Origin of the sequence: Pseudomonas sp. SID14000, assembly GCF_002165135.1 — a bacterium.
Taxonomy (GTDB): Bacteria; Pseudomonadota; Gammaproteobacteria; order Pseudomonadales; family Pseudomonadaceae; genus Aquipseudomonas.
This window is the reverse complement of the sequence record NZ_NFZQ01000003.1, coordinates 337,807-391,970: the sequence shown is the minus strand read 5'-3', so window position 1 is coordinate 391,970 and position 54,164 is coordinate 337,807. Positions and strand designations below refer to the sequence as shown.

The window sequence follows — 54,164 nt, the reverse complement described above, 5'->3', positions numbered from 1 at the left end:
CCACCTTGCGAAAGCCCCGGTTGCCCTCTAGGTAAGCGGTGATAGCCGTGAGCTTGAACTGCTCTGTGTATTTACCCATAGATCCCCCACGGGTTGGATTGGTGTCCAACTTCTTGGGGGCAGTCCAGGAATACCTCCAGCCCAGCGCTTGTGCCGTACCTGCTGGAGCGGCCAGTGCAGGCAATTACTCGGCCGCTGGCGCTTCGAGCAACTCGGCCAGCGCATCCGGCTGGCTCTTGAACGCCCGGGCGAATACATCGCGGTTTTTGGCCATGTAGATACCGGCTTCCTCGACCTGCTGCTCGGTCAGCGAGGGCACTGCCTTGTGCAGTACTTCGGCCAGGCGCTCGGCCAGTTCGAGCATCTTGTCGTGACGGTCTGCTTCGGCCTTATCCATGAACAAGCGCTCCGGGTCGCGGCTGCTGCGGTACACCACTTCGACGGCCATTCATCACCTCTATGCCTTTTGCTGGGTTTATACTGTATCTATATACAGTAATGGCAATGTTGATTGGTTCGCAAGCAGAAATTGTAGCGTGGCGCAAAGGGCTTACTGCTTCATGCCCAACTCAGCATCATCCATTAGCGCCTTGGCCATCGCGCTCAAGTAGTGCGCAGCCCAGATCATCATCGGTTTCTCGTCCATCAGGCCGGTGATGGTCAGTTCGCGTACATAGCCCATCAGCTCTGAGGACTGCTCGCGGGCGTCCCGGCAAGGGATGCCTGGCTCGATGCGGAAGAGTGGGTGGGTGCCGTTTTCACCTTGGAAGAAGGTGGTTTTGCCGACGGTGAATTGGGTGTCTTCTGTGGTCATTTTTGAATCCCCTGAAAATTCTCGACTGCCTGGACGGGCCCTTTCGCGGGTGAACCCGCTCCCACAGGTACTGCATCTACCTCAAGGCCTGTGGAGATCCTGTGGGAGCGGGTTTACCCGCGAAGAGGCCAGCCCAGACAACGCAACACTCAAACCTCAGTGCAAAGTCCGAGGCTCAGCGGGCATCTGCACCTGAACTAGTGCCGACTCAAGCAAAGCCCGCAACGTCTCCAGCTCATGCATTGAGGTCATCATCAAAATCGATGCTGGCGACTTGGGCTGAAGCAACAAGGCCTGATGCATCACGGTGGCTGCGCACAACGCATAGTCCGTAGCCTGGATCAGGGTGTCTTCAAGGGAATGGGGGGTGTGGGGTGGATCGGGGACTACTTTCAGCATGATGAAGGCCTGTTCAAAGTTGGGGCCACCACCTCCTGCTGTCAAACAGGAAGGCGGCAGCTGTGCATGGGTTGACAGACCGGTGAACAGAACCAAAAGCCGGCGCACACGAGGTGCCCCATGACAGCTGCCATAAAGGCAAAGCCATGTGGTTAGTTCAGGGCGGCCTGTCAAAGCCGGTCGCTGTTTGGCAGCGACGATCCGAGACTAGTGCTCATCCCCGAACACCACAATGGCAGGGAGTATCTTTGGGAAATGCCCTACAAGGAAGGGGTTAAATCTGATTTTTCCCAGCACAGGGCCGTGTTTTTGGCAACTTGCCACGCCTCAACGTGCCTTGCGGCAATCGGTCGCCTTCCAAGGCAGGGGTCTGGCCCTTTAACTGCATGGCACAAGCGTCACAGCGGTGACGCATCATCCTTCAAGACGTATCGGGGAATGGAACATCGTGAACATCAAATGGGCAGAAAAGCTGCGCAAGGGCCTGCACGGCTCGGCCGACTCGCTGGGCAACCTGTGCGTCGAGGCATTCCATTACCTGGCACTGTTCGGCATTGGCGCGATCACCGCCTATGCGGCGGTGATGACGTTCATGGACATGCTCGGCAAGGGCGGGGTCAGTGTCGATGACATCCTGCTGCTGTTCATCTATCTGGAGCTGGGGGCGATGGTCGGTATCTACTTCAAGACCAACCACATGCCGATCCGCTTCCTGCTGTACGTGGCCATCACTGCGCTGACCCGCCTGCTGATCGGCGACGTCTCGCACCACAAGGCGCCGGACGCAGGGCTATTGTACGTGTGCGGTGGCATCCTGCTGCTGGCGTTCGCGATCCTGGTGGTGCGCTACGCCTCGTATCGCTACCCTTCGACCAAGGCGCTGGATGCCAGCGGCAAGGAAGTGGAGGAGGGCAAGTAGCCCTCAGTTGGCAATGAAGTGGCGCGGCTCGTGGCGTGCGTCGCGGGTCAGCGCTGCCAACACCTGCAGGGGGTTCTGGCTGAGTTCGATGGCCAGGCCCAGGCGGATGCTGTCGATTACCCGCTGCAGGCGCACCGGGTCATTGCGCTGGGCCTGGGTGATGAGACGCTTGGCGACCACGCCGGCGTCGTCGGACAGGGTCAGCATGATACTGCCGTCTAGGTTTGCAATGCTCAGGTTGACCCGGTATTCGGGGGCGAATGCAGCACTGATTCGTTCGAATGGGTTGCTCATCGTCTTGCTTCTGCGCTGAATGAATGCAGAGGTTGACCGGGAAAATCGTCGGTTGGTTCAGCGCCATTGATCGATACAAACAAAAACGCCCGGCATCAGGCCGGGCGTTTTGCATTGCCGATCAGGCGTCCGGGTCACTCAGTTCCAGGGCGCCGCGCTTGCTGCGCAGCTTGCCGTAAAAGTGTTCCAGCGCGTGGTTGAGCTTGGCAGCGGCACCATCGACCGCCTGGTCCAGCGAAGTGGCGGTGTGGGTCACGGAAATCGGTTGGTGGCCTTTGGGGCGAGCCTCCATCTGGCAGCGTTTGTCATGCGGTCCGGGCTTGGCGCCGTTCTCGTCGCGCAGGTGAACCTCGATGCGGGTGAGGTCGTCTTCGTAACGTTCCAGCGAGTTCTGCAGTGTGCTGCGGACCCACTGGTCGAGCCGGGCGTTGCCTTCGAAATGGTTGCTGCTGTTGACCTGGATTTGCATGATTCAATCCTTATTCAGCTTGCTCGCATGGAGACGCGCCTAGGCCTTTGAGACCCTTGGTATTTCTGCGTCTCTTGACTCTAAGGTCAGGCAACCGCGAAACGAATTCAAGCCCTTTTTGAAAATAAATTTCTTGTTGCATGCAAGGCGGCAGGCGGCGCATCGTTCGGCCTTTGCTTATGAGAATTGAAATCATTATTATTGCAGCCCCGAAAACGCCCGGACCTTCGCCATGACGCGCAAAACCGCCGGCCTCTCGCTCAGCTATCGCCTGGCCGTGACTTCACGCAGCCTGGCCGCACTGCTGGGCGGCTATCTGCTGGCGTCCATGGCCAGCGTCTGTATTGCCCTGTTAGCGCCACTGCCACAGGTTGATGCCACGCTCACCGGTCTGCTGTTGTCATTCGTCTTCTACCTGCTGGCGTTCATCTGGTGCTTCGCCTGCCGCAGCGCATTGCGTGCCTGGCTGGGCGTGCTGGCGCCCAGCGTATTGCTGGGGGTGATCAGCGGGTTGGCCTACTGGATGAGAACCCCATGAAAGAAGGCTTCCGCCAGGCCATGGCCTGGCTGCACACCTGGACCGGACTGATCTTCGGCTGGCTGTTGTTCGCCATCTTCCTCACCGGCACGCTGTCGTATTTCAAGGAAGAAATTACCCACTGGTCGCAGCCAGAAGTGCGCAGCCATGCACTGGACCCAATCCATAGCCTGGAGGTGGCCCAGCGTTACCTGCAGGACAACGCCGGGCACTCGGGCACCTGGCTGATCCGCATGCCCAACGCACGCGAGGCCGCCTTGAGCGTGGGCTATCGCGACCCCAATGGCGGGCCGCGCGGCTTCGCCAGCAAGACCCTCGATACCCAGACCGGCCAGCCGGTTGAGGCACGCGACAGTCGCGGTGGCGAGTTCTTCTACCGCTTCCACTTCCAGTTGCAGATGCCTCACCCCTTCGGCCGCTGGCTGTCGACGTTCTGTGCCTTCATCATGCTGCTGGGCCTGGTCACCGGCATCATCACCCACAAGAAGATCTTCAAGGAGTTCTTCACCTTCCGCCCCGGCAAGGGCCAGCGCTCCTGGCTGGACGGGCACAACGCCATCGGTGTGCTGGTACTGCCGTTTCACCTGATGATCAGCTACAGCAGCCTGGTGCTGTTCATGTACATGGTAATGCCGGCGGGCATCATGGCCAGCTACGGCAATGACACCGGCAAGTACTTCAACGACCTGTTCGGTCGTAACGATGCGCCCAAGGCGGCCCATGTGGCCGCGCCGCTGGTACCGTTGCCGAACCTGTACGCCAAGGTGCAGGACCTGCAACCGGATACGCATATCGGCCGTATCCAGGTGGACAATGCCGGCGACAGCAATGCCCGCGTCACCTTCACCCAGTCCGCTGCCGACCATGTGGCCTATCGACGCAGCGCCAGCTGGACCTTCGATGGCGCCAGCGGTGCGCTGCTGAGCCAGGGCAAGCCGGAGAGCGGGGCGATGATGACCGCCTTCAGCTTTGCCGGCCTGCACATGGGCAATTTCGCCGGGCCCTGGCTGCGCTGGCTGTACTTCTTCTTTGGCGTGGCCGGTACTGCGGTGATCGGTACCGGGTTGGTGATGTGGCTGGGCAAGCGCCAGCTCAAGCATGCCAAGAGCGAACGCCTGCCGGGCGAACTGCGCCTGGTCGAAGTGCTCAATATCGCCAGCATGAGCGGCCTGCTGCTGGCCGTGGCGGGCTACTTCTGGGCCAACCGCCTGATCCCCATGGGCGTCGAAGGCCGGGCCGACTGGGAGGTCGATGCCTTTTTCATCACCTGGGGCCTTTCGCTGGTGCATGCCGTGCTGCGCAGCGGGCGCCGGGCCTGGGGCGAGCAACTGGCGCTGGGCGCGCTGGCCTTTACCCTGCTGCCGCTGCTCAATGGCCTGAGTACCGACCGGGGCTTGAACCATTCGCTGCAGACGGGTGACTGGGCCATGGCCGGCTTCGACCTGACCGCGCTAGGCACCGGCCTGTTCCTGGCCTGGCTGGCCGGCAAGATGTTGCGCAGCCCGAAGCCGATAGCCAAGCGCGCCCCTCGTGCAGCAAAAAAACCGAGCACTGAAACGGCGGAGGCAAGCTGATGCTGGGGAATGCACTGATCGCCTTCGCAGGTTTCGTCGCCTTGTGCCTGGGAATGGAGAAACACTTCGCCGACCTGCTCGGGCGCAAGCCGCACCCGGGGCAGTTGCGCCTGTTGCGTAGCGCCGGCTGGCTGTTGCTGGTGCTGTCGCTGGTGCTCAGCGTGCACCTGCGCGGTTGGGCCCACGGCCTGGTGGAGTGGACCGCAGTGATGATGGCCGCGGTGACCCTTTGGGTGTTTGGCCTGCCATACCAGCCCCGCCTGCTGCTGGGCCTGGCTGCCGTCAGCGTGGTGCTGGGGCCGCTGCTGTTCGTGTTCGCCGAGTGACCCGGTGAGCGAGCCAGGCGAAATGATCGAGGCGGATGCCGAAAGCGGCGGCGGGCGTGCGCGCTTCGTCCAGGTGTTCCAGGCCCAGCGGGCACGCATGGAGGCGTTGGTGAGCCGCCGGGTCGGCTGCCGGGCCACCGCATCGGACCTGGTCCAGGAGTTGTTCCTGCGCTTTTGGCGCCGCCCTGAGGTCAAGGTCGAGGCGCTGGACACCTACCTGCTGCGTTGCGCCGGCAACCTGGCCATCGACCACCTGCGCAGCGAAGGCAGCCGTGAACGCGTGGTCGAAGCTGTGCTGCCGGTGGATGAAGCGGCCATGACCCAGGCGCCGGAGCAGGCCGTGGAGGTCGACCACGACTTGCAGCGCATCGAAGCTGCCTTGCGCGCCTTGCCTGAACGCACCCGGCAGATCTTCCTGCTCAACCGCATCCACGGCTGCAAGTACGGCGAGATCGCCAAGGCCATGCAACTGTCCCAGAGTGCTGTGGAAAAGCATATGATGCGCGCCCTCGAAGCGTGCAAGGCGAGTGTTGCCGAGCCCGCGTCCACCCCACGCCGGCCAGGGAGTGCCCGCCGATGAGCCGTTTACCGCAGATTACCGAGGCGCAGTCCCGGGCCGCGCTGCAATGGCTCAGCCGAATCAACGAGCAGCCCGCGCAGGCCGAGGGGGCGGCGTTCAAGCGTTGGTTGTTGGCCGACCCCGGGCACCGTGCGGCCTATGACCAGGCCCAGGCGCTGTGGCAGAGCAGCGCCGCTCCGGCGGCGCAGCTGGCCGCCGAAGAACAGGAAGCCCTGCAACGCTACCTTGATGCCATGGCCAGGCCGCCGGCCCGTGGCGCGTGGTGGCGGGGAGCAGCGCTGGCGATGGCGGCCTGCATGGTGCTGGCTGTCGGCGTTGCTGGTGGTTGGCATCCGGGTTACTGGTTGCAGGAATTGCGATCGGACTACAGCAGTGGCAGGCACGTTCGTCAGGTGACCTTGGCCGACCAGTCGCAGGTGACACTTGATGCGGCCAGTGCAATTGCGGTCGATTTCGCCCACGGCGAGCGTCGTGTGCGACTACTACATGGTGCAGCGTTCTTTCAGGTCACGCATACCGGCGAGCCGTTCCTGGTCGAAGCAGGTGGCGGCGAGGTGCGTGTGCTCGGTACCCAGTTCGAGGTGCGCGAGCAGGGCGAGGGCGCCCAGGTCATGGTGCGCAGCGGGCGTGTGGCGGTGAGCCCGGCACAGGGCGCCTTGGCGCGTGAACTGACGGCCAATCAGCAGGTGGCATACTCCGCAGGCCGGGTAGGTGACACTCAGTCGGTGGACAGCGACAACCGTCTGGCCTGGCGCCAGGGCTGGCTGAATTACTACCAGGTGCCGCTGGCGCAGGTGGTCGAGGACTTGGGGCATTACTATCCGGGGCGCATCCTGTTGCTCGATGGTGACCTGGGGCAGCGCAAGGTCAGTGGTAGTTTCCCGGTGGCCGAGCCGTTGCTGGCGCTGGATTCGCTGGGCAAGGTAATGGGCTTTTCGCGGCAGACTGTACTGGGGCGGTTGACCCTGATCCGGTAGTCGCCTGTGCCGGCCTCTTCGTGGGTGAACCCGCTCCCACAGGAGGGGCGCAAGTTTCAAATCCTGTGCAGTACCCGTGGGAGCGGGTTCACCCGCGAAGGGGGCCGCACAGGCAAAAATATTTTCAGATAGCGGGTGAGGTAACAGGACGTGGCATCCGTGTAATGAGTGGAAGTGCGATTCATTCGCAGTCATATCCCTCTCACAGGTCAGCGTCCATGAAGTTCACCCCGCGTTGTGTCCCCCTCTGGCTAGGCCTTTCCGTGCTCCCGGCACTCGCTGTCGCCCCCCTGGCCTGCGCCGCCGAGCAACAGCAGGCGTACGCCTTTGCCCAGCCGGCGCAACCCCTGGCCCAGGCACTCAGCGCCTTCAGCCGCACCACCGGTCAGAGCGTGGTCTACACCCTGGAACTGCCAGGCGTGCAGGCGCCGGCGCTGAACGGCAGGTACAGCGCCGAGCAGGCCCTGCAACAGTTGCTGGGCACTACCGGGCTGGCCTGGCGCCGCGTCGATGCACGCACCCTCACCCTCGAAGCGGTGGACACCTCCGGCGCCCTCAACCTGCAGGCCACCACCGTGACCTCGCAACTGGACGAATACAGCTACCAGCCCCCGGCCACGGCCTCGATCATGCGCGGGCAAGGCCCGAGCCAGGACATCCCCCAGGCGATCAACGTGGTACCGGCTCAGGTCATCCGTGACCAGGCCCCGCGCAACCTCGACGACGCCCTGGCCAACGTCAGCGGCATCACCCAGGGCAACAACTTCGGCGGCACCTCCGACACGGTGATGAAGCGCGGCTTCGGCGACAACCGCGACGGCTCGATCATGCGCGATGGCATGCCGGTCGTGCAGGGCCGCAACCTCAACGCCAGCACCGAGCGGGTCGAAGTGCTCAAGGGCCCGGCCTCGCTGCTGTACGGCATCCAGGACCCGGGCGGGGTGATCAACGTGGTCAGCAAGCGCCCACAACTTGAGCAGTACAACGCCCTGACCGTGCGTGGGTCCACCTACGGTAGCGGCAAGAACGGCAGCGGCGGCGGGCTCGACAGCACCGGTGCGCTGGGCGACAGCAACTTCGCCTATCGCCTGATCGTCGACCACGAAGATGAGGACTACTGGCGCAACTACGGCGTGCACCGCGAATCGCTGGTGGCGCCGTCGCTGGCCTGGCTGGGTGAAGATACCCAGGTGGTGCTGGCCTACGAGCACCGCGAATTTCTCTCCCCCTTCGACCGTGGTACGGCGTTCGGCAACAACGGCCATCCGCTGGACATCCCTGCCACGCGGCGCCTGGACGAGCCCTTCAACGACATGGAGGGGCGTTCCGACCTGTATCGTCTGGAAGTCGACCACCAACTGGCCGATGACTGGAAGCTGCACTTCGGCTACAGCTTCAACCGCGAAACCTATGATGCCAGCCAGGTACGGGTGACCGGCGTGAATGAACAAAACGGCACGCTGTCGCGCAGCATCGACGGCACCCACAACGCCATGAGCCGTGACCAGTTCGCCACCCTGAGCCTGGCCGGCAATGTGGAACTGGCCGGGATGCAGAATGACCTGCTGTTCGGTGTCGATCATGAAGACCGCAAGATTTTCCGCGGTGACATGATCCGGCAGACCGCCCAATCCACCTTCAGCTATACGAATCCGGTCTACGGTCAGGAAGTGGAGGGCACCACCGTAAAAGCCAGTGACAGCGACCAGACCGACAAACTACGCACTGACGCGTTGTTCGTGCAGGACGCGCTGCACCTGGATGATCACTGGATCCTGGTGGCTGGTGCGCGCTTCCAGCAGTTCGATCAGTACGCTGGCCGTGGCCGCCCGTTCAAGGCCAACACCGACATCAATGGCCAGGCGTGGGTGCCGCATGCAGGTATCGTCTACAAGGTGGACGAGCAGCTGTCGTTTTATGGCAGCTATAGTGAGTCGTTCAAGCCCAACTCCACCATCGCGCCGCTGGTCGGCAACGTGGTGCTTGACTCGTCGGTGGCGCCGGAAGAGGGCAAATCGTGGGAACTGGGCGCCAAGCTCGACATGCCGGGCCGCCTCACGGGTACCCTGGCGTTGTTCGATATCACCAAGCGCAACGTGCTGGTTTCCAACTTTGATACCAGTACGCGCGAAACGGTGTACAGCAATGCCGGAGAGGTCAGCTCACGGGGTGTCGAGCTGGACCTGACGGGGCAGTTGAGCGAGCGCTGGAGCCTGATTGGCAGCTATGCCTTCACCGATGCTGAAGTGACCAAAGACCCGGACCTCAAGGGCAACCGCCTGCAGAACGTAGCCCGGCACAGTGGTTCGCTGTCGGCGGTGTATGACTACGGCAGCCTGTTCGGCGGCGACCGGTTGCGTCTTGGCGCTGGGGCACGCTACGTAGGCGAGCGGGCTGGTAACTCGACCAATACCTTCGACTTGCCGTCCTATACCGTGGCCGATGCCTTTGCCAGCTACGAGACCAGGCTCGACGAGCACAAGGTGCTGGTGCAGCTGAACGTGAAGAACCTGTTCGACAAGGTTTACTACAGCTCGGCGGTGAACCAGTACTTTGTGGCCATTGGCGATGCACGGCAGGTGAGCTTGTCCAGTACCTTCGAGTTCTAGGCCAGCCTGTACCGGCCTCTTCGCGGCTAAAGCCGCTCCCACAGGTACTGCATTGCCCTTGAAGGTGGCGCGGCCCCTGTGGGAGCGGCTTTAGCCGCGAATGGCCGAACGGTATTCGCCCGGTGTTGCACCGAGCGCCTGGCGGAACCGGTTGCTGAAATGGCTGGCACTGGCAAACCCGCACAACAGGGCAATCTCCCCCAACGGCATCACCCCCAGCCGCAACAGCTGGCAGGCCCGATGCAGCCGCCGAGCCAGCAGATACTGGTGCGGCGGCAGCCCGAAACTGGCGCGGAACATACGGGCAAAGTGGTATTCGGACAGGTTGCAGCGCAAGGCCAGTTCACCCAGGGTAATGGGCTGGTCCAGGTGCGCTTCGATGTAGTCGACCAGTTGCCGGCGCAGTCTCGGTGCCAGCCCGCCTTTCAGGCGCAGGCCCTGACGCAGCCCGACCTGGCTGAGCAGCGCATGGTCGACGATCTCGTGCGCCAGGCTGCTGGCCAGCAGGCGTTCGCCAGGTTCATCCCAGTCCAGGGTTATCAGCTGGCGAAAGCGCGTGGCCTGCTGCGGGTCATCGAGGAAGGTCGCTTCCTGCAGTTGCAGCTCACGCGGTTCACGGTCGAGCAGGCGCACACAGCCCAGGGCGAATTGCGCCTCGCTGACATACAGGTGTGCCAGGCGGATCGCGCCATTGACCACCCAGTTCGACTCGTGCCCGGCCGGCATCACGCACAGCTTGTCGGGCGCCCCTTTGTCGCCCGGGCGCTGGCGGCGGAAGGTGCCGGTGCCGTCGGCGATGTAGCACGACAGGGTGTGATGACTCGGTGCCTGGTAGTCGCGGGCATCGTCGCGGTTGCTCCACAACGCTGCTGCCAGCCCGTCGCCCAGGTGCGCGCTCAGCTCCAGCCGGGCGTGGGGCGAGGCGTGCATGGCGTTGAATACTTGCAGTTGGGTGAGTGGGGTCATGGGCGGCTCCTCTTGCCAGCCATCCTACTGCGCCTTGGGCAGGCTTACAGCTAGCAGCGGGACAAATGCGCAAGTTTGTGCAAGCGCGTGGGTGTTCGACAGGAGAACACTGAAACGCCTCGGCGAGGGCTGCGCCCTCGATTCGCGGGTGAACCCGCTCCCACAGGGACCGCGCCAGCCTCAAGGGCAGCGTGGTCCCTGTGGGAGCGGCTTGAGCCGCGAAGCGCCGGGCACCGATCTTGAAAGGCCCAAGGAACCGCCGCCATGAACCTGTCACTCTACCTGCTAACTGTCCTGATCTGGGGCACCACCTGGATCGCCCTGAAACTCCAGCTGGGCGTGGTCGCCATTCCGGTCTCGATCGTCTACCGCTTCGCCCTGGCCGGGCTGATCCTGTTCGCCTTCCTGCTGCTCACCCGCCGCCTGCAGCCGATGAACCGGCGTGGCCACCAGATCTGTCTGGCCCAGGGCCTGTGCCTGTTCTGCGTCAACTTCATCTGCTTCCTCAGTGCCAGCCAGTGGATCGCCAGCGGCCTGATCGCCGTGGTGTTCTCCACCGCCACACTGTGGAACGCGCTGAACGCACGGATCTTCTTTGGCCAGAAGATCGCCAGCAACGTGCTCGGCGGTGGCGCCCTGGGCTTGTTCGGCCTGGGCCTGCTGTTCTGGCCGGAGCTTTCCCACCACGCGGCCAGCCGCGAAACCCTTTACGGCCTTGGCCTGGCCCTGCTTGGTACGCTGTGTTTCTCGGCAGGCAACATGCTGTCGAGCATGCAGCAGAAGGCCGGGCTCAAGCCCATGACCACCAATGCCTGGGGCATGGTGTACGGGGCAGCGATGCTGGCGGTGTTCTGCGTGGTCAGTGGCGTGCCGTTCAGCATGGAATGGAACGTGCGGTATATCGGCTCGTTGCTGTACCTGGTGGTGCCGGGCTCGGTGATCGCCTTTACCGCCTACCTGACCCTGGTCGGGCGCATGGGGCCGGAGCGGGCAGCGTACTGTACGGTGCTGTTCCCGTTGGTGGCGTTGAATGTGTCGGCGGTGGCCGAGGGGTATCAGTGGACGGCGCCGGCCCTGCTGGGGCTGGTGGCGGTGATGGCGGGGAATGTGCTGGTGTTTCGCAAGCCCAAGGCCAGGGTGGCTGAGGGTGTAGTGGTGGCCAAATAGGTAATGTGTTGCCTGCACCGGCCTCTTCGCGGGTAAACCCGCTCCCACAGGTACCCCACAGACCTCAGAGCCTGTGCAATACCTGTGGGAGCGGGTTTACCCGCGAAAGGGCCGGTGCAGGCAGTAAAAGGCTATCAGCCCTTCCACACCTGCGGGTTCACCAGGTCCCGCGGCCGCTCACCCAGCAGCGCCGCACGCAGGTTGTCGATTGCCCGGTTGGCCATGGCTTCGCGGGTTTCGGCAGTGGCCGAGCCAACGTGCGGCAAGGTCAGGGCATTGGGCAGCTTGAACAGCGGCGAGTCGCTCAGCGGCTCTTTCTCGTACACGTCCAGGCCCGCACCGCGAATGGTGCCGTTCTGCAGTGCCTCGATCAGCGCAGCTTCGTCCACCACCGGCCCGCGGGCGATGTTGATCAGGAACGCGCTCGGTTTCATCAGTTGCAACTCACGCGCACCGATCAGCTTGCGGGTCGTATCGGACAATGGCACCACGATGCAGACGAAATCGGCTTCGGCCAGCAGTTGCTCCAGGCTGCGGAACTGCGCCCCCAGCTCTTGCTCCAGCGCGGTCTTGCGGCTGTTGCCGGAATAGATGACCGGCATGTTGAACCCGAACCGGCCGCGACGGGCAATGGCGGCACCGATGTTGCCCATGCCGACGATGCCCAGGGTCTTGCCATGCACATCGCTGCCGAAGTGGGCCGGGCCCACGGTGGCCTGCCAGTTGCCGGCCTTGGTCCAGGCATCCAGCTCGGCGGTGCGGCGGGCGCAGCCCATGATCAGCGAGAAGCCCAGGTCGGCGGTGCTTTCGGTCAGCACGTCGGGGGTGTTGGTCAGGGCGATGCCGCGTTCGTTGAAGTAGTCCAGGTCATAGTTGTCGTAGCCGACCGACACGCTAGATACCACTTCCAGCCTGGCCGCGCCTTCAAGTTGCGCCCGGCCGAGCTTGCGGCCAACGCCGATCAGGCCATGGGCTTCGGGCAGGGCTTCGTTGAACTGGGCGTTGATGTCGCCGAGCTTGGGGTTCGGCACGATCACGTTGAAGTCTTGCTGCAGGCGCTCGGCCATGGCCGGGGTGATACGGCTGAAGGCCAGGACGGTCTTTTTCATCGGGCAACTTCTTCTCTGCAAGGCTAGGGGAATGCCGGGCAGTTGACCGCGATGCGGTCATTCGCAGCACAAGGCTGCTCCTACCAGGGACGGCGCTGGGCGCTTTTGTAGGAGCAGCCTTGTGCTGCGAATGGAGGGCGGAGCCCTCCCAGGGGCCTGGCGCTGGAAACAATGGTTAGCAACCTACCATTGTCTGCCCTGGCAATGCAGCAGCTTTTTAGTTGGCGATCATCACCTGATGGGTTTTCAGGTCCGCCTCATGGGCTGCCAGAATCTCCGGTAGCGAGTTGCGCAGGTACTCGACCCAGGTCTTGATCTTGGCATCCAGGTACTGCCGCGACGGGTAGATGGCGTACAGGTTCAGCTCCTGCAGCCGGTACTCGGGCAGCACCCGTACCAGGCTACCGTCGCGCAGGCCGTCGATGGCCGAATAGATCGGCAGCACGCCCACGCCCATGCCGCTGCGGATTGCGGTCTTCATGGCATCGGCAGTATTGACCATGAACGGCGAGCTGGTGATGTTGACCATTTCCTGGCCTTCCGGCCCGTCGAACAGCCACTTTTCCAGCGGGATCACAGGGCTGACCATGCGCAGGCAGGCGTGCTTGAGCAGGTCGGCAGGCTTGTGTGCCACGCCGTGGCGGGCGATGTAGGCGGGCGAGGCGCAGACAATGCTGTAGGTAATGCCCAGACGCTGCGACACGAACCCCGAGTCGGGCAGCTCGGTTGCCAGCACGATGGACACGTCATAGCCCTCGTCGAGCAGGTCGGGCACGCGGTTGGCCATGGTCAGGTCGAAGGTCACGTCCGGGTGCGATTCGCGGTAGCGGGCGATGGCATCGACCACGAAATGTTGGCCGACACCGGTCATCGAGTGCACCTTCAACATCCCGGCCGGGCGGGCATGGGCGTCACTGGCCTCGGCCTCGGCTTCTTCGACATAGGTAAGAATCTGTTCGCAACGCATCAGGTAGCGCTTGCCGGCTTCGGTCAGCGCAATGCGGCGGGTGGTACGGTTGAGCAGCCTTGTTTGCAGATGGGCTTCCAGGTTGGAGACCGCCCGCGACACGTTCGCGGTGGTCGTATCCAGTTGCCCGGCGGCAGCGGTAAAGCTGCCGAGTTGGGCTACGCAACTGAAAGCACGCATGTTTTGCAGGGTGTCCATGGGTCACTCTCGATGTAGAGGACAAAATTGTGTCACGAAGTAACGTAAAAAAGATGAAAAGTTGCCTTCGACCAAAGGCGGATTATCGCTGTTTTGGTAACAAAGATTCGCAGGAATCCACGCTTATCGCCAGTGCTGCCGCCCCCTAGAATTGCCCGGCCTCTTCACCTCTTCCTCGGGAAATCGCAGCTGTGCCGCGTCGCATCATCAGAACGCTCAATGCGTTCAGTGCCTGTGCCCTTGCCCTCACCTTGAGCGGCTGTATCGGAACCTGGGGCATTGCCCCGCAAAGCAAGACGCTGCAAGCCAACACCCTGACAACCGATGCGGCCATACGCGAAGCCGCGACCGACGCCCACTGGCCCGACCAACAGTGGTGGCACGCCTATGGCGACCCACAGCTGGACCGCTGGGTTGCCCTGGCCGTGGCCGGCAGCCCGAGCCTGGCCATGGCTGCGGCGCGGGTACGCGAAGCCAGGGCCATGGCCGGTGTGGTCGAGTCGGCGGAAAAGCTCCAGGCCAATGGCCAGGCCACGCTCAAGCGCCACAACTGGCCTGAAGACCAGTTCTACGGCCCGGGCGCGCTGTCCGGCGCCAACACCTGGGACAACAACGCCGCGATTGGCTTCAGCTACGCGCTCGACTTGTGGGGCCGCGAACGCAATGCCAGCGAGCAGGCTGTGGACCAGGCGCACATGAGCGTGGCCGAAGCCCGCCAGGCGCAGCTGGAGCTGCAGAACAACGTAGTGCGCGCCTACATTCAGCTGAGCCTGCACTTCGCCCAGCGCGATATCGTCAAGGCCGAGCTGGAACAGCAGGAGCAGATCCTGGCCCTGGCCAAGCGCCGTCTGGATGCCGGCATCGGCACCCATTTCGAAGTCAGCCAGGCCGAAGCACCGCTGCCGGAAACCCACCGCCAGCTCGACAGCCTCGACGAAGAAATTGCCTTGGCCCGTAACCAGCTGGCCGCCCTGGCCGGCAAGGGCCCGGGCGAAGGCGCGCAGTTGCAGCGCCCGAGCCTGGCCCTGGCCGCGCCGCTGAAGCTGCCGTCAAACCTGCCGGCCGAACTGGTCGGCCAGCGCCCCGACGTGGTTGCCAGCCGTTGGCAGGTAGCCGCGCAGGCGCGTGGCATCGATGTTGCTCACGCCGGCTTCTTCCCCAACGTCGACTTGGTCGGCAGCCTTGGCTTCATGGCAACCGGCGGTGGCCCGCTGGAATTCCTCACCGGGCGCAAGTTCAACTACAACGTCGGCCCGGCCATCAGCCTTCCGATCTTCGACGGTGGCCGCCTGCGCTCGCAGCTGGGCGTGGCCTCGGCGGGCTATGACGTGGCCGTGGCGCGCTACAACCAGACCGTGGTCGGTGCGCTGAAGAATATTTCCGACCAGCTGATCCGCCGCGAGTCGATGAAAGAGCAGTCGCACTTCGCCGCCGAGTCGGTCGCGGCCGTGCAGAAAACCTACGACATCGCCATGGTCGCCTTCCAGCGTGGTCTTACCGACTACCTCAACGTGCTCAACGCACAGACCTTGTTGTTCCGCCAGCAACAGGTACAGCAGCAGGTGCAGGCCGCCCGCCTGATCGCCCATGCCGATCTGGTCACCGCCCTGGGCGGCGGCTTGCAGGCCGGTCAGGACGTACCGAAAGAGGAGCGCCAGGTAGCGCCGAAAACCCCGGCCACCCTGGCCATTTTCGACAAGAAGCCGGATAACGCCGAATGAGCACTTCCAGTTTGCCCTTGCGCTGGCTGCAGAGCCTGGAATGGCGCCGGGGCTTCTTTGCCTGGGCGCGCACCGACGGGGTGACCTGGGTGTACATCTTCAAGGTGCTGACTGCTGCGTTCATCACCCTGTGGCTGGCCATGCGCCTGGAGCTGCCGCAACCGCGCACGGCGATGATCACCGTGTTCATCGTCATGCAGCCGCAAAGCGGGCATGTTTTTGCCAAGAGCTTCTACCGGGTGCTCGGCACTCTGGCAGGCTCGGCGATGATGGTGGCGCTGATCGCCATCTTCCCGCAGAACACCGAGCTGTTCCTGCCAAGCCTGGCCCTGTGGGTAGGCCTGTGCTCGGCCGGAGCCATGCGCTACCGCACCTTCCGCGCCTATGGCTTCGTGCTTGCCGGCTACACTGCGGCGATGATCGGGCTGCCGGTGCTGGAGCACCCTGACCAGGCCTTCATGGCGGCAGTATGGCGGGTGCTGGAGATCGCCCTGGGCATTCTGGTGTCGACCTTCGTCAGCGCCGCGGTCCTGCCGCAGTCGGCCAGTGCCGCCATGCGCAACGCCCTGTACCAGCGCTTTGGCGTGTTCGCCGGGGTGGTGGTCGAAGCCCTGCGTGGCGACAGCCAGCGGGACCGCTTCGAGAGCAGCAACGTGCGCTTTGTCGCCGAGGCAGTGGGCCTGGAAAGCCTGCGCAACGTCACCGCCTTCGAAGACCCGCACATGCGCCGGCGCTCTGGCCGCCTGGTGCGCATGAACAGCGAGTTCATGGCCATCAGCACGCGCTTCAATGCCCTGCACCGTTTGCTGGAGCGCCTGCGCGCCCGTGGCCCGTTGCAGATTGTCGGTGCCATCGAACCGGGCCTGAACACCCTGGTGGAGCTGTTGCAGCCCTACGTGGGCCGGGCGCTGACCGACGCCGATGCGCTGCGCCTGACCCTGGAGCTGGCCGCCTACAAGGAAGGCCTGCAGGCCCAGGTGCGCGGCCTGCGCGCCGAGTACCTGGCGACCGAGCCGAGCGAGTCTGACCTGCTGGACTTCCACACCGCCTTCGAGCTGCTTTACCGCTTCGTCGACGAAATGTACAGCTACGCCGAAACCCACGCCTCGCTGGCCGCACACCGGCACGAACGTGAGCAGTGGGATGAGCCCTACGTGGCGCAGACCAGCTGGCTGGTATCGCTGGCCGCCGGCGTGCGCGCTTCGGCAGTGCTGTTGCTGCTGGGCAGTTACTGGCTGCTCAGCGACTGGCCCAGCGGCGGCATGATGACCTTGATCGCTACCGTCACCGTGGGCCTCTCGGCGGCTTCGCCGAACCCCAAGCGCATGTCGTTCCAGATGGCCTGCGGCACGGCCATCGGCGCCTTCGTCGGCTTCTTCGAAACCTTCTTCGTGTTCCCCTGGATCGACGGTTTCCCCTTGCTGTGCATGGTGTTGGCGCCAGTGTTCGTGTTGGGGGCGTTTCTCTCCTCCCGCCCGGCTTATGCCGGTTATGGCATCGGCTTGCTGGTGTTTTTCGCCATTGGTTCGGTGCCGAACAACCTCACGGTGTATGACCCGTACACTTTCATCAACGACTACATCGGCATGGTCATTGGCATGTTCGTCTGTGCGGCGGCCGGGGCGATCATCCTGCCGCCCAACAGCCGCTGGTTGTGGAACCGCCTGGAGCAGGAACTGCGTGAGCAGGTACTGTTCGCCATCAGCGGACGTCTGCGTGGCCTGGGGTCGGCCTTCGAAAGCCGCACCCGCGATCTGCTGCACCAGGCTTATGGCTTGGCAGCCGGAAAGCCGCAGGTACAAAGCCAGTTGATGGGCTGGATGTTCACCGTGCTGGAAATCGGCCACGCCATCATCGAGCTGCGCAAGGAGCAGGCCCGCGCCCCGGTGCACCCGGCGTACGCCGAGTCGCAGCCGTGGCGCCAGGCCATCCGGGTCATGGGCCGTGCGCTGACCCGGCTGTTCCTGCAGCCAAACGCCAGCAACCACGAGCGCGCCTTGGTGGCGGTGGACCATGCCATCTCTCGCGTGCAGGCCACCGACGAGCCGTTCGCCCGGCACTTCGACACGTCGGTGCTACGCCGGGTGCAAAGCTACCTGCACTTCATCCGTTCTTCCCTGCTCGACCCACAGTCGCCGTTGGCACCGGCGAAAGGACTGCACGATGCTCCGTGAAACCATGCCCCGTGAAATCGCCTTCCATGGCGTGTACATGCCCACCATGACCTTGATGTTCCTGTTCGCCCTGGGCCTGGCCTGGGGCCTGGACCGGTTCATCGCCAGCCATGATGGCTACCGCTTCTTCTGGCACCCGGCGCTACTGCGCCTGAGCCTGTTCGTCTGCCTGTTCGGCGCCCTGGCGCTGTCGCTCTACTGGTGAGAATCCTTCGATGAAAAAGTTCTTCAGCCTGATCGCCACCCTGTTGGTGCTGGCCTCTGCCGTGGTGATCGGTCGCCAGTTGTGGCTGCATTACATGACCACGCCCTGGACCCGCGACGGCCGTGTGCGTGCCGACATCATCAACGTCGCTGCCGATGTGCCTGGCTATGTGGTGAATGTGCCGGTCAAGGACAACCAGCGGGTGAAGAAGGGCGACCTGCTGATCCAGATCGACCCCGAGCACTACCAGTTGGCAGTCGACCAGGCCAGGGCGCTGGTTGCATCGCGCAAGGCCACCTGGGAGATGCGCAAGGTCAACGCCAAGCGCCGTGCCGACATGGACAACCTGGTGATCTCCAAGGAAAACCGCGACGACGCCAGCAACATCGCCAACTCCGCCCAGGCGGACTATCAGCAGGCCCTTGCCGAACTGGCCGCGGCCGAGCTGAACCTCAAGCGCACGCAAATCTTGGCCACGGTGGACGGCTACGTGACCAACCTGAATATCCACAAGGGTGACTACGCGCGTACCGGCGAAGCGGTGATGGCGGTGGTCGACGAGAACTCGTTCTGGGTGTACGGGTTCTTCGAGGAGACCAAGCTGCCGCATGTGAAGGTGGGTGACCAGGCCGAGCTGCAGATGATGAGCGGCGAGCGCATCAAGGGGCATGTGGAGAGCATCGCCCGTGGCATCTATGACCGCGACAATCCACAGAGCCGCGAGTTGATCGCCGATGTGAACCCGACCTTCAACTGGGTACGGCTGGCGCAGCGGGTGCCGGTGCGCATTCACATCGATGAAGTGCCGGACGGTTTTTTGCTGGCGGCGGGGACGACTTGTACGGTGGTGGTGAAGCCGAGTTCGCCTTGAGAAGTATGTCGCCTGGGATCAAGCGCCGCGCGGGCGGCGCTCGATCTCTCAGGCGATACACCTCTCAAGTCATGCACTCGCCGCCCCCACCAACACCGGTACTTGCACCCGATCAATCACCTTCGCGCTGATCGAGGGGTCCAGCAGCCGCCCCAGCCGCGACAGGTGGCGGTGGCCCATGATGATCAGTTCACAATTCAGTTCCTGCGCCGTGGCCACGATCGCCTCGACCGGCTGCCCGGCCACCATGCAGCCCTGGCAGGCGAATCCGGCTTGCTGCAAGTCGCGCACTGCCTCGGCCACGGCGTGGTCGGCCTGGTGCTGCTCTTCGCAGGCGGCGGGGTATTCTTCCAGTTCTTCTGCAGTGTAGGGCGCAGGTTGGTCGTGGACGGCGAAGGTAGAGTCGATGGCCAGCAGCACGTGCAATTCGTGCTCGCCGGTGCGGCAGTAGCGGCGGGCGAGGGTGAGCAGGGCGGTGGATGCAGGGGAGGCATCGATAGCGATCAGGACGGGGCTGGGCATGTGGAATCCTTGTTCCAGGCTGGCTAAGGGGTTGTCTGTTCTGGCCTCTTCGCGGGTAAACCCGCTCCCACAGGTGCGCCACAATATTCAGAATCTGTGCAGCCACTGTGGGAGCGGGTTTACCCGCGAAGAGGCCGAACCTGCCGTTCCTCATTCTTGGCTCAACCCACCCTCAGGATAAATGCCCCACCACGCACGAGCGCATTGCGTCTGGTGCAATCCACCAACCTGCTACCATCGCCATTCCCCACAGCGGTAACGGAAAACGGCCATGCAACTCCCGGACATGAACCTGCTCGTCGCCCTCGATGCACTGCTTGACGAGGGCAGCGTGGTCGGCGCGGCGCAGCGCATGAACCTGAGCCCGGCGGCGATGAGCCGGACCCTGGGGCGTATTCGCGATGCATTGGGTGATCCGATCCTGGTGCGCGCCGGGCGTGGCCTGGTGCCGACGCCACGGGCGCTGGCCCTGCGCGAGCAGGTGGCGACACTGGTGGAGCAGGCTGGCGAGGTGTTCCGCAGTGCTGACGAGGTCGACCTGCCCAAGCTCGACCGAGCCTTCAACATTCGCACCAATGACCTGTTCATCGCCCTCTACGGCGCCCAGTTGCTGCGGCGCATGCACGAGCAGGCGCCGCGCACGGTGCTGCGCTTCGTGCCGGAAAGCCCCGGCGGCGATGACGACAGCGTGCTGCGCGACGGGCGTACCGACCTGATCATCAGCTCGACCGTGGACCTGGGGCCGGAGATCAAGGTGCAGAGCCTGTTCCAGACCTACTACGTGGGCCTGGCACGGCGTGACCACCCGATTTTCGAGCAGCCGATCACGGCGCACAGTTTTGCCAGTTATCCACAGATCAGCGTGTCCCGCCGTGGTCGGGCCAATGGGCCGATCGACGTGGAGCTGGCCAACTTCAGGGTGCAACGGCGGGTGGCGCTGATTACCCCGAGTTTTCACTCGGCGCTGTTCTCGCTGCCGGATTCCGACCTGATCCTGCCGATGCCGGCAAACATCCTCAACAGCGTGCACAAGCTCGGGTTGCCGCTGCGTTCGTTCGAGATCCCGGTGCCGCTGGAGCGGGTGACCGTGCTGCAGGCCTGGCACCCGCGGTTTCACAATGACCCGGCGCATCGGTGGTTGCGGCAGACCCTGAAGGCCTGTTGCAGCGTTGACCCTTGAGTGATGTTCTGCCTGGGCCGGCCTTTTCGCGGGTGAACCCGCTCCCACAGAAGACATCTCAAGCCTTGAGAGGTGTGTTGTACCTGTGGGAGCGGGTTCACCCGCGAAGCAGGCGACTCGGTTTTGAAGTGGATTGCGCCTGACGCAACATAAACCTATCGAGAAGTCAGTTTTCGTCAGCATTCGACCTTCTTAGACTTGCTCCAGTCGCAAATTGTTGCTGGAGATGTCTGCCCATGAGTTCCCTGTCCGCCCCGTCTGCCGCGATTGCCGCCGCCCCTGCGCCGGCTGCCCCTGCGCAGACTGCGTTTGGCCTGCAGGTAGTGGTCGGGCTGTTCGGTGTGTTGCTGGCCGTATTGTGCGCGGGCCTCAACGAGTCGGTGACCAAGATCTCCCTGGCCGATATCCGCGGGGCCATGGGTATCGGTGCCGACGAAGGTGCCTGGCTGCTCGCGGTTTACAGTGCCGCCTCGGTCTCGGCCATGGCCTTCGCGCCATGGCTGGCCACCACGTTCTCACTGCGGCGCTTCACCATGAGCGCCATCGGTCTGTTCGCCGTGCTCGGCCTGCTGCAACCGTTCGCCCCCAACCTGCACAGCCTGATGCTGCTGCGTGTGCTCCAGGGCTTTGCCTCTGGCGCCTTGCCGCCGATGCTGATGAGTGTGGCCCTGCGCTTCCTGCCACCGGGCATCAAGGTCTATGGCCTGGCCTGCTATGCGCTTACCGCCACCTTCGGCCCCAACCTCGGCACGCCGCTGGCAGGGCTGTGGACGGAATACGTCGGTTGGCAATGGGCGTTCTGGCAGATCATCCTGCCCTCGGCGCTGGCCATTGCCTGCGTCGGTTGGGGCCTGCCGCAGGACCCGCTGCGCCTGGAGCGCTTCAAGCAGTTCGACTGGCGCGGCGTGCTGCTCGGCTTGCCTGCCATCAGTTGCATCGTGCTGGGCCTTTCGCTGGGCGACCGCTGGGGCTGGTTCGATTCGCCGCTGATCTGCTGGCTGCTCGGCGGTGGCCTGCTGTTGCTGGTGCTGTTCATGTACAACGAATGGTCCGAACCGCTGCCGTTCTTCCAGTTGCGTATGCTGTCGCGGCGCAACCTGAGCTTCGCCTTGGTGACCCTGGCCGGCGTACTGATCGTGCTCTCGGGCGTAGGCAGCATTCCGGCGGCCTACCTGGCGCAGATCCAGGGCTACCGCCCGGCGCAGACCAGCCCGCTGATGATGCTGGTCGCCATGCCGCAACTGATCGCCCTGCCACTGACGGCGGCGCTGTGCAACATCCGTGCGGTGGACTGCCGCTGGGTGCTGGGCATCGGCCTGGCGATGCTGGCGGTGTCCTGTGTCGGCAGCAGCTTGCTGACCAGCGAGTGGATCCGTGGCGACTTCTACCCGTTCTACCTGCTGCAGGTGTTCGGCCAGCCGATGGCGGTGTTGCCGTTGCTGATGCTGTCCACCAACGGTATGACCCCGCAGGAAGGCCCGTTCGCCTCCGCCTGGTTCAACACCGTCAAAGGCCTCGCCGCAGTGATTGCCGGTGGCCTGCTGGACGCCTTGGGCACCCTGCGCCGGCACTTCCATTCCAACCATCTGGTGGACAGCCTGGGCAACGCCCCGCAGGTCGACGGTAACGCTGCTGGCCTGGCCAAGCGCATCCACGAGCAGGCGCTGGTGCTGACCTCGGCCGACCTCTACCTGGCCATGGCCTGCATTGCCGTGGTCCTGATCTGCCTGATTCCTTTCGTGCCTACCCGGGTCTATCCGCCGCGCGCGGTGGCTTGAACCCTGGATGAATTCGAGAACCACTGAAATGACCAACAACCGCAAAACCCTGTTTATCGGCTCGGTGCTTGCCGTGGCCGTCCTGGCCGGCATCGTCGGCCCCTGGATGTTCGGCAGCGACCACCGCCAGAGCACCAATGACGCCTATGTGATCGCCGATTACACCGTGGTCGCGCCCAAGGTCGCCGGCTTCATCAAGGAGGTGCTGGTGGAAGACAACCAGCAGGTCAAAGCCGGCCAGTTGCTGGCGACCATCGATGCCCGTGACTACCAGGCCGCGCTGGATGCCGCGCAGGCGCAGCTGCTGGTGGCCCAGGCGCAAAGCGCCGATGCCCGTGCCACTCTCGAGCGCCAGGCGTCGCTGATTGCCCAGGCTGAGGCCGCAGTGAAAGCGGCCCAGGCCGAAGCTGCGTTCGCCGACCATGAGGTCAACCGCTACAGCCGCCTGGCCGAGCAGGGGGCCGGCACGGTACAGAACGCCCAGCAGGCGCGCAGCGGGGTCGACCAGGCCCGCGCGCGCCTGGCCAATGCCCAGGCGGCACTGGTGGCGGCGCGCAAGCAGGTGGATATCCTTACCGCCCAGGTGGCCAGCGCCGACGGCCAGCTGAAGCGGGCCGAAGCGGGGCTGGAAAAGGCTCAGCTCGACTTGTCCTACACCCGCATCACCGCGCCAGTGGACGGCATGGTCGGCGAGCGCGCCTTGCGTGTCGGTGCCTACGTCAACCCGGGCGCTCGCCTGCTGTCGGTGGTGCCGTTGCAGCATGCCTACGTGGTCGGCAACTTCCAGGAAACCCAGCTGACCCACGTGCAGCCCGGCCAGGCGGTGAGCATCAGCGTCGACACCTTTGCCGGCGAGAAGCTGCAAGGCCATGTGGAAAGCATCGCCCCGGCCACCGGCGTGACCTTCGCCGCCGTAAAGCCGGATAACGCCACCGGCAACTTCACCAAGGTGGTGCAGCGCATCCCGGTGAAAATCGTTTTCGATGATGGCCAGCCGCTGCTTGCCCGCCTGCGCGTGGGCATGTCGGTGGAAGCGACCATCGACACCCGTGGCGACAAGCTCGACGGCAAAGAGGTAAGCGCACGATGAAACCGGCATTATGCTTGAGCCCGTTGCTGCTGGCCGTGTTGATGGCTGGCTGCACCCTGGGGCCGGACTTCCAGCGCCCTGACAGCCAGGCACCGCAACAGTGGGCGCCGCTGCAAGGTGAGGCGGCGGCCAGCCAGCCGCAGGCCGAACCGCTGGAACTGCGCTGGTGGGAGAGCTTTCACGATGCACGCCTGAGTGCCTTGATCCAGCGCGTTGCCGAGCGCAACCTCGACCTGCAGATGGCCAGTGCCCGCCTGCTGCAAAGCCGCGCCCTGCGCAGCACCGTGGCGGCCGACGAAGTACCGTCGGTGGACGTGAACGCCGGCTACAGCCGCGCGCGCAACAGTGCCGAAGGCCTGAGTGACCCGTCCGGCAAGGCGGGCAAGGAAGCCTTCAACCTCTGGCAGGGTGACCTTGTGGCCGGCTGGGAGCTGGACCTGTGGGGCCGTGTGCGGCGCCAGGTCGAGGCTGCCGATGCCACGGTCGAAGTGGCCGAGAACGACCGCCGCGGCGTGCTGCTGGCATTGCTTTCGGAAACCGCCGGTAACTACATCCAGCTGCGCGCCGTGCAGCACACCATCGATGTGACCCGCGACAACCTCAAGGTCGCCCAGCACAGCCTGAAACTGTCGGAAAACCGCCAGGCCGAAGGTGTCGCCACGCGCCTGGACGTGGCCCAGGCCAGTGCCCAGGTCGCCTCGATCGAGTCGCGCCTGCCAAGCCTGGAAGCGCGGCGCGATGACCTGATCAACGCCCTCAGCCTGCTCGCCGCCGAACCGCCGCGCAGCCTGCAGGACGAGTTGATGCAGGGCGGCGAACTGCCAGCGCCGCAGCAGAAGTTTGCCATAGGCTTGCCGTCCGAACTGGCCGAACGCCGCCCGGACATTCGCCTGGCCGAGGCCCGCCTGCATGCTGCCACTGCCAGCATTGGCGTGGCCAAGGCTGACTTCTACCCCAGCATCCGGCTGTCGGGCAATGTCGGGTTCCAGGCCATGCAGCTGTCCGATTTCGGCGCGTGGGATTCGCGCCGTTTCGCCTTTGGGCCGCAGCTGTCGCTGCCGATCTTCGAGGGTGGCCGGCTCAAGGGCACCCTGGAACTGCGCGAGGCGCAGCAGCAGGAAGCGGCGCTGAACTACCGCAAGGTGGTGTTGGGGGCCTGGCATGAAATCGACGATGTGCTACGCCTGTACAACGCCAGCCAGCTGCGTCGCGACCACTTGGCCGAGGCAGTGAGGCAGAACCGTATCGCCCTGGAAACCGCCCAGCGACAGTATGTGGAAGGGGCGGTGGACTTTCTCAATGTGCTGACGGTGCAGGGTGCATTGCTGGCCAGCGAGGAGCAGTGGATCGACAGTTCGGCGGCGGTGTCGCAGGCGCTGGTGGGGCTGTACAAGGCCCTGGGTGGTGGCTGGCAGGCGTTCGACGAACAGCCTGTGAAGAAGGCATAGAGGCAGGAGGCCGAAGTGGTCCTCAACGGTCGCACCCAGGCCCGCATCATCGGCATCGCTGCCGACCTGGGCACCCAGACCGGTGCTTCACCGTTCGCCTGTCGCGCCACTATGCCCAGGGCATGGCCGAGCGCAAATGGAGGCGGGTGGTGTTCCTGTCCAGTGAGTCGGCGCTGCAGATCGCGACCGAGATGATTCATTACGGCATGACCAAGACTGCGTTGCTGGCGGTGTCGCGCGGGTTGGCCGAGACCCTGGCTGGCACCGGGGGGGCGACTGAAGAGCTGGAAGCCAACTTCCTGGCCGAGCACCGGCCGACCTCGCTGATCAAGCGGCTGGCGACGGTGGAGGAGGTGGCGAACATGGTGGTGTACCTGGCATCGATGCAGGCCAGTGCTACTACCGGGGCTGCCTTGCGGGTGGATGGCGGGGGGCTGCGTTCCATTGCCTGATCTGTTTTGCCTGTACCGGCCTCTTCGCGGGTAAACCCGCTCCCACAGGGAGAGTGTGATTCCGAAGATTGCACTGTACCTGTGGGAGCGGGTTTACCCGCGAAGAGGCCAGCACAGGCAACCCATCAATCAGAGCGGGCGCAGTAGGCCAAACCGCTTGCGCAACGCCCAGTCCAGCACCCGCCGCGGCAGTAACCGGGCCATCAACGGCAACGCCGTACTGCCATTTCCCAATCGCACCACCGCCGGCACTGGCGACTTCCCGACCGCTGCCAACACGCCCTGGGCAAACACCGCCGCTGAAGTAGGTTTGTCCTGCGAAGCCCGTGCACGAGCCTGCACCTGCTCGCGCAACGGCCACCATGCCGAATCCGCCGCCAGCACCTGCTCGGCCTGGCGCTTGGCATTGCTGGCGAACTGCGAGGCAATTGCCCCTGGCTGCACTTCCATGACCTGCACACCAAACGGCGCCAGTTCCAGGCGCAAGGCATCGCTCAGGGCGTGCACGGCTGCTTTCGAGGCGCAGTAGGCGCCGGCGAACGGGGTGACCAGCACGCCTGATACGCTGCCGATGTTCACCACCAGGCCCCGTGAGCGGCGTAGTTGTGGGAACAATGCGCGGGTAACGCCAACCACGGCGAATACGTTGGTTTCGAACTGCTGGCGCAGGGCATCCACACCGCCATCGAGCAACGGGCCCATGGCGCCGTAGCCGGCGTTGTTGATCAGGATATCAAGGTTTTCCAGCTCCTCGGCCAGGCGGGCCAGCGCTTCGCGGTCGTTCACATCAAGTTGCCGGGCGGTGTAGCCGGCGGCACTCAGCTGTGCGACATCCTCTGGTTTGCGAGCGGTGGCCCAGACATGGTGGCCGGCATCGCGAAAGGCGTCGGCCAGGGCGCGGCCGATGCCGCTGGAACAACCGGTGATCAGGACGGTGGGCATGGTTGGGGCCTGTTGTCGGGGAGGATTGGTTTTTCCTGTGCGGGCCTCTTCGCGGGTAAACCCGCTCCCACAGGTACACCACAGAATTTGAGACCTGTGTTGTCCCTGTGGGAGCGGGTTTACCCGCGAAGAGGCCCGCACAGGCGATTACATTAGTTGGCAAAGGTACCTTGCAGGTGCTCGGCCCGAAATTCCAGGGTCTGCGGCCGGTACCCGGAGCGCAGGGGCGGCAACGGCAGGCAGTCTTTCCACTCGGCCCCAGGCTGCAGTTCACCCGGCCCACGGTAGCGCGGGGCGTTGTAGGTGTTCTCGGCCAGGTTCACGGTATCGCCCGGTGCATAGGCCGCCACCCGCCAGCGCAGCTCGGTCAGCGGCACGTCGTTGCCGTTCTTCATGCGTACCTGCAGGGCACGGTCGGCGGGGCAGTGTTCGGGGGCGTAGCTCAGGCGCAGGTCCAGGCGGGCCAGTTGCGAGGCTTCGCGGGTGTCCTGCCAGACGACGAACAGGGCCACCAGGCCCAGGCCGCATACGGCAGCCAGCGAGATCGGCAGGGCCTTGGCCGGGTAGCGCAACAGCAGCACCAGCCAGGTGAGGATGAGGAATGCACCGATGATCATGGGGCTTGCAGACCTTGGTTGCGCGGGGTCTGACCATCGTAGCCCGAAATGGGGAGTGGCTCAAAAAGCGGGGCCGCAAAGCGGCCCCAGAGTCTTGCTTACTGCGCGATGGTCTTCACCGAAATGCCACGCTCGATCGGTGTGGAGGTACGCCCATACACATCCTCGAAGCGCTCGATGTCGTCCTCGCCCAGGTAGCTGCCGGACTGCACTTCGATGATCTCCAGCGGGATCTTGCCCGGGTTGCGCAGGCGGTGGACCGAAGCGATCGGGATGTAGGTCGACTGGTTCTCGGTCAGCAGGAACACGTTTTCGTCACAGGTCACCTCGGCGGTGCCGGATACCACGATCCAGTGCTCGGCGCGATGGTGGTGCATCTGCAGCGACAGGCTGGCGCCCGGTTTGACGGTGATGTGCTTGACCTGGAAGCGGCCGCCCATGTCCACCGAGTCGTACGAGCCCCACGGGCGATACACTTCCAGGTGGTTCTGGGTTTCGCTGCGGCCCTGCTCGTCGAGGGTCTTGACCATCTGCTTGACGCCCTGGACCTTGTCCTTGTGGGCAATCATCATGGCGTCCTTGGTTTCGACCACCACGATGTTCTCCAGGCCGATCACCGACACCAGCTTGCCGTTGCCGTGGATCATGCAGTTGTGGCTGTCCTGCACCACCACATCGCCCTTGGTGACGTTGCCGTTGTCGTCCTTCTCGTGCACTTCCCACAGCGACGACCAGCAGCCCACGTCGCTCCAGCCGGCCGACATCGGCACCACGCAGGCGCGCTGGGTCTTTTCCATCACCGCGTAGTCGATGGAGTTGTCCGGGCAGCAGGCGAAGGTGGCTTCGTCGATGCTCAGTACATCACCGTCTTCCTGGCTGCGCTCCAGGGCCAGCACGCAGGTATCGTAGATGTCGCCGTCGTGCTTTTTCAGCTCTTCGAGGAAGCGGCTGGCACGGAACAGGAACATGCCGCTGTTCCAGAAGTAACCGCCGGCCTCGACGAACTCGGCGGCGCGTTTTTCGTCGGGCTTCTCGACGAACTGCGCCACGCGCGCCACGCCTTCAGGCAGCAGGGCGTCCTGGCTGGAACGGATGTAGCCGTAGCCGGTTTCCGGCTTGGTCGCCGGCACGCCAAACAGCACCATCTCGCCACGCTCGGCGGCCACGGTAGCCAGGGCCAGGGCGCGTTGCAGGGCCTTCTGGTCCTCGATCACGTGGTCGGCGGGCAGCACCAGCATCAGCTCGTCGCGGCCTTCGTTGACCAGCTTCATGGCAGCCATGGCCACAGCCGGCGCGGTGTTGCGGCCGAACGGCTCCATCAGGATGCCCTGGGTTTCCAGTTTCAAGGCAGCGAGTTGCTCCTGGACGATGAACTTGTGGTCCTTGTTGCAGACCACGATCGGCGTGTCCATGCCTTCGAACACCAGGCGCTCGAGGGTTTGCTGGAACAGCGTGTGTTCACTGGTCAGGGCCAGGAACTGCTTGGGGAACTGCTTGCGCGACAGAGGCCACAGACGGGAACCGCTACCACCAGAAAGAATTACCGGGATCATCATGTTTCTCCAATAGTCGTTGAGAGGCAGGGGAATCAGTTGCTAGCCACGGGGCGAGTTACCCACACCGGCGACAGGGCGTTGCCGGAACCCGTTACGTACAGCACTGCGGCTTCGCCGCGCTCCAGGGCGACGGGTTTGACGTCACCCACTTTCTTGTCTCCTTGGTACAGCGCCAGGTTGACCTTGACCGGGTTGATTTCGCGTTCGCCACGGCCGTTGGCGGCTACCGGCTTGACCACTTCGGTCTTGCCGTCGGCGGTCTTCAGGGTCAGTTGCTGGTCGCTCAGGTTCTGCACGCGAACCAGGGCTTTCTGCTTGTTCTTGAACGGTGGTTCTTCGATCAACTGGGGGTTGCCGCTGGCGCTGTTGACCAGGGTGTAGTACTTGTCCGCGGCCAGCTTGACCGGCACGCTCTTGCCACCGACCTGGGCGGTGTAGTCACCCCCTGGCAGGAAGCTGAAATCGCTGCTGGCCTGGGCGCCAACCTGCTTGATCTGGGTGTTGCCGACCGAGGCTGCAGTCGGTGCGCTGGAAGCGTTGTACAGGCGCACGAAGGTCGAGCCTTTCGGTGCGCTCGGGCCATACAGCGCGGCGTCGGCACCGGCGAAGGCCTGCATGGAAGCCAGGGAGAGGCCGGCTGCGAGGGTGAGGGCTTTGGCAATGGAAGTCTTGGTAGTCATGTATGCGTTCCTCTGATTAGTGGTTCGTCCGGGTGGACGACAAGGCCAGGTTTTCTTCGGATTTACGGGTGTTTTTCAGTTGGGCGATCCACTGTGGATCGAAGCTGCTAAGGTCGTTCTTCATTGGCAGATAACGTTCGGGGAATTCCCACACCACCACCTGGGGGGCGGCGTTCTTGAAGGCATCGCTTTGCAGGTACTTGAGCATCGGCAGCAGCGGGCCATGGCCGTCTTCGGCGTAGTTGGCCACGTCGCTGCGCAGGGCCTGCTGCAGCGCGCCGAGGAAGTTCCAGTGCGGGTTGGCGCTGTAGCTGGTGCCCACCAGTGCAACCGGGATCTGCGTGTCGGCGAACAGTGCGTCACCGGCTTCACCTTCGGCCCCGACCGGGCGAGTGGTGCGCTGCTGCAGGTTGTCCGGGGCCGGCAGCAGGTTGCTGAACAGCGGATCCAGTGGCAGGAAGTTGGTCAGGTCGCCCTTGTATGGCGCGGTGCTGCCGGCTTCGGTGATGAACGCCTGCGGGTCGCCATTGAGCAGGCTCTGGCGGCTGACCGCTTCGGCCAGTGCCTGCGCCGCCACTTCGGCGCCCATCGGTGTCCAGTGGGTGTCGGTGCGCAGGAACACCTGGCCGCGGGCCTTGGCCTGCTCCAGAGGTGCCATCAGGTCCGGGGCGAACACGTTGGCCTGGCGCACCTGGGCATGGAACTGGTTGTACAGGTCGTCATGCAGGCTGGTCGGCAGCTCATTGCCCAGGTACTCGGCGTACACCCGCGCCTTGGCCGGCACGATCGCCAGCACCAACTGGCTGCCGTGCTGCTGCAGGGTGTCGCGCACGCCACGGATCAACGCCAGGTTTTCCTGCATCAGCTGCTCGGCACCGGCGGTGGGCTTGAACTCCTCGTCACTGAACAGCCACTGGTCGCGGCCCAGAACCACGCCGGGGCGGCCTTCGTTGAACAGCTTGAAGTCCATCGCCGCCCACAGGTTGGTACCCAGGCGCTTGATCGGGAACTGCTCGTCGTAGTGGGTCTCGGCGGCCTTGGCGAGCTTGCCGTTGAGCAGGGTCATCTGCTCGGTACGCTGGAAGCTTTGCAGGCCACCGGTGGACCACACGCCCATGCCCACCAGCAGGCCGAGGAACGACAATGAATAGGTAATGCGTAATGTCCGGGTCATGTCATCAACCTCAGAACTGGAAGTAAAGGAACGGCGAGTAGCTCTGCGCCGAAAGCTTGAGGATCGAGGCCACGAACAGCAGCAGCACCAGGGCGCGGGTCATTACCCGGGTCCAGTCCAGGCCGAGCGAACCGTCATTGTTGACCTGTACCGCGGTAGCCTTGGGCGTTGGTCTGGCGTTGCGGTAGAAGTCGCGCAGGCCGAAGAACGCCAAGGTGATGTAGGCGACCACCAGGGTGGCTACCTGCAGGCCGGTGAGCTGGGCACGGTTGAGTTCCGACAGCTGCCAGTCGCCGAAGCTGAACATGGCGCCGTACATGCGACCGGCCACTTCCAGGTTCTCGGCGCGGAAGATCACCCAGCCAACCACCACCAGCAGGAAAGTGAACGCCCACTTCACCGGGTTGAAACGCTGCGGGTTGGTGTCGATGCCCAGCGCGCGCTCGATGGCCAGCCACATGCCGTGCCAGGCGCCCCAGATGATGTAGGTGAAGTTGGCGCCATGCCACAGGCCGCCCAGCAGCATGGTCAGGAACAGGTTGCGGTAGGTGTTGAAGGTGCCTTTGCGGTTACCGCCCAGGGTGATGTACAGGTAGTCGCGCAGCCAGGTCGACAGGCTGATGTGCCAGCGTCGCCAGAACTCGGTGATCGACTGGCTGATGTACGGCTGCTTGAAGTTCTCCATGAAGCGGAAGCCCATCATCAGGCCCAGGCCGATGGCCATGTCGCTGTAGCCGCTGAAGTCGAAGTACAGCTGCGCGGTGTAGGCCAGGGCGCCGAGCCAGGCATCCCCGGTGCTCGGGTTCTGCAGGGCGAAGCAGTGGTCGGCCACTACCGCCAGGGTATCGGCGATGAACACTTTCTTGATGAAGCCCTGCATGAAGCGGGTGCAGCCTTCGGAGAACTTGTCCAGGGTGTGGGTGCGGTTGTTGAACTGGTCGACCAGGTCCTTGAAGCGCAGCACGGGGCCGGCGATCAGGTGCGGGAAGATCGCCACGAACGCCGCGAAGTCGATCAGGTTGCGGGTGGCCGGCGTATCGCCGCGGTACACGTCGATGATGTAGCTGATCGACTCGAAGATGTAGAACGAGATACCGATCGGCAGCAGCACGTGGGTGAGGATGAACGGCTCAAGGCCGAACGAGGTGATGATCGCGTTGAGGCTGTCGACGCCGAAGTTGGCGTACTTGAAGTAGCCGAGGATCGCCAGGTCGACACCGACGCCGAGCAGCAGCCAGCGCTGCGCGGGCTTGGTACGCACACCGGCAGCGCCGACTTTCAGGCCGATCCAGTAGTTCCACAGGGTGACCCCGGCGAACAGGGCCAGGAAGTCCACCCGCCACCAGGCGTAGAAGATGTAGCTGGCGACCAGCAGCAGCAGGTTGCGATAACGTTGCCCGCTCAAGTAGTACAGGCCGAGGAAGATCGGCAAGAACAGGAACAGGAACACGTTGGACGAGAAGACCATCCCGGTTCTCCTTTTTGTTCACAGCATCCGGGGCAAAGCGCCCCCCAAACCCCCCACATGTTCGTGGCGGGCTACCTAGATTCCTGTGGGAGCGGGTTTACCCGCGAAGAGGCCGGCACAGGCACCGCACATGGCAGGTCTGGCCTTTTCGCGGGTAAACCCGCTCCCACAGGGGTTTTGCGTTACTTTTTCGATTCCGCGCTCGGGTCGTAGACCCGGGTCAGGTCGCCGCCCAGCCGGAAGCTGTTGAACGGCTGCATGCCACGCTTGCGTTGCAGGGTGTCGCCACTGCACGCATACAGGCTGCAGTAGGGCTCCATCCACGCGTACTTGCTGTCGATCTTCAGGTCTTTCATGTCCTGTTTCTCGCCATTGCGGGCCTTGAACGCGCTGGGGTCCTTCGCACCGTTCAGCACCCGCTGCGCCAGACGCTGCAGGGCATTGTTGTTCTCGCCGCGCACATCCACGCCGTTGACCTGGGCGAAGCTGGCGATCATCGCCAGCGGCGGCAGGGCATAGTTGTGATAGGCCAGGGCGCGTTGCTTGCGTTTCAGCTCGTTGGGCAGGAAGCCCTGCTCGTCTACCTGGTTGGCACCAACCCGGTATTCCTTGACTGCCCAGTCGAACAGGTCGCGACGGTCGGTGGCCACGGCACTGGCCATTACCGCCCAGGCTGCCCAGTAGCTGTGGTTGTTGATCTTCTCCAGCGGCAGGTCGCTCCAGTCGCGTACGACTTGCGAGGCCAGGCGGGCGAACCATTTTTCGATCAGCTCGGCCTCGGGCTGGTGCGCGGCCAGCGGCTGCGAATTGGAGAATTTCAGGCGCAGCCACGAGCCGCTCATGCTGCCCAGCGCCCATTTGCGCATCGACTTGCCGGTGTGGTTGTAGTCGGTGGACATCAGTGCATCGGCGCGGGCCCAACTGCCTAGCCAGGCCAGGGTGCAGTCGAGCTGTGCCGGGCGGCCGTCACGCATGTACTGGCCGATCATCTTGCTCACGCCTTTCTCAAGGGTGGTGATGTCTTCGGTAGATTTGCGAAAGGCCTTTTCCGAATCGGCATTGAGCGTGGCCCGCGCCTTGTCCGAGCCTTCGTACTTGCTGCGGAACTGCAGGGCGCCGGTGTACGGCTTGGGCGCAGCCTCGCAGCGGAAGTTGCCGTCGCCGGTCTTGAGCTTTTCGATCCCCTCGTAGTAACCCTGGGGTGGTACCAGCGCGGCGTGCGCGGTACCGCCGCACAACGCAAGGGCAAGCAGGGCGGGGCGGGAAATTCGCTTGAACGGGATCATGGTCGCCTCACTGGCCGGCCTGCGCGGTCTGCGCAGGCACGGCGAAGTTGTTGCGTTTGCAGAGCTTGGCTTCGACCTTCTGGGTACCGCTTTCCGGCCCCTGCACCTCGAACGCCAGCAGGCTCTGGCTGGCCCAGTCCTCGTCTTCGCGCATCTGGAAGACGAAGCGGCCATCGGTGTCGGAGGTTTCCGGTTTTTCCAGCTTGATGTCCTCGTGGCGGCCGTTGAGGTACCACAGGGTGGCCTGCAGCACCTTCACCGACGGGTCTTCGAACTTCACATCCATTTGTATGTTGCGGTTGACCAGGTCCTTGAGCACGCCACCCTTGCCGTTGACCATCAGCTCGTTCTTGCCGGGCTTGAGGGTGGCGCTGGCGCTCATCAGTGCCGGGCGGTCATCGCAGCCGTTGTCGAGCAGGCCAAGGATCTGCCGCCAGATGGTTTCCTGGTCCAGGCGATACAGCGGGGAGAATTCCCAGATCAGGATCTTCGGCGGGTTCTTCTGGAATTCCTCGCTGCCCAGGTACTGGATCATCGAGCCTTCCAGGCCACCGCCGGGGAAGGCGACGTTCAGCACATCGGCACCAATGTACTGTTGCAGGAAGCCCGCGAAGTTGTAGTTCTTGCCACTGTGGCTGGTACCCACCAGGGTGATTTGCGCGTTGCCGGCGTCACCGAACAGGTCGTCACCGCCACCGTCGGAGCCTTTCGGCTCGGTGGCGAACTGGTCCATGTACTGGACGGCGTAGCTGGTGCCACAGAGCTGACCGGCGACGTTATGCAAGGTGCCGGTCTTGCCCATGCGCCCGGACTTCCTGGTTTCGAACTCCTTGCGCGGGATGCCTTCGAAGGCCGGCATCTTGTGTACGGTGTCGGCCACGATCTTCGCCGCGCGCTCGGCGCCGTACGGCGTCCAGTGCTGGTCGCCACGGAAGTAGAAGTCCTTGCCCTGGTCGGCAGCGGCCAGCTGTTCGTTGGTCAGCGGCGACAGGTCTGGCACGTTGTAACCCATGCTGGCGAAGCGCTTGAGCATGGCCTGGTAGTTGCCCAGGGCCTTCTGGTAGTCGAAGGCGGCTTTTTCCGCCGGGTTGAGCATGTTGCGGTTCACCAGGCCACGGGTCGGCTGGTACACCACCACCAGTTCCACGCCGCGTTTCTTGAACGCGTCGTGCACTTGCTGCAGGCGTTTGTAGCCGGCCGGGGTGGTGTTGAACTCGGTGCGCAGGTCTTCGCGGGTACGGAACAGCCAGTCGCCCTGAGCCTGCACCAGCGTGGTGAAGTTCTGCTGGTAGCGGGTGGTATAGCGGCTGGCGTCATGCGCTTCAGGGCACAGCTGGCAGCAAGGCTCGGCGCTGAAAGTAGGGGCCTTGACGTCTTCGGCGCGCACGCCCTGGCTTATCGCCAGGAGGGCGGCGGACAGGCCCAGCAGTTTCATCAGATGTGGTGTCATGGTCTGGGCTTCCTTAATCGATCATTTCGGTCTGGCGTTCGACCGGGTCGATCAGCACAGCCTTTTGCTGGCGTACCAGCAGGTCGAGGATTTCGTCCTGGCGTTCGCCGAGGATGCCGTTGAGGCTGATGCCGCTGGCCTTGCGTGGGGCGAGCATGGACACCTTGTACAGTTCCACCGAAAGCGGCGAGTCGATCGACAGGGGCCCGGAGCCGTTGGCCGCCAGTTCGCCACCGACCAGGATCAACGACACCTTGGTGTCGAACGGGTCGAGGGCGATGTCGCGGTCGGTATCGGACAGGTCCTTGATGTGGCCGTACACACCCACCAGGCCGTTGGCCATGGCGACGTTTTCGTACAGGCGGATGTTCACGCTGTTACGCACGCGGATGCCGTGGCGGCGGTTGTTGATCAGCTTGTTGCCCCAGATCAGGTTGTCGCCACTTTCGTACAGGGTGATGCCGTCGGTGTGGTTGCGGTAGATCTCGTTGTAGGCAATCAGGTTGTTGACGCTGTTACGGTCGATCACCACGCCCGAGAGCTTGTTGTCGAAGCTCTTGTTGTTGATGATCCAGCTGTCGTTGACCTCACGCGAAACGATGATGCCGTGCTTCTTCTTGGTGCCGTACACCGTGTTGCCGGCGATGATCAGCCGGTGCGAGCGGTCGTGCGGGTCGATGCCGTAGACGATGTTGTCGCGGTAGGTGCTGTCCTTGACCACGAAGTCCTGGGTCTCGTAGCAGTAGAAGCCGTACCACATGTCGCTGAACTCAGAGCCGATGATCCAGCCGGTGGGTTCCGCGCGGCCCATGCGCTTGGCCATGTTCGGCGTGTACTGCGAGATGCTCACGCCGTACGATTTGGACTTGGCGTAGCCGAAGCTGGCCATCCTGGTGTTGACGATGTAGGTCTCGGTACCGCCCCACGACAACAGGAACGGGCGGAATTCCTTGGGCGAGCGGAAGGTCGCCGGGCCGTTGTCCTTTTCCCGCCAGCCGGTCACCTGGGTGTCGGTGACGAACAGCTTGCCGTCGTTGACCAGGAACGAACCGCCTTCCTGGGACAGGCGCAGCTGCTTGACCTTGCCGTCGATCTCGAGGATGCCCTTCTGCCCGACCACGATCGGCAGGCGCGCCAGGTAAACGCCCGGCTCGACTTCGCTGAGGTACTGCTTGGGTACCTTCTTGCTCAGCTCGACCAGGTCGACATGGCCGTCATCGACGAAGATCGCCTGCGGAATGCCATGCTGGCGCTGGACCCACTCGGCCGCCTTGTTGTCGCCGCCGACGAATTCCTTGAGGGAGTCCTCCTGGAACATGCGGCGCAGGCTGACCTTGCCCTTGTGGCGGCGGTCGATTTTCTTCTGCACCGCCTCTGCTGTGTAGCCGGTCAGGTCAGGCAGCTTTGGCGGGTCCATGTGCAGCGGCTCGATCGGTGCGCTGGAGACCGTGTAGGTCTTGGCCTGTTGCAGTTCCTTGGCGATCACCTTGGGCTCTGCGGCAGCGACCAGGCCACTGGCCAGCAGCAAGGCGCTGGCCAACAGGCTGTGACGTAAGTGCGGGTGAAGGTTCATAACGGTAAGTCCTCTACCGGCCTCAGAAGCGCCAGATCACGTCGACGAAGGCGCGGTGCATGTACGAATCCGCTTCCTTGCCGTAGGCATCGCCTGGCTTGAACACGCCGGCACGCAGGCGCACCAGGGCAGATGGCTCGTCGATGGCCTGACTCATCGAAGCCGGCAGCAGGCCTTGCTTGAAGTACTTGGTCACGACCACGTCCATTTCCTGGCCAAGGTCTTTTTCGCCATCGACCAGCGGGCGATTCACACCGTTGTCGTTGACCACCGCGTTGATGCCGCTGGAACCGATGTTCTGGTTGCCATCGACACGCCAGAACTTGTGGTAGATGAAGCTGGCGTCGTAGTCGTCGCGCAGCTGCCAGGAGGCGAACAGGGTGGCCGCCTGCAGGTTGCCCAGCTCGCCACGGAAGGCTTCACCGAAGCGGTGCACGCGCGAACGGGTACCGGTGTAGTTGGAGCGGTTGCTCTCCAGGCCGGTCTGCTCGTAGTTGCTCGAACCGTCGTCGCCACCACCGCCGCTGCCACGAGCGTAGGCGGCGCCGACCTGCCATTGCGGGTCGAGGCGCAGGCGGATGCCGAGGTCGGTGGCCCAGGCGTTGACGTCACCGCTCTGCTTGCCGGTGGCTACGGTTTCGTCGCCGACGACCTGGCTGCTGAGGGTGTCGCGGTCACCGGTCAGCCAGGTGACGCTGCCCCAGTAGTTGACGGTGTGGTCGTTGCGCCAGTTGTAGGCGTCGCTGTTGGCTTCCAGGCCCAGCCAGGTGAGGTCGCCGGTGCGGGTCTTGTCCAGCGCATCGACGGTTTCACCCGGGTTCTTCAGGCTGCCGCCGTCATGGGTGTGGTGGGCGCGTACGCCGACCCAGTGGCCAGGGGTCCACTGCGTGGCGACGTTGCCGTAGAGGTGCGTGCGGTCCTTGTCTTCCGGGGCCAGCTCGGTGAGGTCGGTGCGGTATTCGCTGAAGCGCTGGGCCACGCCAAGGTCGGCCTTGAGCAGGGTGGTGTCGAAGGTCCAGTTCAGCGCTTCGATGTTGGTGTCACGCCACATGCCATCGTCGCTGCGCAGGCGCTGGCGGCCGAAACGCAGCTGCTCGCCGGGGTAGGCGGTGAGGCCGCTGTAGCCGACCCAGAATTCGCGCATGGCCAGGTAGCTCTTGTCCTGCTCGCGGCCGTCGGCGGCGGTGTCGGTGCTGGTGCCGTCGTCGTTCTGGCGCAGGGTGTCGGTTTCGATGGTGTCGGTGGCGGTGACTGCCTGGCCCATGGCATAGGCGCTCCAGTTGCCACGTTCGCCATATACCCAGGGGCGCAGGTCGAGACCCAGGCCGCTGACGTCGCCGCCGGAGCGGGTGCCCAGGTCACGGTCGTCTTCCGACTGGCCGGTGATCTTCACATCCAGGCCGAAGTTCTTTTCAGCGGTCATTTCCGCCAGGGTCGGGCAGGACCACAGCAGGGCGAAGCTCAGGCCGATGCCAGCTTTCACGAAGGGATTGAGCGTCATAGCGAGTCCTCACCGGTTACTTCTTTTTCGTCGTCTTGCAGGGCTTCGATGGCCAGGGTGCTGTTGGCGCCCTGGCTCATGCTGCCGCGCGCCTGCTTCTCTTGTGCCAGCAGTTGCTGGGCCTGGCTGCGCTGGTCAGGCGTAAGTTGCTGGTCGAGCTGCTGCAGCAGTTCAGCGGACTGCGGCGTCGGGTTGGCCTGGGCCAGCTGGGCGAATACCCAGGCGTTGCCCGGTTGCGGGCGAATGCCGTGGCCTTCACTGAACAGCTGGGCCAGGGCGTAGTCGGCGCTGTTCTGCCCGCCACGGGCGGCGGCCAGCAGGTGGTCGACGGCCTTCTGTGGCTCGACGTTGCCCAGGTAGCCGCGGCGGTACAGCTGGCCCAGGTAGTAATGGGCGCTGACTTCGCCGGCGTCGGCGGCAGCCTGCAGGTGTTGTTCGGCTTTGGCCGCGTCCGCAGGCACGGTCTTGCCTTCGTAGTACAGGCGGCCCAGCAATAGTTCGGCGCGTGGCTGTTCGGCTTCGCGGCCCTTGTCGATGTAGGCCATCAGCTGGTCGGTATCGCCCAGCTCGGGGAAGTCGTACACCAGTTGTGCCAGGCTGACCCAGGACGCCGGGTTGGCCGGAGCCACCTGTTCGAGCAGGTCCTTGGCGGTTTTCTCGTCGGTCTGGCCGAGGCTGCGGTCAGCCAGTACCCGGGCAACGCTGTCGACCCGGGTGGCTGGTACTGCGCCACGGGCGTAGGCAGCCTTGAGCTGGCCGAGCAGGGCAGCCTGCTGGTCGGCCTGGCCACGCTTCTGGTACACGGTGGCCAGTTCGACGTAGCAGATGTCGGTGCTGTTCAGCGCGGCCTTGCAGATTTTTTCCACTTCGCCCAGATGCTGGTCGTAGGTGCCCTGGGTGCGGTACAGCAGCACCTGGGCCAGGCCCGCTTCCGGGTTGCCGGCGGCGCGCCACTGGTCGATCTGCTGCTGCGCGTTGACCTTGGGGAAGCTCTGCGGGTAAGTCAGGTAGAGCATCGCCAGCGGGATCAAGGTGTTGCTTTCGCCCTGCCTGGCGGCTTGCTTGAGCAGGGTTTCGGCTTCTTCGCGCTCGGCCTGAGTGCTGTCGGGCTTGGCCACCAGCAGGCGGCCAAGGCGCGCCTGGGCACGCGGCGAAGTGGCGGCTGCGGCGCGGTAGGTGGCCTCGGCTTCCTTGATTTTCGCCGGATCGCGGGTGGCAACCTTGATGTCGGCCAGGCCCACTTGCGCTTCGCTGTAGCCCAGGTCGGCCAGCGCCTTGTAGTTGCGCTCGGCCAGAGCCGTGTCACCGCGCTTCATGGCTTCGTTGGCCAGGCGCTGGTCGGGCAGGCCCGCACAGCCGGCCAGCGTGATGGCAGCAGCCAGGGCACACAGGCCCAAGCTGGCGCTTTTCTTGTGGGGAATCATGTTGTGATCCTCTTACAGCCCACGGGCCATGGCTTTGTCGATCAGCCAGTTCAGCGACGGGCCACGGTCGCTGTTGACCGAAGCCGGGCGGCCGGCGAGTTCGGCGGGCAGGGTGCTGTCGGGCTTGATCTGCACGCGGATGTCGGCGGCCAGGTCTTCGCTGTTGAGGCTGGCGCTGCTGACGATCTGGCCGGTGCGCACCTCGTCTTCGCCGGCTACCTGGAAGTTGACCCGGGTACCTGGCTTGACCTCGTCGAACTGGCGGTAGGTGAAGCGAGCCTCGATCATCGGGTTGGTGGTGCGCGGGATCAGCTGGAAGATCGGCTGGCCCTTGGCGGCGTACTGGCCGTTATCCACCAGCTGGCGGGCGACCACGCAATCACAGGGGCTGGTGAGGGTGCCGGACAGCTGCTTGCCGAACAGTTCCTCGATCTTCGCCGGCTCCAGCTGTGCGTCTTCCAGGTTGCCCTTGAGCATGTCCAGCATGCTGGTGGTGAAGCTGGCCAGTGGCGCGCCCTTGGCAATTTGCCCACCGCTTTCGACCAGGCTGTTCACGGTGCCGTCGCGCGGCATGGTGATGGTGGTGGTGGGTACCGCGACCACGCCGGCTTCGGCATGGCTGACGAAGTACATGCCGTACAGCGACTTGGCGATGAAGCCGAAGGCGGCGACACCGACCACGAATACGCCCAGGGTGACGGTGACCGCCTTGAGGCGGCCGAAGGCGCTCAGGCCGGCACCGCCGTCCTTCTGCTTGCGGGCCTTGGTGAAGTTGTCGCGCTGCAAGGTGCTGAGCACATCGCCCGCAGTGATCAGCTCACCCGACAGGTGCGAGGTGATGAGGTGGCGCAGCGTGGCGATGTCGCGTGGCTCAAGGTTCTGGAACTGCGCGCCGGTACGGCCGCTGCCCGGGTTGTAGGAGCGCACCTGGAACTCGATGTCCATCGACAGGCCGAGGTTGTCGACCGTGAACTGCAGCCGTCCGCGTAGTACGTCGCCAACCGACAGTTGTTGCTTGGTGTGGAAGCTCAGGCCACCGGCGGAGAGGTCGTCGACCTTCACATCGTGGGCCTGGCGCTGAGGGTCGAGGAACCGCAGCTTGGCGGGGATGCGTACCCGGGCATGCTGGCGCTGGGCTTCGGACTCATGCACGACGTTGACGTTCACGGCGGTATTCATGTGGTTTGTTCCTGTTAGTTCCGATCCGGGTTGGGCTCACACGACCATGAACAGCACAGCGACGAAGATGCTGGCAGCCGAGAAGGTCATGGTCCGCGAGGACCAGGTGTTGAACCATTGTTGAAAGCTGGCGAGGTCACGCTTGAGGGCAGTGGGCTGACGCGTCCAGGACTGCTTGTCGAGGCGGAAGAACACGTAGATCTTCATCAGCGCGCCGATGATCTGGTTGTAATAGAGAATCAGCGGGTAGGCCGGGCCTACGTTGTGGCCGGAGCACAGCAGCATGATGGTGAGAATCAGGCGGGTGATGCCGATCCACAGCAGGTACACCAGCAGGAAGCCCAGGCCGAACTTGAGGCTGGCGATCACTGCCACGGTCAGGCCCAGCAGGCTGGTCCACATCGACACGCGCTGGTCGAACAGCACGATGCTGGTGAACAGCCCCAGGCGGCGCAGGCCCAGGCCAAGCGCGCGGGAGTTCTGCCGCAGGTTGTTGCCGTACCAGCGGTACATCAGCTTGCGGCTGGCCTTGAGGAAGCTCTTCTCCGGCGGGTGCTCGACTGTGTTGATGGCGGCGTCCGGCACGTAGAAAGTGTCGTAGCCCAGGCGCATCAGGCTGAACCAGCTGGATTTGTCGTCACCGGTGAGGAACTTGAAGCGGCCCAGGCGCCAGTGCATCAGCGAGTCGCTTTCCACGTCGGCGATGAACTCGGGGTTGGTCACCACGCTGGCGCGGAACATCGACATGCGCCCGGTCATGGTCAGCACGCGCTTGGACAGGGCCATCGAGCACATGTTGATGTGGCGCTGGGCGAAGCGCAGCTTGTGCCACTCGCTCATGATGTAGCCGCCACGCACTTCGCAGAACTCGTTGGTGGTCAGGCCGCCGACGTTGGGGAACAGCTTGAACCACGGCACGGTCTTGCGTACCACGCCATCGCCCAGCACGGTGTCGCCGTCGATCACCGCTACCACGGCGTTCTCGTCCGGCAGCATGCGCGAGATCGCACGGAAACCGTAGGCCAGGCCGTCACGCTTGCCGGTACCGGCGATGCGCACGATGTCGAGTTTCACGTGGGCTGGCGGGTTGTATTTGGCCCACAGGCTTTTCACCAGCAGTTCGTCCGACATCTCTACCAGCGAGCAGACCACGGTGGTGGGGAAGCCACAGTTGATCGCCTCGCGGATCACCGAGCTGTACACCTGGGCGGTGGTGAGTGCTTCGATGCGGAAGCTGGTCACCATCAGGTACACGTGGGACGGGTCGGCGTCCTTGCCCATTTTCTGCACCTTGCGGCGCAGGTACGGGTACACGCCGTAGAGGAAGATCATGCCGCGGATGAAATGGGTGGCGCCCATGGAATAGCGCCAGATGCCGACTGCGCCGACCAGGAAGATGAAGTGCTTCGACTGCGAGTCGAAGATATCGGCTGGCAGGGCCAGGGCGATCAGCATGAGCAGGCTCATGTAGAGCAGCCACCCGGCGCACTGCAACAGCACTGTCTGGAGCCTTTGCATGTTCAGCATCCGTCGAGAATTCGGGAAAGGGTGGGCAGCGGTGGTTGGGAGATCACCGCTGCCCGGCCAGCACTTACCAGCAGATGCCTTCGGTACGGCTGGTGGCGCAGGTCGGTTTGCTCATGAAGCCGACCAGGTCGATCACGTGCTTGCCGGCCGGTGCTTGCTGGGCCAGTGCACGGAACTGCTCGTCACGGTTGCCCAGGACGATGATGTCGGCGTTGTCGATCACCTTCTGGAAGTCGGCGTTGAGCAGCGACGACACGTGCGGGATCTTCGACTCGATGTAGTCCTTGTTGGCGCCGTGGACACGGGCGTACTGGACGTTCTCGTCGTAGATGTCCAGCTGGTAGCCCTTGCCGATCAGGCGCTCGGCCAGTTCCACCAGCGGGCTTTCACGCAGGTCGTCGGTGCCGGCCTTGAAGCTCAGGCCGAGCAGGGCGACCTTGCGCTTGTCGTGGGCTTCGATCAGCTCGAAGGCGTTCTGCACCTGCGACTCGTTGCTGCGCATCAGCGAGTCGAGCAGTGGTGCGCGTACATCGAGGCTGGCGGCACGATAGGTGAGGGCGCGCACGTCCTTGGGCAGGCACGAGCCGCCGAAGGCGAAGCCAGGGCGCATGTAGTACTGGGACAGGTTCAGCACTTTGTCCTGGCACACCACGTCCATCACGTCACGGCCATCCACGCCTACGGCCTTGGCGATGTTGCCGATCTCGTTGGCGAAGGTGACCTTGGTGGCGTGCCACACGTTGCAGGTGTACTTGATCATCTCGGCCACTTCGATCGGCTTGCGGATGATCGGTGCGTCGAGCTCTTCGTACAGGGCCTGCAGGATGTCGCCGCTGGCGCTGTCCAGTTCGCCGATGACGGTCATCGGTGGCTGGTCGTAGTCCTTGATCGCGGTGCTTTCACGCAGGAATTCCGGGTTGACCGCGACGCCGAAGTCGACGCCGGCTTTCTTGCCCGAGCAGTCTTCGAGGATCGGGATCACCACGTTCTTCACGGTGCCTGGCAGCACGGTGCTGCGTACCACGATGGTGTGACGGCGCTCGCTATCGCGCAGTACGTAGCCAATTTCGCGGCACACCGATTCGATGTACTCGAGGCCCAGGTCGCCGTTCTTCTTGCTTGGGGTGCCCACGCAGATCATCGATACGTCGCTGGCACGGATGGCTTCGGCGAAATCGGTAGTACCGCGCAGGCGGCCGTTGGCGATGCCCTGTTGCAGCAGTGCTTCCAGGCCAGGTTCGACGATGGGGGACTTGCCCTGATTGATCAGGTCGATCTTGGTGCTGGACACGTCCACACCGATCACTTCATGGCCTCGCGCCGTCAGGCAGCCTGCACAGACTGCACCCACATAACCCAAACCAAAGATGCTGATACGCATCGCTATCACCTCATGTGTTTATCACGCCGGCCTCTCCGGAAAGAGCCGGACTGGGTTGATTAACAACAGTTTTCGGGCGCACGGACCCATGGCGAAACGCACACTTCGCCGAGCGCAGGCAAAATAAATCCGGAGCGCAAAAAGTTATGCACTCAAATGTGGCAGTAAAAAGCCATTAATTAAAAAACGTGCCCTGGAATGCAGCCGTCTTTATTGCAATGCGCTACGTGGCGCGTTGCTGTGCTTGTTTTTTCAAGTGGAAAAATCCTTTGAAATCAACCACTAGGACGAATTGTAAGGGACGCGTCTCTCCTGCGTGGACAGGGGCTTCGGGGGTTGCCGTCATACCTGTCGAAGTTGTTGGGGCCGGTAGTGGATACCTGCCGTTGTCATCTGTAAGTCATCTCTCACAGCCCGGGGGCAGGAAAATCGTTACGGCACTATGAGCGATTCGTCGTAGCAGAAGTTCCGGGGAGGGTTCGGCGCGGATGAAAGATTTCTAAATATTTTTTCAGTGGCGAACAATTTCAATCTGATAGCACGCGGGTGTTTTGCCCCTATATATAAAGGGCGAAACTGTTGCGAGATATTTTTATGCCAGCATCCAAAAATTTTTTTCAAAATTCGTCAAAAAAGGTATGAACGGTCTTATGGCGTTTTGCGATAAGGCTCCATGTGATGGATTTTTGGCGTCGAACAAATGACATGCTGGCAATGTGAAGCCTGCTCCGTGCCGAGGCCGCGTCTTAACACATGTGGAAACACATCATGGCCACATGAAAACTAAGGCTTTTGCCGCGCCGGCCGTTACCCCTTCTGGACGCTCTGTGGAGCTGTCCATGAACGAAGGAGCGTCTTGGGCAGCCTCGGGCCATTAGCCACCGAGGGCGTCTCATCCATTCATCACATGGAAGAGACGAGAGAAAGCCAAATGAAGAAGACATCGCAAATCCTGCTCGCCAGCGGTTCCTTGCTGCTGGCTGGCATGGTGCAGGCGGGGCCAAACGTTAACGTCACCTTCAAGAACCTCGGTGGAGAAAATGCCATCCTTAAAATGGTCACCTCCAATGAGAGCAGTACATACCAAATAGCGCGGCCGAAGCCCGATAGTAGTGTGGCGTCGAACATGCAAACGATTTTCGATGTGCAACGCGTTGTCAGCCCCGAGGTGAATGCAGCGATGGTGCGTTATACGCAGGGTCGAAAGACTTGCGCATTCGGTACCACCTTTCAAATGAGGTTGATGCCAGGCGGGATAAAGCAACCAGAATGGACCAAAACCGCTACGCCGAGCGGCGGTGCTATTTGTACAGCCAATATTACTCGCAAAAATGCGGACAATTCATGGTCCGTTGAATTCACTATGAAGTAGTTGTGAGTTCTTGAGTCAGGTGGCAGTACGTCTAGCGGGAGGTGGCGTACTGTTGCTGAATCATAATTACTGTTTGCGCGAGGTGAGGTATGCAATTCCCTAACAGTATCGGTTTCGCAAAAGTAGAAATTGCCGGAGCTGTACCGGTCCGGCGCACAATAAGCAATGAAACGGGCTCAAGTCCGCTGAAGCCTGAAACCGAGGAAAAGCCCGAGGATTCAGAGATTTCCAGCCTTTCACGCCAGCTCAGTGCTGCCGCCCGACGCGCAGCAGCTCGAGAGAGTCAATTCTCTCGAAGTGAGCTTTCGGCGCTGGCTGCGCGAATCCTGGATAAACTGACAGGTGCAAGTTATTCATTCAGTAAATCCTCTTATGATGAATTTCTACCCGATACTGATGATATCGAGTTGCTTGATCGAGCGCGACGAGCAACCGACTTTTCGAACGGTCGAGGCCCAAACCCATTCGAGGGATTATCCACTGATCAACTGAGCTTGATCACATATGACGAAAGCGGTGATTTTACTGTCAATGAGCGAAGAGCGGCCAGATTGGAGTTGGCCAGTCGGCGATCGGAATGGCAATCGTACATAACACACAAAATGGAGGGTGAACGCCAAAGAACCGGGCGTGCGGAGCAAGGTATATATGAAATTATTGATTATTACAAAGCACTTCCCCGAATAGAGGAGGCTCAAATCCAAGGAAATTGGGAGGCAGACTACATGATGTTGCTTTCTCAATACGAACTGGAATGGCCAGCATTCAATACATCACTGATCGAGATGGTTGCCAATGAGTGGACTCAGCAGAATGCGTCTTCGTACGTGCCTGTAGAGTTCGCTGACGAAGTCGGTAAACCTGCGGAGGACAATGGATGAACTCGAGCATTTCTCTGCATGGCTTCACCCGACTGCTCGGGGGCCAGACCATCCTGCATGATGTCTCGTTTTCTATTTTCCCTGGCGAGTCATGTGCCATCACTGGCCCCTCCGGTTCAGGCAAAAGCACCTTACTTAACCTGATCGGCCTGCTCGACCAGCCGTGCCGGGGGCGGCTGGTACTGGACGGTTGCGACATGACGCATGCCACTGCCAATCAACGCGCCATCACCCGAAACCGCCTGCTGGGCTTTGTATTCCAGAGCTTCAATCTGCTGCCCCGCCTGTCCATTCTCGACAATGTCGCGTTGCCATTGAGTTACCGCGGCATCGGCCTGGCCTCAGCACGGCGGGCTGCGACGCTGCAGCTGGAAAAAGTCGGCCTGGCCCATTGTGCCCGGAACCGGCCCGCAGATCTGTCCGGCGGCCAGCGCCAGCGTGTGGCGATCGCCCGGGCGCTGGTCACCGGGCCGCGGATTTTGCTGGCCGACGAGCCCACCGGGAACCTTGATTGCGAAACGGCTCAGGAGATCATCGGGCTGCTCTGCAGGCTGAACCATGAGCAGGGCATGACCTTGCTCATGGTCACCCACGACCCGGCCATGGCGCAGCGCATGCAGCGGCGCATGCAGGTGCGTGACGGTGGCGTCTTCGATGCATGAGGCCTATGGGCCAAGTTGGCCGCAACGCATCGGCGAGGCACTGGGCAGCGTGCGGCAGCTGGGCGTCAGAGCCTGGTTTGCACTGTCGGGCATAGCGATTGGCTGCGCCGCGCTGGTGGCTTTGATGAACATCGGCCATGGTGCCGCGCAGCATGTCCGGCAGATGTTCCAGGGGTTGGGCAGCGACTTGCTGGTGGTCAGCCTGGAGGGCGCTACCGCGCCGGGTGGCACTTTGGGTATGGAGGCAGAGCCTTTGCCGCCTGGTATTCGAGCGGCGGCACCTTTGGCAACCGCAGTGCAGGCGCTGAAGTTCGATAGAACAAGCATCGAGGTCATGGTCGCAGGCAGCACCGCGCACCTGGCCGAGGTTCTGGATCTTGAGGTTGGCCAGGGGCGATTGCTGTCCCGCTACGATGACCAGGCTGCGCATCTGCTGCTGGGCGCTTCGCTGGCGAGACAGTTGCGGGTACGGGAGGGGGATCGGGTGCAGTTGGGCAGTTATCTGTTCGATGTGGTCGGGGTGCTCGGGCGCCGTGGTTACAACCCCATGCTGCCGGTGAACTTCGACGACGCAGTATTGATGCCACTGGCGGGCATGCATCGCCTTAGCCCCGCGCCAGCAGTCGGAACGCTTGTCGCGCTGGGTGACACCGCGATGGACCTGACGCAGGCTGCCGCTTCGCTGTCGCACTTTCTGCAAGCACGATTGCCGGGGTATGAGGTGGAGGTCCAGTTGCCCAGGCAAATGCTGGAGAGCATGGCCGGCCAGTCGCGCATGATGACCTGGATGCTCGTGAGTACCGCTGCCATCGCGCTGGTGCTTGGCGGGGTCGGGGTGATGAATGTCATGGTGATGAATGTGGCGCAGCGCCGTCGGGAAATAGGTGTGCGCGTTGCCTTGGGTGCACGGGGGCGCGACATCGCCTGGTTGTTCCTGCTCGAAGCATTGCTGCTAGGGGCAGCCGGGGCGCTGCTTGGCGTTTTGCTCGGATTGGCCGCAGCCTGGTTGTTCGCGCTGGCTGCCGGTTGGCGCTTTGCCCTCCATGCCGGGTCGCTGCCTGCAAGCATGGGCGCGTCGCTGGCGCTGGCGCTGTTCTTCGGTCTGCAGCCTGCGTTGGCTGCAGCGCGGCTGCAGCCGTTGCAGGCGTTACGTGATGACTAGGGGGGTGGTGCCGGTCCTCCTGTCGCCGCTGCTGGTACTGGCCGAAGAAGGCCTGCAGCCGTCGCGCCCGGCTTTGCAGCACGTGTCACCGGTAAGTGCCTTGTCGACCCTGCATGGCGAACCCGTGGATATCGAACTGGCCGATGCGATTGCCCTGGCGTTGCGCGACAATCGTGCGATCCGGAGGGCCTACCTTGAGCGCATCGCGCAGAAGTTCGAGCTACGGGTGGCACATGACCAGTTTGCGCCGCAGTTGGCACTCAAAGCCCGCTACCTGGCTAATCGCAACCACGCCGATCACTATCAGGAGGCACGGCTGGCCCCGACAGCCAGCCTGCTCACACCCTACGGTACGCGTTTGAGCCTTGACTGGGCTCGTGGCCATACCCGTGCCGATGGTGCCGGGCGACGTTACAGCGATGGGGCAAACTTGACGATCATCCAGCCCTTGTTGCGTGGTGCCGGGCGCGACATTGCCAGTGCGCCACTGCGTCAGGCGCGCCTGGCCGAACAACTGAACCGACTGGCGCTCAAGGACGACGTCTCTGCGGTCATTACCCGCACGATCATGCTGTACCGCGCGCTGCTGCGCGCGCAGGAGCAACTGCGTATCGCCGAAGATGGACTGGCGCGGTCACGGCAGTTGGTGGAGGTGAACCGGGCACTGATCGCTGCCGGGCGCATGGCTGCGTTCGATATCGTCCAGGCGCAGGCCGAAGTCGCCAACCAGGAGATGGCACGTGAAAGCAGCCGCAACCAGTTGCAGCAGAGTTGTCAGGCATTGGCACAGCTGTTGGCAATAGACCTGTCGACACCGCTGAGAGCCGTGGAGTCTCTGCATGTCGAGCGCCTGCAGGTGGACGCCAGCCAGGCACTGGCTCGCGCAGAAGCGTGGCAACCGGCGTATCTGATGCAACAGCTGGCTGTCGAGCAGGCTGCGATCGATCTGCAGGTGGCGGATAACGCCCAATGGTGGGATCTGTCGTTGGTCGGCGGGGTCAGTCAACTGCGCGAGCGGCCAGGCAACGGTACCTCCGGGGAACGCTATCTCGGGCTTGAACTGGAAGTACCCATTGGTGACCTCGACCGGCGTCAGGCCTGGGTGCGGGCCCAGGTGGCCATGGATCAGCAGAACCTGAACCTGGCCGAATCCCGTCAGCAACTCCAGCGCGAAGTGGGCACAGCTGTGCGGGACGTGCAGGTGCGCTGGCGCCAGGTGGAAATTGCCGAGCGCGCGTTGGCCTTGTCGCAGCGCAAGCTCGATATCGAGCAGGAGAAGTTGGCCGCAGGGCGTTCCAGCAATTTCCAGGTGCTAAGTTTCGAAGGGGATCTGCGCTACGCGCAAAGTACCCGTCTGGATGCCATCCTCGATTACCTCGAAGCCCAGGTGGTACTGGACCAGGTGCTGGGAGCGACGCTCGACAGCTGGAACGTGGCGCTCAATGACTAGGCGGTGGTGGTGGGTGCTGGGGGGCAGCACAGGCATGCTGGTATTGCTGCTTTGGCAGGCGTGGCCGGATACCTCCGCAAGGGACGCGCAACGCTGGGTGCAGGTCGAACCACAGCCGTTGGCGGTGCATCTGGGGTTGGTTGGCAGGCTTCAGGCAGGCCGCCAGGTGACCCTCAGTGCGCCCTTCGATGGCGTGCTGACCTCGCTGCTAGTAGCTGAGGGGCAGCAGGTGGCCGCCGGGCAGCCATTGATGCACCTGGACACCACGCAGCTCGATATCCAGCTGCGCCAGGCCGAGGCCGAGCGCCTGAAGGCCACGGCATTGGTCAGCCAGCTGCGCGGTTGGCAGTCTGGCCCCGAAGTGGCGCGCAGCTTACGTACGCTGGCGGCGGCGCGCGCCACGTTGGCGGCTGGCCAGGCGGCGCTGGATGAAACCCGACGGCTGCTGGAGCGAGGTATCGTTGCCCGTACGGAAGTTGAAAGCCTCGAGCAGTTGCAGCAAGCGCAACGGCAGGCGGTAATGGATGCGCAGCAGGACCTGCAGCTGACCCAGGCCCGGGGCCAGGGGGACGCGTTGAGGATTGCCGAAATGGAGCTGGAAAGTGCCGAAGCACATTGGCGGGCGTTGCTGGCGAGGCGTGATCTCCGGGTGGTCAAGGCGCCGTTTGCCGGCCTGTTGTCCCGTGCAGATGGCAGCGCAGCCAGGCTACGGCCACTTCAGGAGGGTCAGGCGCTTGTCCAGGGCATGCCACTGTTGACTTTGAGCAGCCTTGAGCATTTGCAGGTGGCTGCCAAGGTGGCAGAAAGCGACCTGGGCGATCTGCGCGAAGGCATGGAGGTGCAAGCCTTCATTGCAGGTCATGTGCTTGCCGGGCGCCTGGCACAGATCGGCCAGCAGGCGCGTGACGATACCGAACAAACGGCATGGTACGACCTACGGGTTGACCTGCAATTGCCTGAAGACGCCACACGGCAGAGTTTGCGCCTGGGAATGAGTGCCCGGTTGGCGGTGCTGATACATCGCGAAGCCGGTGCGATGGTGGTGCCTGCCGAGGCCTTGCAGGAGGATGATGCGGGCAGGCATTACGTGGTTTATCGCCAGGCTGCGCAACAGGCGCCGCGCCGGGTTGTGGTCAGACCGGCAAGGGCGGTGGTGCAAGGGGTGAAGGTAGACGGGCTGGAGGCGGGGTTTGTGCTGATACCGTAGGGCCGCTGTGCGGCCCTTTTCGCGGGTCAACCTGTGCCCTCAGGTATTGCGTTGGCCTCGAGCGCAACGCAGTTTCTGTGTGAGCGGGTTCACCTGTTACAGGATCACTCGGACGGATGATCGCGCAGGAACACCAGGTGGTCCGGTTTCGACTGCTCGGCGCTGTAGTAGTAGCCCTGTACATCGAACTGCTTGAGTTGTTCCGGGTCGTTGATACGCCGCTGGATCACGAAGCGGCTCATCATCCCCCGTGCCTTCTTGGCGTAGAAGCTGATGATCTTGTACTGGCCGTTCTTCAAGTCCTTGAAATCGACGTTGATTACCCGAGCCTTCAATGCGCTGCGTTTCACCGCACTGAAGTACTCGTTGCTGGCCAGGTTCAGCAGCACGTCATCGCCCTGTTCGGCCAGGGCCTGGTTCAGCCATTCGCTGATCCGCGTGCCCCAGAAGGCGTACAGGTCCTTGCCGCGGGCGTTGGCCAGCTTGGTGCCCATTTCAAGGCGGTAGGGTTGCATCAGGTCGAGCGGGCGCAACAGACCGTACAGGCCCGAAAGCATGCGCAAGTGCTGCTGGGCGTAGCTGAAGTCGTCCTCGCCCAGGCTCTCGGCGTCGAGGCCGGTGTACACGTCACCCTTGAACGCCAGCAGTGCCTGCTTGGCATTGGCAGGGGTGAAGTCCGGGGTCCAGCTGCCGAAGCGCGCGGCATTCAGGCCGGCGAGCTTGTCGGACAGATGCATCAGTTCGCTGATCTGCGCCGGCGACAGGTCGCGCAGTTGCTGGATCAGTTCCTGGGAGTCGTCCAGGTACTGGGGCAGGGTGTAACGCTCGATCACCGGCGGGGTGTCGTAGTCGAGGGTCTTGGCGGGGGAAATCACCGTCAGCATCGGGTCGGCTCCTGGCATCGTTGGCCGGGAATTCTACGGGCTGGGCGGTGCAAGTCCAAACTATGGCGACGATAGTCACAGACCATGGCCTATCCAGACGCTATAGTGCGCGTTTCGCCGTTGCGGAGCCTTCAACCGTGCGTATTGCCTCTGCCTTGCTGGCCGCTCTGCTGAGCCTGGCCGTGCAAGCCGCCCCGTCACCCCAGGTGAGCCTGGACCGCAGCCTGTGGCCCGAACAGCTGGACAGCCCGGCGCTGTTCGATGTGGCCTCGCGGGCCGAAATCCTCTCGTTCGCCCAGGTGCTGCACGAAAGCGAGCAGCTCGACGACGCAGCGCTGGCCGCACGCTTGGGGCTGCGGCAGATCAACCTGCAGAAGGTGCGCCTGGTGCGGGCGCGCATGTGGCAGCGGTTGTGGGAGGGTTATCAACAGGCGCAACGCAGTTGCGAGCAGGATGCGTCGTTCTGCTACCCGGTAACGTCGATGACGGAGTTGCGTACACAAGCAGTGACGTTTGCTGCCGATGTCGGCACGTTCTATATCGGCTGGATCGAGCCGAGCCACCAGTTCCATGTGCGCTACCTGGACGAGCAACTGCGCAAGGCTGCGTTGCTGCCACAGACCAGCAGCGAGGTGGAGCGGCTGTCCTCGCGCGAGCGCAACGGGGATGAACTGAACGATCGCATGTTCCTGCTGACCTTCGTCGGCGGGCCCGGGCCGAAGGACGGCAGTACCGACCTGCTGGCCGATTACCTGCGCCGGCAAAAGCTTGAAGGTACGTTCTTCGTACTCGGCAACCGCCTGCGGCAACGCCGCGACGCCGGGGCGGCGAATGCCTTGCGCCAGCTCTATGGCGGGCAGTGTGTGGGGATCCAGGGGTGGGAGTACCGCTCCCATGCGCAGTGGACCGATTGGCAGGACTCGCTGCGGCGTAGCCAGGCGCGGGTGCAGGCCGACCTGCCGGAGCAGTACGTACCGTTGTTCCGGCCGCCTTATGGGCAGCGCCGGGCCGATGGCGAGGCATTCATGGCCAGCCAGCAGTTATGGGTGTCATTGTGGGACATCGATGCCCAGGATGATGGCGCATTGAGCGCTGAGGCCTCGGCGCAACGGGTGCTGACCTTGATGTTGCTGTGGCGCAAAGGGGTGATCCAGTTCCATGACAGCCTGCCCAAGGCGCAGCCGGCGGTGGAGTGGTTGTTGCGCAATACGGCGCAGAGCGGGATTGGTTGGGAAGATTGCCAGGGATATGCCAACCGGGGGTGAGAGGGGGCCGCTGTGCAGCCCATTGCCGGCAAGCCAGTTCCCACAGGTACCGTGCATGGCTTGCTGGCGATGGTTCCGGCAAGGCCAGCCTGATTTTTGACTGTAGTCCTCATGCGCCCCCTCGCCAACCCCTGTTCGTCATTTGGAAAAATAAACTTCACCTACACGTAAAAAGACTTTTTTTAGTCATCATTTTTGCGGTATGAAGAAGCCAGACAGCCGATTCCTGCAGCACAGGTGGCGTCATCCAGGCCCACCTAGCCAGGTTCGCTTCCCGCCCGTAACAACGCGGATACGGGGAGAACGGCAGTCACTCTGCGGCGTAACAGACCACGCCGTGTGGCTTCGACATAAGGTGACCGAGTATGGATGACCAAGGACGCAACTCTTCCTCCAGCAAGCCTATCCTGTATGTGCTCGATACCAACGTCCTGATTCACGACCCCAACGCGTTACTCAACTTCGAGGAGCACCATGTCGCCATCCCGATGACGGTGCTGGAGGAACTCGACAAGCTCAAGACCGGCAAACAGAGCATCGCTGCCGAATGCCGCCAGGCCATTCGCCTGATCGACCAGACTCTTGGTGACGCCTCGCCCAGCGATGTCGAGCAGGGCGTGCCGATCCAGCGTGGCAAGAGCGGGCCCAAGGGCTTCCTGTCCATCCTGATGACTCCGCGCAACGAGCCGAACAAGCTGCTGCCGGAAAACCTCAACGACAACATCATCATCAACCAGTTGCTCGAAGTACGGGCCCGGCGCACCGACCTGGACGTTGTGCTGGTCACCAAAGACATCAACATGCGCCTTAAGGCGCGTGCCTGTGGCATCGCGGCCGAGGACTACAGTACCGACCAGTTGGTCGATGACGTGTCCTTGCTGTCCAAGGGCTACCATTCGGTCACCGGCTCGTTCTGGGACCGGGTGAGCAAGGTCGATACCCGCCAGGAGCGTGGCCGCACCTGGCACCGCGTGCAATTGATCGACAACCTGCCGGCGGTGCATATCAACGAGTTCATCATCGATGAACAGGGCTTCGTCGGCTGGATCAAGGGTATCCGCAACGATGAGCTGCTGTTGCTCGACCTGCACCAGGAGCCGCTGCTGCACCAGGAAGCCTGGGGCCTGAAGCCACGGGACATCCACCAGAGTCTGGCGCTGTTCGCTCTGCTCGACCCGGATATCCACCTGGTCAACCTGACCGGCGCCGCCGGTTCCGGCAAGACCATCCTGGCCCTGGCCGCAGCCATCGAACAGACCATGGTCAGCAAGCGCTACCGGCGCATCATCGCCACCCGCAGCGTGCAGGGGCTGGACCAGGAGATCGGCTTCCTGCCGGGCACCGAGGCCGAGAAGATGGAACCCTGGCTGGGCGCCATCACCGACAACCTCGAAGCCTTGCACATGGATGACGAAAGCACCCATGGCAGCGTCGAGTACATCCTCGAGCGCGTGCCGTTGCAGTTCAAGTCGCTGAACTACATTCGTGGCCGTAGCTTCCAGCAGAGCCTGATCCTGATCGACGAGTGCCAGAACCTGACGCCGCACCAGATGAAAACCATCATCACCCGTGCCGGCTCCGGGTCCAAGGTGGTCTGCCTGGGCAACCTGGCGCAGATCGACACCCCCTACCTGTCCGCGACCAGCTCGGGCCTGACCTACCTGACCGAGCGCTTCAAGGACTTCCCTCATGGCGTGCACATCACCCTGCAGGGTGTGCCACGCTCGGTGCTGGCCGAGTACGCCGAATCACATCTGTAACCCTCTCCGCCGGGCGGTTCGCCGCCCGGCCTTTTCGCGGGCACGCCCGGTTGACGCACCCCTCTGCTCAAACCTGACTCACAGGTTTACACTGCGAACTCCCTTCACAGGAGCAGAGCAGTGCTGACACATCTTGATTCCCAGGGGCGGGCCAACATGGTCGACGTCACTGAAAAGGCCGTGACCGAGCGCGAGGCCACCGCCGAGGCGCGGGTGCGCATGTTGCCGCAGACCTTGCAGATGATCGTCGACGGTGGGCACCCCAAGGGCGACGTGTTCGCCGTGGCGCGCATTGCCGGCATCCAGGCGGCGAAGAAAACCAGCGACCTGATCCCGCTGTGCCACCCGCTGATGCTGACCAGCGTCAAGGTCGAACTCAGTGCCGAGGGGCAGGACACCGTGCGCATCGTCGCCCG

General features: G+C 63.2%; 49 protein-coding genes and 1 pseudogene (1 of these 50 running past the window's edge). 26 read left to right on the top strand and 24 right to left on the bottom strand.

The window, feature by feature from the left end; translation table 11 throughout:
- Positions 1-184: 184 nt before the first annotated feature.
- The 3 genes from CAY82_RS06910 to CAY82_RS06895 all read right to left on the bottom strand — a co-directional run bounded on the left by CAY82_RS06910 (position 185) and on the right by CAY82_RS06895 (position 1,213).
- Entirely contained in the window at positions 185-448 is a 264-nt protein-coding gene (locus CAY82_RS06910) for a YebG family protein (RefSeq protein ID WP_016497959.1), read from the bottom strand.
- Between the two features lie 102 nt (positions 449-550).
- A complete protein-coding gene (locus tag CAY82_RS06905) occupies positions 551-814 on the bottom strand; it encodes a DUF3077 domain-containing protein (protein ID WP_063913369.1) in 264 nt (87 codons plus the stop codon).
- Positions 815-970: 156 nt separating this feature from the next.
- Complete coding sequence (locus tag CAY82_RS06895) at positions 971-1,213, bottom strand: hypothetical protein (RefSeq protein ID WP_087500524.1); 243 nt, start codon at positions 1,211-1,213, stop codon at positions 971-973.
- Positions 1,214-1,661: 448 nt separating this feature from the next.
- On the opposite strand from CAY82_RS06895, the gene CAY82_RS06890 reads away from it, so the two are divergent.
- The gene (locus tag CAY82_RS06890; protein ID WP_087500522.1) at positions 1,662-2,132 is read left to right on the top strand and encodes a phosphate-starvation-inducible protein PsiE; all 471 of its coding nucleotides are present in this window, start codon (positions 1,662-1,664) and stop codon (positions 2,130-2,132) included.
- Positions 2,133-2,135: 3 nt separating this feature from the next.
- Here the strand turns inward: CAY82_RS06890 and CAY82_RS06885 are convergent, their stop codons facing one another.
- Both CAY82_RS06885 and CAY82_RS06880 read right to left on the bottom strand, forming a co-directional pair.
- The gene (locus CAY82_RS06885) at positions 2,136-2,426 is read right to left on the bottom strand and encodes a DUF3509 domain-containing protein (protein WP_087500520.1); all 291 of its coding nucleotides are present in this window, start codon (positions 2,424-2,426) and stop codon (positions 2,136-2,138) included.
- Between the two features lie 121 nt (positions 2,427-2,547).
- Positions 2,548-2,895, bottom strand: a complete 348-nt coding sequence (locus CAY82_RS06880) for an HPF/RaiA family ribosome-associated protein (RefSeq protein WP_063913366.1) — start codon at positions 2,893-2,895, stop codon at positions 2,548-2,550.
- A gap of 232 nt (positions 2,896-3,127) precedes the next feature.
- Here CAY82_RS06880 and CAY82_RS06875 point away from each other — a divergent pair, with 232 nt between their 5' ends.
- The 6 genes from CAY82_RS06875 to CAY82_RS06850 all read left to right on the top strand — a co-directional run bounded on the left by CAY82_RS06875 (position 3,128) and on the right by CAY82_RS06850 (position 9,499).
- Positions 3,128-3,433, top strand: a complete 306-nt coding sequence (locus CAY82_RS06875; protein ID WP_087500518.1) for a DUF3649 domain-containing protein — start codon at positions 3,128-3,130, stop codon at positions 3,431-3,433.
- Positions 3,430-5,007, top strand: a complete 1,578-nt coding sequence (locus tag CAY82_RS06870; RefSeq protein ID WP_087500516.1) for a PepSY domain-containing protein — start codon at positions 3,430-3,432, stop codon at positions 5,005-5,007. Before CAY82_RS06875 ends, CAY82_RS06870 begins: the two co-directional genes overlap by 4 nt.
- The gene (locus CAY82_RS06865; RefSeq protein WP_087500514.1) at positions 5,007-5,333 is read left to right on the top strand and encodes a DUF3325 domain-containing protein; all 327 of its coding nucleotides are present in this window, start codon (positions 5,007-5,009) and stop codon (positions 5,331-5,333) included. Before CAY82_RS06870 ends, CAY82_RS06865 begins: the two co-directional genes overlap by 1 nt.
- Positions 5,334-5,355: 22 nt before the next feature.
- Entirely contained in the window at positions 5,356-5,913 is a 558-nt protein-coding gene (locus tag CAY82_RS06860) for an RNA polymerase sigma factor (protein ID WP_170931039.1), read from the top strand.
- Complete coding sequence (locus tag CAY82_RS06855; RefSeq protein WP_087500510.1) at positions 5,910-6,890, top strand: FecR domain-containing protein; 981 nt, start codon at positions 5,910-5,912, stop codon at positions 6,888-6,890. The genes CAY82_RS06860 and CAY82_RS06855 overlap by 4 nt, the downstream gene beginning before the upstream one ends.
- Positions 6,891-7,108: 218 nt before the next feature.
- Positions 7,109-9,499: a TonB-dependent receptor gene (locus CAY82_RS06850; protein ID WP_087500508.1), complete on the top strand. Its 2,391-nt coding sequence runs from the start codon at positions 7,109-7,111 to the stop codon at positions 9,497-9,499.
- A 90-nt stretch (positions 9,500-9,589) separates the two neighbouring features.
- Here the strand turns inward: CAY82_RS06850 and CAY82_RS06845 are convergent, their stop codons facing one another.
- Complete coding sequence (locus tag CAY82_RS06845) at positions 9,590-10,465, bottom strand: helix-turn-helix domain-containing protein (RefSeq protein WP_087500506.1); 876 nt, start codon at positions 10,463-10,465, stop codon at positions 9,590-9,592.
- A gap of 264 nt (positions 10,466-10,729) precedes the next feature.
- On the opposite strand from CAY82_RS06845, the gene CAY82_RS06840 reads away from it, so the two are divergent.
- Positions 10,730-11,632 carry a DMT family transporter gene (locus CAY82_RS06840; protein WP_087500505.1) on the top strand — a complete coding sequence of 301 codons (903 nt, stop codon included), beginning with the start codon at positions 10,730-10,732 and terminating at the stop codon, positions 11,630-11,632.
- 134 nt (positions 11,633-11,766) lie between these two features.
- Here the strand turns inward: CAY82_RS06840 and CAY82_RS06835 are convergent, their stop codons facing one another.
- Positions 11,767-12,741: a D-glycerate dehydrogenase gene (locus CAY82_RS06835; protein ID WP_087500503.1), complete on the bottom strand. Its 975-nt coding sequence runs from the start codon at positions 12,739-12,741 to the stop codon at positions 11,767-11,769.
- A 217-nt stretch (positions 12,742-12,958) separates the two neighbouring features.
- Positions 12,959-13,906 carry a LysR family transcriptional regulator gene (locus tag CAY82_RS06830; protein ID WP_015271759.1) on the bottom strand — a complete coding sequence of 316 codons (948 nt, stop codon included), beginning with the start codon at positions 13,904-13,906 and terminating at the stop codon, positions 12,959-12,961.
- A 191-nt stretch (positions 13,907-14,097) separates the two neighbouring features.
- On the opposite strand from CAY82_RS06830, the gene CAY82_RS06825 reads away from it, so the two are divergent.
- The 4 genes from CAY82_RS06825 to CAY82_RS06810 are packed head-to-tail and all read left to right on the top strand — an operon-like array spanning position 14,098 to position 18,877.
- Positions 14,098-15,627 carry an efflux transporter outer membrane subunit gene (locus CAY82_RS06825; RefSeq protein WP_087500501.1) on the top strand — a complete coding sequence of 510 codons (1,530 nt, stop codon included), beginning with the start codon at positions 14,098-14,100 and terminating at the stop codon, positions 15,625-15,627.
- On the top strand, positions 15,624-17,801 hold the full coding sequence (locus tag CAY82_RS06820) for an FUSC family protein (RefSeq protein WP_087500499.1): 2,178 nt from the start codon (positions 15,624-15,626) through the stop codon (positions 17,799-17,801). Before CAY82_RS06825 ends, CAY82_RS06820 begins: the two co-directional genes overlap by 4 nt.
- A 4-nt stretch (positions 17,802-17,805) precedes the next feature.
- Positions 17,806-18,006 (top strand): DUF1656 domain-containing protein, encoded by a 201-nt coding sequence (locus CAY82_RS06815; RefSeq protein WP_008097766.1) that lies wholly within the window; start codon positions 17,806-17,808, stop codon positions 18,004-18,006.
- Between the two features lie 10 nt (positions 18,007-18,016).
- Complete coding sequence (locus CAY82_RS06810) at positions 18,017-18,877, top strand: HlyD family secretion protein (RefSeq protein ID WP_087500498.1); 861 nt, start codon at positions 18,017-18,019, stop codon at positions 18,875-18,877.
- 69 nt (positions 18,878-18,946) lie between these two features.
- On the opposite strand, the gene CAY82_RS06805 is transcribed toward CAY82_RS06810, so the two are convergent.
- Positions 18,947-19,399 (bottom strand): universal stress protein, encoded by a 453-nt coding sequence (locus CAY82_RS06805; protein ID WP_087500497.1) that lies wholly within the window; start codon positions 19,397-19,399, stop codon positions 18,947-18,949.
- 271 nt (positions 19,400-19,670) lie between these two features.
- Here CAY82_RS06805 and CAY82_RS06800 point away from each other — a divergent pair, with 271 nt between their 5' ends.
- The 5 genes and pseudogenes from CAY82_RS06800 to CAY82_RS06780 all read left to right on the top strand — a co-directional run.
- The gene (locus CAY82_RS06800) at positions 19,671-20,579 is read left to right on the top strand and encodes a LysR family transcriptional regulator (protein WP_087500496.1); all 909 of its coding nucleotides are present in this window, start codon (positions 19,671-19,673) and stop codon (positions 20,577-20,579) included.
- A 236-nt stretch (positions 20,580-20,815) separates the two neighbouring features.
- The gene (locus tag CAY82_RS06795; protein ID WP_087500495.1) at positions 20,816-22,357 is read left to right on the top strand and encodes an MFS transporter; all 1,542 of its coding nucleotides are present in this window, start codon (positions 20,816-20,818) and stop codon (positions 22,355-22,357) included.
- 28 nt (positions 22,358-22,385) lie between these two features.
- The gene (locus tag CAY82_RS06790; RefSeq protein WP_087500494.1) at positions 22,386-23,447 is read left to right on the top strand and encodes an HlyD family secretion protein; all 1,062 of its coding nucleotides are present in this window, start codon (positions 22,386-22,388) and stop codon (positions 23,445-23,447) included.
- The gene (locus tag CAY82_RS06785; RefSeq protein WP_087500492.1) at positions 23,444-24,895 is read left to right on the top strand and encodes an efflux transporter outer membrane subunit; all 1,452 of its coding nucleotides are present in this window, start codon (positions 23,444-23,446) and stop codon (positions 24,893-24,895) included. The genes CAY82_RS06790 and CAY82_RS06785 overlap by 4 nt, the downstream gene beginning before the upstream one ends.
- Positions 24,896-24,931: 36 nt before the next feature.
- Positions 24,932-25,347, top strand: a pseudogene (locus CAY82_RS06780) (SDR family oxidoreductase); the annotation flags it as partial.
- Positions 25,348-25,476: 129 nt separating this feature from the next.
- Here CAY82_RS06780 and CAY82_RS06775 read toward each other — a convergent pair.
- The 14 genes from CAY82_RS06775 to CAY82_RS06710 form a co-directional block, all read right to left on the bottom strand.
- Positions 25,477-26,289 carry an SDR family oxidoreductase gene (locus tag CAY82_RS06775; protein WP_087500490.1) on the bottom strand — a complete coding sequence of 271 codons (813 nt, stop codon included), beginning with the start codon at positions 26,287-26,289 and terminating at the stop codon, positions 25,477-25,479.
- A 152-nt stretch (positions 26,290-26,441) separates the two neighbouring features.
- Positions 26,442-26,906, bottom strand: coding sequence for a multidrug transporter (locus CAY82_RS06770; RefSeq protein ID WP_087500489.1), 465 nt, complete (start codon positions 26,904-26,906; stop codon positions 26,442-26,444).
- A 98-nt stretch (positions 26,907-27,004) separates the two neighbouring features.
- Entirely contained in the window at positions 27,005-28,459 is a 1,455-nt protein-coding gene (locus tag CAY82_RS06765) for a mannose-1-phosphate guanylyltransferase/mannose-6-phosphate isomerase (RefSeq protein WP_087500487.1), read from the bottom strand.
- A 35-nt stretch (positions 28,460-28,494) separates the two neighbouring features.
- Positions 28,495-29,142, bottom strand: a complete 648-nt coding sequence (locus CAY82_RS06760) for an alginate O-acetyltransferase AlgF (RefSeq protein ID WP_087500486.1) — start codon at positions 29,140-29,142, stop codon at positions 28,495-28,497.
- Positions 29,143-29,158: 16 nt separating this feature from the next.
- Positions 29,159-30,316 (bottom strand): alginate O-acetyltransferase, encoded by a 1,158-nt coding sequence (locus tag CAY82_RS06755; protein ID WP_087500483.1) that lies wholly within the window; start codon positions 30,314-30,316, stop codon positions 29,159-29,161.
- 10 nt (positions 30,317-30,326) lie between these two features.
- On the bottom strand, positions 30,327-31,784 hold the full coding sequence (locus CAY82_RS06750; protein ID WP_087500482.1) for an MBOAT family protein: 1,458 nt from the start codon (positions 31,782-31,784) through the stop codon (positions 30,327-30,329).
- Positions 31,785-31,966: 182 nt separating this feature from the next.
- Complete coding sequence (locus tag CAY82_RS06745; RefSeq protein ID WP_087500481.1) at positions 31,967-33,070, bottom strand: mannuronate-specific alginate lyase; 1,104 nt, start codon at positions 33,068-33,070, stop codon at positions 31,967-31,969.
- A gap of 7 nt (positions 33,071-33,077) precedes the next feature.
- The gene (locus CAY82_RS06740; protein WP_087500480.1) at positions 33,078-34,520 is read right to left on the bottom strand and encodes an alginate O-acetyltransferase; all 1,443 of its coding nucleotides are present in this window, start codon (positions 34,518-34,520) and stop codon (positions 33,078-33,080) included.
- Positions 34,521-34,533: 13 nt separating this feature from the next.
- Positions 34,534-36,093, bottom strand: a complete 1,560-nt coding sequence (algG, locus tag CAY82_RS06735) for a mannuronan 5-epimerase AlgG (protein ID WP_087500478.1) — start codon at positions 36,091-36,093, stop codon at positions 34,534-34,536.
- 22 nt (positions 36,094-36,115) lie between these two features.
- Entirely contained in the window at positions 36,116-37,594 is a 1,479-nt protein-coding gene (locus CAY82_RS06730) for an alginate export family protein (protein ID WP_085705592.1), read from the bottom strand.
- Positions 37,591-39,018 carry an alginate biosynthesis TPR repeat lipoprotein AlgK gene (gene algK, locus CAY82_RS06725; protein ID WP_087500477.1) on the bottom strand — a complete coding sequence of 476 codons (1,428 nt, stop codon included), beginning with the start codon at positions 39,016-39,018 and terminating at the stop codon, positions 37,591-37,593. The genes CAY82_RS06730 and algK overlap by 4 nt, the downstream gene beginning before the upstream one ends.
- A gap of 12 nt (positions 39,019-39,030) precedes the next feature.
- Positions 39,031-40,197, bottom strand: a complete 1,167-nt coding sequence (locus CAY82_RS06720) for an alginate biosynthesis protein Alg44 (RefSeq protein ID WP_087500476.1) — start codon at positions 40,195-40,197, stop codon at positions 39,031-39,033.
- Positions 40,198-40,233: 36 nt separating this feature from the next.
- Positions 40,234-41,715, bottom strand: a complete 1,482-nt coding sequence (locus CAY82_RS06715) for a glycosyltransferase family 2 protein (protein WP_087500475.1) — start codon at positions 41,713-41,715, stop codon at positions 40,234-40,236.
- Between the two features lie 73 nt (positions 41,716-41,788).
- A complete protein-coding gene (locus tag CAY82_RS06710; RefSeq protein WP_003257136.1) occupies positions 41,789-43,105 on the bottom strand; it encodes a nucleotide sugar dehydrogenase in 1,317 nt (438 codons plus the stop codon).
- A 931-nt stretch (positions 43,106-44,036) separates the two neighbouring features.
- Here CAY82_RS06710 and CAY82_RS06705 point away from each other — a divergent pair.
- From CAY82_RS06705 to CAY82_RS06680, 6 genes are all read left to right on the top strand, one after another.
- Positions 44,037-44,477, top strand: a complete 441-nt coding sequence (locus CAY82_RS06705; protein WP_087500548.1) for a hypothetical protein — start codon at positions 44,037-44,039, stop codon at positions 44,475-44,477.
- An 89-nt stretch (positions 44,478-44,566) separates the two neighbouring features.
- Positions 44,567-45,358: a hypothetical protein gene (locus tag CAY82_RS25845; RefSeq protein WP_140399084.1), complete on the top strand. Its 792-nt coding sequence runs from the start codon at positions 44,567-44,569 to the stop codon at positions 45,356-45,358.
- Complete coding sequence (locus tag CAY82_RS06695; RefSeq protein ID WP_087500473.1) at positions 45,355-46,020, top strand: ABC transporter ATP-binding protein; 666 nt, start codon at positions 45,355-45,357, stop codon at positions 46,018-46,020. The genes CAY82_RS25845 and CAY82_RS06695 overlap by 4 nt, the downstream gene beginning before the upstream one ends.
- The gene (locus CAY82_RS06690; protein WP_087500472.1) at positions 46,013-47,182 is read left to right on the top strand and encodes an ABC transporter permease; all 1,170 of its coding nucleotides are present in this window, start codon (positions 46,013-46,015) and stop codon (positions 47,180-47,182) included. The genes CAY82_RS06695 and CAY82_RS06690 overlap by 8 nt, the downstream gene beginning before the upstream one ends.
- Positions 47,175-48,632 carry a TolC family protein gene (locus tag CAY82_RS06685; RefSeq protein WP_087500471.1) on the top strand — a complete coding sequence of 486 codons (1,458 nt, stop codon included), beginning with the start codon at positions 47,175-47,177 and terminating at the stop codon, positions 48,630-48,632. Before CAY82_RS06690 ends, CAY82_RS06685 begins: the two co-directional genes overlap by 8 nt.
- Positions 48,625-49,839, top strand: a complete 1,215-nt coding sequence (locus CAY82_RS06680) for an efflux RND transporter periplasmic adaptor subunit (RefSeq protein ID WP_170931033.1) — start codon at positions 48,625-48,627, stop codon at positions 49,837-49,839. The genes CAY82_RS06685 and CAY82_RS06680 overlap by 8 nt, the downstream gene beginning before the upstream one ends.
- 104 nt (positions 49,840-49,943) lie before the next feature.
- Here the strand turns inward: CAY82_RS06680 and yaaA are convergent, their stop codons facing one another.
- Entirely contained in the window at positions 49,944-50,723 is a 780-nt protein-coding gene (gene yaaA, locus CAY82_RS06675; RefSeq protein WP_087500468.1) for a peroxide stress protein YaaA, read from the bottom strand.
- 137 nt (positions 50,724-50,860) lie between these two features.
- Between yaaA and CAY82_RS06670 the strand changes: the two genes are divergently transcribed.
- The 3 genes from CAY82_RS06670 to moaC form a co-directional block, all read left to right on the top strand.
- On the top strand, positions 50,861-51,988 hold the full coding sequence (locus tag CAY82_RS06670; RefSeq protein ID WP_087500467.1) for a polysaccharide deacetylase family protein: 1,128 nt from the start codon (positions 50,861-50,863) through the stop codon (positions 51,986-51,988).
- A 365-nt stretch (positions 51,989-52,353) separates the two neighbouring features.
- Positions 52,354-53,748, top strand: a complete 1,395-nt coding sequence (locus tag CAY82_RS06665; RefSeq protein WP_087500466.1) for a PhoH family protein — start codon at positions 52,354-52,356, stop codon at positions 53,746-53,748.
- Between the two features lie 120 nt (positions 53,749-53,868).
- Positions 53,869-54,164 carry the 5' portion of a cyclic pyranopterin monophosphate synthase MoaC gene (moaC, locus tag CAY82_RS06660; protein WP_087500465.1) on the top strand. 175 nt of this gene lie beyond the right edge of the window, so only the first 296 of its 471 coding nucleotides appear in the window; its start codon is at positions 53,869-53,871; the stop codon falls past the right edge of the window.

Bases quoted from the DNA above. Each gene is read 5' to 3' on its own strand.
- CAY82_RS06910 (WP_016497959.1), bottom strand. From the start codon at position 448: ATGGCCGTCGAAGTGGTGTACCGCAGCAGCCGCGACCCGGAGCGCTTG.
- CAY82_RS06905 (WP_063913369.1), bottom strand. From the start codon at position 814: ATGACCACAGAAGACACCCAATTCACCGTCGGCAAAACCACCTTCTTC.
- CAY82_RS06895 (WP_087500524.1), bottom strand. From the start codon at position 1,213: ATGCTGAAAGTAGTCCCCGATCCACCCCACACCCCCCATTCCCTTGAA.
- CAY82_RS06885 (WP_087500520.1), bottom strand. From the start codon at position 2,426: ATGAGCAACCCATTCGAACGAATCAGTGCTGCATTCGCCCCCGAATAC.
- CAY82_RS06880 (WP_063913366.1), bottom strand. From the start codon at position 2,895: ATGCAAATCCAGGTCAACAGCAGCAACCATTTCGAAGGCAACGCCCGG.
- CAY82_RS06875 (WP_087500518.1), top strand. From the start codon at position 3,128: ATGACGCGCAAAACCGCCGGCCTCTCGCTCAGCTATCGCCTGGCCGTG.
- CAY82_RS06870 (WP_087500516.1), top strand. From the start codon at position 3,430: ATGAAAGAAGGCTTCCGCCAGGCCATGGCCTGGCTGCACACCTGGACC.
- CAY82_RS06865 (WP_087500514.1), top strand. From the start codon at position 5,007: ATGCTGGGGAATGCACTGATCGCCTTCGCAGGTTTCGTCGCCTTGTGC.
- CAY82_RS06860 (WP_170931039.1), top strand. From the start codon at position 5,356: ATGATCGAGGCGGATGCCGAAAGCGGCGGCGGGCGTGCGCGCTTCGTC.
- CAY82_RS06855 (WP_087500510.1), top strand. From the start codon at position 5,910: ATGAGCCGTTTACCGCAGATTACCGAGGCGCAGTCCCGGGCCGCGCTG.
- CAY82_RS06850 (WP_087500508.1), top strand. From the start codon at position 7,109: ATGAAGTTCACCCCGCGTTGTGTCCCCCTCTGGCTAGGCCTTTCCGTG.
- CAY82_RS06845 (WP_087500506.1), bottom strand. From the start codon at position 10,465: ATGACCCCACTCACCCAACTGCAAGTATTCAACGCCATGCACGCCTCG.
- CAY82_RS06840 (WP_087500505.1), top strand. From the start codon at position 10,730: ATGAACCTGTCACTCTACCTGCTAACTGTCCTGATCTGGGGCACCACC.
- CAY82_RS06835 (WP_087500503.1), bottom strand. From the start codon at position 12,741: ATGAAAAAGACCGTCCTGGCCTTCAGCCGTATCACCCCGGCCATGGCC.
- CAY82_RS06830 (WP_015271759.1), bottom strand. From the start codon at position 13,906: ATGGACACCCTGCAAAACATGCGTGCTTTCAGTTGCGTAGCCCAACTC.
- CAY82_RS06820 (WP_087500499.1), top strand. From the start codon at position 15,624: ATGAGCACTTCCAGTTTGCCCTTGCGCTGGCTGCAGAGCCTGGAATGG.
- CAY82_RS06815 (WP_008097766.1), top strand. From the start codon at position 17,806: ATGCCCCGTGAAATCGCCTTCCATGGCGTGTACATGCCCACCATGACC.
- CAY82_RS06810 (WP_087500498.1), top strand. From the start codon at position 18,017: ATGAAAAAGTTCTTCAGCCTGATCGCCACCCTGTTGGTGCTGGCCTCT.
- CAY82_RS06805 (WP_087500497.1), bottom strand. From the start codon at position 19,399: ATGCCCAGCCCCGTCCTGATCGCTATCGATGCCTCCCCTGCATCCACC.
- CAY82_RS06800 (WP_087500496.1), top strand. From the start codon at position 19,671: ATGCAACTCCCGGACATGAACCTGCTCGTCGCCCTCGATGCACTGCTT.
- CAY82_RS06795 (WP_087500495.1), top strand. From the start codon at position 20,816: ATGAGTTCCCTGTCCGCCCCGTCTGCCGCGATTGCCGCCGCCCCTGCG.
- CAY82_RS06790 (WP_087500494.1), top strand. From the start codon at position 22,386: ATGACCAACAACCGCAAAACCCTGTTTATCGGCTCGGTGCTTGCCGTG.
- CAY82_RS06785 (WP_087500492.1), top strand. From the start codon at position 23,444: ATGAAACCGGCATTATGCTTGAGCCCGTTGCTGCTGGCCGTGTTGATG.
- CAY82_RS06775 (WP_087500490.1), bottom strand. From the start codon at position 26,289: ATGCCCACCGTCCTGATCACCGGTTGTTCCAGCGGCATCGGCCGCGCC.
- CAY82_RS06770 (WP_087500489.1), bottom strand. From the start codon at position 26,906: ATGATCATCGGTGCATTCCTCATCCTCACCTGGCTGGTGCTGCTGTTG.
- CAY82_RS06765 (WP_087500487.1), bottom strand. From the start codon at position 28,459: ATGATCCCGGTAATTCTTTCTGGTGGTAGCGGTTCCCGTCTGTGGCCT.
- CAY82_RS06760 (WP_087500486.1), bottom strand. From the start codon at position 29,142: ATGACTACCAAGACTTCCATTGCCAAAGCCCTCACCCTCGCAGCCGGC.
- CAY82_RS06755 (WP_087500483.1), bottom strand. From the start codon at position 30,316: ATGACCCGGACATTACGCATTACCTATTCATTGTCGTTCCTCGGCCTG.
- CAY82_RS06750 (WP_087500482.1), bottom strand. From the start codon at position 31,784: ATGGTCTTCTCGTCCAACGTGTTCCTGTTCCTGTTCTTGCCGATCTTC.
- CAY82_RS06745 (WP_087500481.1), bottom strand. From the start codon at position 33,070: ATGATCCCGTTCAAGCGAATTTCCCGCCCCGCCCTGCTTGCCCTTGCG.
- CAY82_RS06740 (WP_087500480.1), bottom strand. From the start codon at position 34,520: ATGACACCACATCTGATGAAACTGCTGGGCCTGTCCGCCGCCCTCCTG.
- algG (WP_087500478.1), bottom strand. From the start codon at position 36,093: ATGAACCTTCACCCGCACTTACGTCACAGCCTGTTGGCCAGCGCCTTG.
- CAY82_RS06730 (WP_085705592.1), bottom strand. From the start codon at position 37,594: ATGACGCTCAATCCCTTCGTGAAAGCTGGCATCGGCCTGAGCTTCGCC.
- algK (WP_087500477.1), bottom strand. From the start codon at position 39,018: ATGATTCCCCACAAGAAAAGCGCCAGCTTGGGCCTGTGTGCCCTGGCT.
- CAY82_RS06720 (WP_087500476.1), bottom strand. From the start codon at position 40,197: ATGAATACCGCCGTGAACGTCAACGTCGTGCATGAGTCCGAAGCCCAG.
- CAY82_RS06715 (WP_087500475.1), bottom strand. From the start codon at position 41,715: ATGCAAAGGCTCCAGACAGTGCTGTTGCAGTGCGCCGGGTGGCTGCTC.
- CAY82_RS06710 (WP_003257136.1), bottom strand. From the start codon at position 43,105: ATGCGTATCAGCATCTTTGGTTTGGGTTATGTGGGTGCAGTCTGTGCA.
- CAY82_RS06705 (WP_087500548.1), top strand. From the start codon at position 44,037: ATGAAGAAGACATCGCAAATCCTGCTCGCCAGCGGTTCCTTGCTGCTG.
- CAY82_RS25845 (WP_140399084.1), top strand. From the start codon at position 44,567: ATGCAATTCCCTAACAGTATCGGTTTCGCAAAAGTAGAAATTGCCGGA.
- CAY82_RS06695 (WP_087500473.1), top strand. From the start codon at position 45,355: ATGAACTCGAGCATTTCTCTGCATGGCTTCACCCGACTGCTCGGGGGC.
- CAY82_RS06690 (WP_087500472.1), top strand. From the start codon at position 46,013: ATGCATGAGGCCTATGGGCCAAGTTGGCCGCAACGCATCGGCGAGGCA.
- CAY82_RS06685 (WP_087500471.1), top strand. From the start codon at position 47,175: ATGACTAGGGGGGTGGTGCCGGTCCTCCTGTCGCCGCTGCTGGTACTG.
- CAY82_RS06680 (WP_170931033.1), top strand. From the start codon at position 48,625: ATGACTAGGCGGTGGTGGTGGGTGCTGGGGGGCAGCACAGGCATGCTG.
- yaaA (WP_087500468.1), bottom strand. From the start codon at position 50,723: ATGCTGACGGTGATTTCCCCCGCCAAGACCCTCGACTACGACACCCCG.
- CAY82_RS06665 (WP_087500466.1), top strand. From the start codon at position 52,354: ATGGATGACCAAGGACGCAACTCTTCCTCCAGCAAGCCTATCCTGTAT.